The sequence below is a fragment of the Gilliamella sp. B3783 genome, assembly GCF_026536125.1.
In the GTDB taxonomy this organism is placed as follows: Bacteria; Pseudomonadota; Gammaproteobacteria; order Enterobacterales; family Orbaceae; genus Gilliamella.
The window spans coordinates 1-57671 of the sequence record NZ_JAFNOU010000001.1 but is presented as its reverse complement, the minus strand read 5'-3'; the positions used below and the strand labels follow the sequence as shown (position 1 = coordinate 57671).

The window sequence follows — 57671 nt, the reverse complement described above, 5'->3', positions numbered from 1 at the left end:
ATAATTTCGATATATGAAATAGAATGACCTTGATAGATACCAATAATAAAAGCAATGACAGGGACTAAATTAACAAAAAGAATACCATTAATCGCACCAAGACCATTGATACCTGCATTCCAAGTAATGATCACTAATGTGGTTATGACAAGTATAAAAATATCAAATCCACTTGTGATAAATACACTCAGACTAGGAAGTTTTGCTAAGCCTAAAAAAGATGCAATTAAAGTAATCGTGATAATACTTATTACGCTAAGAGAAGAACTTAACGCTGTAACTCTTAACGCGCTCCATTTGTCTTTTGTCATCACCATATTTGCAAAATAGGTATAAATAACCCAACAAATTGTAGCGGCCAACAATAGTACATCACCTAAAAAGCTTGATGAAGCTATCAGATGATTAAAATCTCCATTCGTTATAACCAAAACTATTCCTACAAAAGCTAATAGCGTGCATAAACTTGTTTTAATGTTAGGTATATTGTGATTGAGGATAGATGATAAAATCATTGAGAGCATCGGCATTAACGCTAATATAATTGTTGCATGCTCAGCAGATGAAAAACCAATGCCGATAAACGTTAGGAAGTTTAATCCAGCAAAACCGATTGTGCCAAAAAGCCACAATTGAAAAGCTTTTCCTTCCGTTTGATAACTTTTTTTACCTTCGATAACAAGCAGAACAATGCTTACAAGAAAAGCACCAAGAACGTAGCGAATAACAGTAAGATAATAACCATCTATACCCGATGATACCGCATGTTTTGAAGCGGGATACATAATCCCCCAGCCAAAGACAGTCACCAATAAATATAATGTGTATTTATAATGTTCTATTCGAATATCCTTCATAAAAAAATAACCTACTTTTCGTATTATTTATTTTATTGACTTTTATAATATTTTTTTATGAAAAGATCATTATCGTCGAGGTAATATCTTTTTTTACATTTTGTAATATCTGATATTGCATTCTTGAGTAAACATGATTTGATGAGTTTGTTTCTTACTGGATTTGGCTTATCAATGGTTTATCCACTTCTTGCCTTACCTGCAATAAAAAGTATGTCACATAAAGATATTGGTCTTGCTCTAAGTACCTATGAATCGTGTTTTGATATTGGAATTCTTTTATCTGGCTTTACAGGCGGAATTATTGTGTCGAGTTTTGGTTATAATGCAACGTTTATATTTGCATTTATATGTAGTTTATTCGCTATATTTCCTTCAATACTTTCATATAAACAAATTGAAAAAAATCAAAACTAAGCTAAATAACTAAACCAAGTTGGTACGCCAATAGCTATAAGTGCCACTTTAATTTATTAGGTTCATTAATAATTTTAATCCGTTTGAAGCTACGAGCATAAGATAAACTCTGTTCACAAGTAAAAAGCATTCAACTTGGGAGGATGCTTATAGATTACAAATAATTGGCGGGAATTATAACTTGTTATACCCTATTACCTTAGTTCACAATCATATTGTTGCCAGGAAGAGTATCGATGATGTCAGTTGTTATTATTGATAATTTTATTGTTAGCAAAGTATTGCATAACTTTAATTATCTGAATTTTTTTGTTAAAAAATCAAACTATCCTCATCTAGCACTTGGCTAAATGAGGATGAGATTATTTAAATGATTAATGAACGCCAGGAATAGTGAATTCCATAATAAGTAATAACGTTGGTAAAATAAAGATAGATAAGATTGTTGAAGCAAAGAAAATACTCGATGCGTGCTCTTGTTCGACTTCCCAATCGTAAGCCAAAATAACTGCGGTTGATGCAGTTGGCATCGCTAATAAAAAGACTAACTCTTCGGCTTCGATACCTTTAAGTCCAAAAAGATGCACAGCAATTAATGCAACAACGGGAGTTACAAAACTCTTTAAAAGCACATTAACCACTAATAGTTTAGATAAATTTAATTGAACACCATATATCCCTACGCCAACAGCAATAAGTGAAATAAAGTTACATGCATTAGACATAATATCAAAAGTATTAAACACAAAATGCGGCATCCAAGTTAAACCATTAGTGACACTAACAATTAACCCTAAAATAACAGCCAAAAACATTGGTTTCATAAGCGAGTTTTTCACTGCGCTAAAAATCATATTGCCTGTTACTTTACCGCCAGATACTTTAGTATGACATAATTCTAATAAGAAAATTGTCATTGGAATTAATGATAAAGCCACAACAAAATTCGCAATGGCGACAGAAATGGTTGACGATGCACCTAACATTAATGTCAAAAATGGTACGCCCATCCCGCCCATATTAGGGAAACAGCATAACATTGAATTCATGGTGGTTGATTTTAAATCTTTACCCAATAAGTATTTATTAGTTAAAAAACAAATTATCCACAAAAATGACATTGTGCAGAAAAAAGCAATCATCCAAATGCCGTTAAATATCTCTGATGGCTTTGCATGGGCAGTATGGACAAAAAGTAACGCTGGGAAGACAAAGTTTGATACCAAGCCAGATAATAGTTTTTTTGAATCTTTTGTGAAGATTTTTTGTTGAACGCAAAACCACCCCAGAAAGATCAATAAAAAAACGGGAAGACAAGAACTTACAACTTGCCAAACGGCAGACCAAATCAAATTCATTTTTTAAAACTCCTAAAATAATATTACTTAAAATACATATTCGGTATTTGGTTGGATTTTTGGATGAACGCTTATTTTTATAAACCAAATTAAATTAATTAGACAATAAAGCTGAACATACCTGATGTAAGCTTGGTATATTTAAGACATGGTTAACATTAAAATCCACAGCATCTTTATTGGTCACACTATAACTTGGGCGCTATTATAGCTTATTCCGATCTACCTTGTGTTAAGCAAGCCCTAGTAAGATTCTTAAAAAAAGAAAAAACCATTAAAACTTAGTCCGATTTATGTCAAAGGAATTTTTTTAAATCAATATAAAATATAATGTTATTAAAATCAAAAAGATGAGTGTTAAATTATAGTAAAAATAAAATCTATACAAAAAGGCCTTAAAGTATAGCCTAAGTATAGATTATTGGTGTAAATGTTCAGTCGATAATAAATCAATTTATTTAATTGACTTATATCTATTTATTTATCATTAAGCTGGTTTGTTATTTTACAAAAAAACCGCAAAATAATCATCAAAAGGTAACAGTATTTATGACAATTATCTTTAAAATTAATTAACGATTAATCAATATAATGTAAATTATTTATTGGTACGCAAAGATAAGGCATAAATTTTATAGGCAAATTATCGATTATTCGTTGTTTAACTCAATTTAAATTAAGATCATTTAGCCATCATTTTTTCATTTACTATATCGGCTAACCTAGCAGTAAACATATTAATTTTTGGCTATTATTTAGTCCATTTCGATCTATTTACACTAGTTTTTATTGAATCCTCAAAAATAAACTGTATATTTATACAGTATTATTCGTTTTTTATCACGAATTAAATAGATGTAATTCTGTTAGTATCGATAAATTATGTTAGGAGAGTATGCTTGCGTAAAGTTTCTATTATTGTGCTTGGCATGGTAGATGGTTCAGTAAAAAAACATTTACCTTTGGTTGATACGCCCGTCAGAGCGGGTTTTCCTTCTCCAGCGGATGACTATTTGGAAACTAAGCTTGATCTTACCGATCACTTAGTTAAACATCCAAGCGCAACCTATTATATCAAAGCACAAGGCGATTCAATGATTAATTACGGCATTTATAGTGGTGATCTGCTAGTTGTAGATCGCTCTTTAATGCCGCAGATAGAAGATATTGTGGTCGCCGCAGTTGATGGTGAATTAACCTGTAAATGTTTAGGGATTATTAATGGGCAACACCATTTATTATCGGGCAATGAATTTTATCCGCCTATTTCGCTAGCGGGTAAAGAGGTACATATTTGGGGCGTAGTAATACATACGATTCACGCCTTACGAAAGCGTGGCAACACATGATTGGTTTGATTGATTGTAATAACTTTTATGCTTCGTGTGAGCGCGTTTTTAACCCAAAACTAGAAAAAAGACCAATTGGTATTTTGTCCAATAATGATGGTTGTGTTATTGCTCGCTCAAATGAACTTAAGCCATTAGTACCAATGGGTATGCCCGCATATCGAATTGAACCCAAAATCCGTAAACACATTACCTTATTAAGCTCTAACTATGAACTTTATGGCGACATGAGCCAACGGGTTTTTAATACAGTCGGTCATTATACTACCGATATTCAACCCTACTCCATTGATGAAGCTTTTATTCAATTAAATGGGTTTAACGATGTGATAGCACATTGCCAAAATTTAAGAACAATTGTAAAACGAGATACAGGTATTCCTGTCAGCATTGGTATTGCAACAACCCACACTTTAGCAAAATTAGCAAATCATATAGCGAAAAAACAAGCTAAATATCAAGGGGTCTACCACCTTCCTAACAAGCCTGTTTTATTGGATAAAATTTTAAAAACATTTCCAGTAGAAGAGATTTGGGGTGTGGGTAGACGTATTGCCCAAAAATTACAGACGTTAAATATTCATAGTGCATGGGATCTACGTCAAGCAAATTTAAAACAGATTAGGCAACAATTTTCAGTCGTGCTTGAACGTACAGTACTCGAGCTACAAGGTGTCAACTGCATTGAATTAGATGATCTCAACACACCTAAACAAAACATCATGACATCGCGAAGTTTTGGACAACTAACTGGGGAACTATTTGATATACAAGAAGCCATTCGCATTCATGCCAGTCGAGGAGCTGAAAAACTAAGACAGCAAAATGCTATTGCTAATGCGGTGCTAGTCTTTTTGAAAACCAACCGCTTTCGTCAAGATTTAATGCAATATAACCCTTCAATTGTAGTCCCTTTATTAACACCAACTGATGATACAAGACTCATTATTCACGCTGCACAAAAAGGGTTACAGGCTATTTATAGAAAAGGTTTTTTGTTTATGAAAGCGGGTGTAATGTTACTTGATTTAAAGGTAAAAGATAGCTTCTGTCAAACTGACTTATTTAGTTCTGAGCTTGCGCCTAACTCGCAACAAAAAAGTGATCAATTAATGAAAACAATCGATAACATTAATCAAAAAATGGGCAAAAATACCATTCAATTAGGGGGTAATAGAAAAACGGCACCTTGGCAAATTAAAAGAGAACTGCTCAGTAAACGTTACACTACGCGCTGGGATGAATTACCGCTAGTTAAATAAACATAAAGTTTACATCATAATCAATTTATGATATTGATTAATATCAACTTAATATCCTAAATAAAATAATAAATAAACGGTTTACGTTTGCTTAAATTTTGTTGCTAATAGATATAAAACACAGACTAGATAGTGAATTGCTTAATCAGTCAGAATCGACCTTTTTAAAAGCTTTAGTGTCGAAGAATCAAATCATTGCAAACTATCACCATGATTTAATAGTAAATTTATTTGATTGTAAATATTAAGATGCAGATGGTGTTAATAGAACAATCATTCAATTGTGTTATTCATGTTTTGAAAGTCAATATTTCAGATCTAATTAAAATCGCATCTAATATTACTAATTCATACAGCTATGTAGCGATGTTTAAGTTTGTACACAAAATAGTCGTTCCAATAAAGAGACTATATAGGTGTAAGTCTCTTGCTTTAAACCTATATAGTAGCTAACTTGCAACTAATGAGGCATCTAAAAATACACCTAACTAACCATTACAACTTAGCTCCTATAAAATAGGAACTAAGTATATAGTTTCACAATATTTTTATCGACAAATCGGTGTACATCCCTGTGCTAACTGTAATAAGTTATAACCTATGGCTCCTGTTTCAATATCAGTACTAAACATCATTTTGTCCATGTATACTTGATTAGTCCAAGTACAACCTGTTGAGGTATCAAAGTTACTATTAGGATAAGCTTTATATAACTCGCCCCACTCTCCAGCAAACGTACCATCAATATCTCTTGATAAACGTTCTTCGTTATTTTTAATCCATGCAGGTAAGGAACCTGTTCCATGTCCTGTGACAGCGTATTTAGCACTAGGTACATTGGTTAAATCTGTAACTGGATAGAAATAACTCGCTGCAACAGAGGCACTAATAACACCTAATCCATTTGGTTTTCCTGAACAAGCATTGGCAGCAGGAAATATATTATCGCCCGAGCTCATGGTATCTGACATTTTATACTGTGTACTCGGAAGTGGGCGAGCCCATTTATTCACTGTAAACGTATAGCTAAATGTTCTTTGTTCGAGCGGTGCACCAACTTTTGTTCTAGCGGTTAATGTTATGGTAAATGGAATAGTAGGACGATTGTCAGATCTAAGTGTAACAACCCCCTCACTCGTAATTGGCGCTAAAGATGGATTACTTGAAGAAAAACTATAATCAGTCTGTGCATTACTCATTTTGAGTGTGAAATTTGCGTAGTTGAATCCTGTTGTTGGAAATTTTTTTGATGCTGTAGGAGAGTAACCGCGATAAGGTTGAAAAACCGCTGGATTATAACCATTGGCAAATTTACAATTGGTTGAATTACATGTGTTATATTGATCTCGTCGTGAAGAGTCAAAAAATCTCAAACTACCTGGTTTAATATGGCAGATTTGTTGTTCATCAACTTTTATTGTATAGATTTTGCTGAAACTGCCATAGTCATTAATATAGGGAATGCCATATTTTGTTTGAACGCTAATATTATTAGAACTAATGGTTAAAGTATAAGGGCTTAGACATGAATCCATAATGCTATTTAATTGATCTGCGGTCACTGTTTTAGTCGTACCATCATAATCTTTATAACTCCAAATAGCTGTCAGCTTTCCCAAGACGGGTGGTTTTTCATTAACATCTTTTATTGATGTAAATTCATCACCATCGATATCACCATAATGTAATCCTTCTATGGTAGAAATATTTTTTGCCACCCCGTCAGCAATGACTTTCGTTTCGACCTGATTAAATTTAGTATTGGCCGATACCCAAAGTATTTCGTTTGATTTTGAAGGCGTGATATTAATAACGCCTTGTTTAGTTATCGGTGCTTTGAAACTAAACAAATCATCTAAATCTAGATAGGGTTTATTACCTTGAATTATTTGTACCGTTTTTGAAGTTAGCGCATAACTTAACTGACTAAACATTAATGTCATGACTAACAGTAAAAATACCTTAAAACAAAATTTAATTTTGTGACAAAAGAGATGGACAATAAGACGATAAAGTAAGCGTATTAATTTTTGATCAAGATTTTTAAGAAAAGAATAAAATAATTTACAACAATAGCCTTTTTCAATTACAGACTGTTTGTTATACAACAAATGTATGCCTGCTGCCTGCTGCCTGCTGCCTGCTGCCTGCTGCCTGCTGCCTGCTGCCTGCTGCCTGCTGCCTGCTTTACCACTATATAATACCATAAAAAACACCCTTACACAAGTTAAATCCATAGATAATACATTAATTTATTTGAAGAAATTAATGTATTAATAAATACGAGCTGGACTAGCTATTTTTTTAAAGTAACATAACAGTAATAAAAAGAAGAAACACAATTTGGTAAAGAAAGTTTAATTGCATTTATATATTTCAATAATAGTAATTTTTTGAATAATCACAATGTGAAATGTTAAGGTAATCAATGGGTTTATGTTATTAACCCCAGAAACTGGGGTATAAAATATGTAATTACGATCCCATATTGACAATTGATTTTCGAAAACGCTTGAGGGAGATGATAAAAAACACACTACCAATAGCTAATAACCACGCGAAAGAAGTCCACACCACACTTAGACCAGCCCCACGATATAATATAGCTTGTCCTAACTCAACAAAATGAGTAGTTGGCGCAATCATCATAATATTTTGAACAATCTCTGGCATACTTTCTCGAGGAGTGCTTCCGCCTGATAACATTTGTAATGGTAACAAAATTAAGATAAGCAACATCGCAAATTGAGCTGTTGATTTTGCTACTGTTGCCATAAAAATACCAAGTGACGTTGTCACAAATAAATGTAAAGCAGCACCAATAAGAAACAAGCTGATTGAACCCGCTATAGGTACACTTAACCAACTATGCACAACCAATAATAAAGCGACCCAAGTTGAAACCAGCACAACTAATCCCATTGACCAAATTTTAGAAAGCATAATTTCAAATGGTGTGACAGGCATGGAAAGAAGATGATCAATGGTGCCATGTTCCCTTTCTCGCATTAAAGCTGCCCCCGTTAAAATAATCGATAACGTAGTGACTATATTAATGATTTCCATAACAGAACCAAACCATGATCGGGTTAAGTTTGGGTTAAAAGCCGTATGCACTTGAATGTTAACGGGTAGATTTGTCGCTTTGCTATAACGATTCACATATTCAGTAATTTCACCTGTAATAATTTGTGTTATATAACCATTACCAACAAAAGCTTGTCCCATTCGCGTTGCATCAATATTAAGTTGTATTTCTGGATTTTGGTTATTAAGTACATCTCGTTGAAAATTAGGCGGAATATTTAATGCAAAGGTATAATTATCCGTATCCATACCCCGATCCACATCCTTCATTGAATATAATTTAACAGGATTATTAAACATAGGTGGATAAAACGCCGCAGTAATTTGCCTGGACAAGGGCGAGTCATCTTCGTCAACAATCGCAATTGACGCATGATGTAAGGAATCTGAAGTCGCAGTTGCAGCAATATAAATATCAAAGGTAAAACAGTAGGCTATTAATAAGAGCATAATAGGATCGCGTAATAATCCCCATAGCTCTTTTATACCTAGACGATAAATGTTGATTAACGTTTGCATAATATCTACCCCTCCTGCTTTTTAAGCAGAAAAATACTAGCACCAAGCACTATTGGTATGGTAATTAATAAAGCCAAAATAGAGTTATGCAAATCAACAAAATTTAATGCTTTATTGAATATCCCACGCGCAATAATTAGCATATGGGTTGTAGGGTAAACTTCACCAATATATCGACCACTCCCTTCTAACGAGGCGACGGGATTTAACAATCCAGAAAACTGTATAGCAGGTAGCATGGTTCCAACACAAGTCAAGAAGATAACGGCAATTTGACTGCGTGTTATGGTTGATGCTAACAATCCAAATCCTGTAGAAATAATACAATAAGCAAAAGCAGCTAAACATAGAGTAAACAAACTACCTTTAATTGGCACCCCAAATATTGTAATTGCCATAATCAATAGCAATAGAAAGCTAAACATAGAAATAATAATATAAGGAACTTGTTTACCTAATAAGAACTCAGCCCGTGTTACCGGCGTGACATATAAATTAATGATTGAGCCCATCTCTTTTTCACGAACGACAGATAATGCCGCCAACATAGAAGGAATCATTAGCAATAAAATTGGAATAACGGCTGGAACCATCGATGGTAAGCTTTTAATATCGGGATTATAGCGGTACCGGGTTTCAATATTGGCCAAGCTAGATGATTGTGAACTGGAGCTTTCTTTGTTTTTTTCACTTAACCAAGCAAGATGCATACCTTGAACATAGCCTTTAATGGTATCAGCTCGCATTGGCATAGCACCATCAATCCATATAGCAATATCAACCGGATCACCACGTTGCACATCTCGACCAAAATTTGGTGGAATTTCAATAGCTAGCGCTATCTTATTACTACGCAATCTTGCATCCATATCATTATAGTCAGTTAAAGGAGGCTGTTCTATAAAATAGCGTTTAGATCCTGACAAATTAAGCGTGTAATTTTGACTAAGCTCACTCTGATCACGATCTAATACTGCAAAGCGTAAATCCTCAACATCCATCGTTATTCCATATCCCATCACGAGCATTAAGATCGCTGATCCTAACAAGGCTAATAATGCGCGAAGTGGATCACGTGATAATTCTAAAGTTTCACGCCATAAGCAACCAATCATGCGAGTAAAGCTGAAGCCTCTAAGGTGATGCTGCTCTTGAGTATGATCTTGATCATTAGTAACCGTTTTAGCATTCGTTGCTGAATTTTCATCGGCATGACTATCATCCGCACCTGCTTCAACTAAATAATCAATAAAAGCTTCTTCTAGTGTTTTAGCTTTTTTTGACGCAATAATATTATCTGGGGTATCACTTGCTAATACTTTACCAGCATGCATTAACGATATTCTATCGCACCTTGCTGCTTCGTTCATAAAATGGGTAGTAATAAAGACAGTAACTTTATCTTGTCTTGATAATTCAATAATTAAACGCCAAAAGTCATCACGGGCTATAGGATCGACACCTGAAGTGGGTTCATCGAGAATAAGAATTTCAGGATTATGCACAACAGCAACAGAGAGTGATAATCGCTGTTTAACGCCTAAAGGTAAACTATCAGGTAAACTTTGCCTATGTTGTTCAAGTCCAAAACGTTTAACTAATTGTTCAACGCGTTCTGGTATTTTGCTTTCTGCGATACCAAATAGACGAGCATGCAACACAAGATTCTGTTCAACCGTCAATTCACTATACAATGAAAAAGCTTGTGACATATAACCTAAGTGGCGCCTGACATTAATATCACTGGCATCAACTGGCTTACCAAATAACCATGCTTGCCCTGACGAAATCGGTAATAAACCAGTAAGCATTTTCATGGTTGTTGATTTGCCACAACCATTAGATCCTAAAAAGCCAAAAATTTCCCCTTGTTTAATCGAAAAATTAACATGATCAACAGCGATAAAATCACCGAATTGTTTAGTTAAATCTTTTGCTTCGATGGCTACTTGTAAATCTTTTGAAAGATCTAAGGGTGGAATTTCGACGGGTTGATAACCTTGTTTTGCATCTTCTGGCATTAATTGGATGAAAGCATCATCTAAATTATCTTTTCCAGTTTGGTTTAATAGCGATTGAGGCGTTCCAGTTTCAAGGATTTTTCCGCCATACATAGCAACTAACCAATCAAAATTTTGTGCTTCATCCATGTAAGCAGTAGCTACAATCACGCTCATTTGTGGTCTTTGCGAACGAATTTTGTTAATCAGTTGCCAAAATTGAGCACGTGAAAGCGGATCGACCCCTGTTGTAGGCTCATCAAGAATTAATAAATCAGGATCATGAATTAAAGCAGAACATAAACTAACTTTTTGTTTCATCCCACCGGATAAACGACCGGCAGGTCTGGATAAAAATGGATAAAGTCCTGTGCTATGCGTTAATTCATCAATGCGACGTCGCCGTTCGGCCGCATCATTACCAAAAAGCCGAGCAAAAAATTGTAAATTTTCTTCAACGGATAATGTTGGATATAAATTTTTACCTAAGCCTTGAGGCATGTAAGCAATACGGGTACAAACTTTATTGCGATGTGATTTATCGTGCATATCACCATCTAAAACATACACCACCCCTTCTTGAATAACATGTGCACCAGCAATGAGTGACAATAAACTTGATTTACCTACCCCATCAGGTCCAATCAATCCTACCATGCACTTTGGTGGAATTTGTAAACTCACATTATTCAACGCACAGGTTTTTTTATAATGCAACGTCACATTTGAAACGGTTACCACTGCGTCATCTATCGATTTAACATTATGAGCGATAGATAAATCTTTATTGTCTGATTCTGACATAAGCTATCTCCAATTATTTAGTTGGACATTTAGCAACATCAGATAACTTAGCTGGCCACGGAGTTTTAGGATCGATCCGTACCCAAGCAACGCCAGGCACACCAGTTTTAACTTGAGTAAGATAACATTGTAATAATTCTGGGCTTAGTTGAGCTTTAACCCTGAACATTAATTTTTGACGCTCATCTTTGGTTTCAACAGTTTTAGGGGTAAATTGTGCCACACTAGAGACAAATGAAACTTTAGCCGAAATCGCAACATCTGGAAGCGCATCTAAGACTAATCTAACTTCATCACCAATCGCTACTTTTCCAGCTATGGTTTCGGGTAAAAAGAAGGTTAAGTAAACATCGGATAAATTAACCAGATTCAAAACCTTTCCACCAGCAGGCAATACTTCACTAACTTGTGCTATACGATATTGAATTCTCCCATCAACAGGGGCGGTTAATGTACTATCATCTATATCTGCTTGAATTTTTGTAATATTAGCACTAGCAACATTAATCGCTGAATGAGAACTATCCACACCTGCTTGAGCAACCTCAATAGCAGCATCAGCGGCTGTCACTTGGGATTTTGCAGAATCTAACGCTGCTTTTGCACTATTCACTTTTGCGGTATCGTCATCAAATTGTTGGATAGATAATGCCCCTTTTTGGTAAAGAGTTGTTGTTCGTTGTAAATGTTTTTGAGCAATATCGAGATCACTTTCCCGTTGATTCACATCAGCTTGAGCAGCGACTTTATCACTCATTTTTAGCGAGACTTGGGCTTTGGAACTTGCTTCATTACTTATGGCCTGTCGATATTGAGCTTGTGCTTCGTTCAATTGAGCTTGCAAGGTATTGGTTTGCATAATAACTAATGGTTGGCCTGCTTTAACAAAATCACCTTCATTAACGTTAATTTTCTCGATTCTGCCAGCAAGCTTTGTTGAAATATTAATTTCTGTCGCCTCTATACGACCATTGCCACTTACAAAATCTGGACCAAATCCATCAGTTTTTAATTGTTGCCACAAGATACCACCACCAATAACAACGACAACAACAATAAGACCCCATTTCTTACTTATTTGTTTCATGACCTACATCCCATTTTAAACTGATTATTTATATTATAAATTTCATAACGTTAATGTGTGTTTTATATGCATAATGCATCGACATGGGTTAAATAATATCAGATGTTTTTTATAAATAAAATCAACTATAAAAACAAAGGCAGTAAAAGCTAAAAAATTTAATTTAAAACATCAAGGATGTTTAAAAAACATGAGTAATCATAAAGAAAAGTGTACTTCAATTCAGAAAGCTTATTAATCAATTATTGGTAAATTAACCCTTTTTGATAAATACGTATTTATTATCTACGCCATGGATTTATCTAATTTATTTCAAATAATGTATTAATCCGCTATCTACAAATTAACTATTTTTGTATCAAAGCACGTTATCGACTATAACGTTTAATATTATCTGACTAAAACTTTATAAAATTGAAATTCATCTTATAAAATAATTAATGAAACCATTTAGTTGTATATAGGAAAATGATAATGTAAGTGGTATGCTTGCGAGAACGATTATTCGACATTAAGATTTTTTTCACAAGGTGATTTTTATGACACTTCCTTCTTTTTTAACACTTTATAACGAACTTATTTCGACTCCAACCATTAGTAATGTAACCAATGCTAAATTAGATTATTCCAATAAACCACTCATAGATAAATTAGCCAATTGGTTTGAAGAGCTTGGATTTACTATCGAAATTCAAGCTGTCCCAAATACGCGTCATAAGTTTAATATGCTCGCAACGTATTCAAATAGTAACAATAAAACTCAAGGTGGCTTATTATTAAGTGGTCATAGTGATACAGTGCCATTTGATGATGGGCAATGGACAAAAGATCCATTCAAATTAACTGAAGAAAATAATAAGTTATATGGACTTGGTACCGCTGATATGAAAGGATTTTTTGCTTTTATTCTCGATGCTTTGCGCGATATTGATCTAAAAAAACTCACCAAACCAATCTATGTTCTTGCTACTGCCGATGAAGAAACCTCAATGGCTGGTGCTTCATTTTTTGCTAAACAAACTCAATTAAAACCTGATTGCACAATTATTGGCGAACCCACATCATTAATTCCTATCCGAGCTCACAAAGGTTTTTTATCCAATTCAATTAAAGTTATTGGTAAGTCTGGGCACTCAAGCGATCCGGACAAAGGCATTAATGCAATTGAAGTAATGCATTTAGCTATTGAACGTCTATTAATCCTTAAACAAAAATTCAAAGAACAATATCATAATGATGGCTTTAGTGTGCCCTATCCTACCTTGAATTTAGGTGTGATTCATGGCGGTGATGCGGCTAATCGCATTTGTGGCTGTTGTGAATTAATTATTGATATTCGGGTATTACCAGATAATGATGTTGACACATTATATAATGCGCTATGTGAAGCATTACAACCCGTGATGGATAAATATCCCAATAGGCTGTCAGTTGAATACGAAGTTGCACCCATTCCAGGTTATGAATGTAAAAAAGATCATCCCGCATTACAACATATTGAACAGCTAGTTGGTCACACCGCTCAAACGGTTAATTACAGCACTGAAGCGCCTTATTTAAATCAAATTGCGCCAACCATAGTTTTAGGTCCTGGCTCGATTGAACAAGCTCATCAACCAGACGAGTTTATTTCAATGGACTTTATAAAACCAACAAAAGTAACGATTGAAAATTTGATTAAAGATTTTTGCATCTAACCATAGAAACACGCCGACTCCGTCGGCGAATAAAGTTATCTTGAATTATGTTAATGTGTCATTTTTATGGTTATTTCCCCATTGGCAAAGCATATCTAAAATCGGTACCAAAGATTTACCTCGGTCTAATAACCCATATTCCACTTTAGGGGGAATTTTCGGATATTCTTTTCTGAAAATCAATTTATCCCTTTCCATCTCTTTTAAAGTATTACTTAGCGTTTTAAACGAAATGTTATTGATACTCCGTTTAAGTTCATTAAATCGCATTGATGGTTGATTTTCGTTTAACCAATAAAGAATAACAATCTTGTACTTGCCTCGAATCATTGAAAGTGTGTAATTAAATCCACTATTCTCAAAATGATCCTTGGCACAATGATGATTTTCCATGTTTACACTCTCCCTAACGATAGTACATAACTGTAATTACCGTACTTTAAAAATAATGGTATCAAGACTATTATGGCTCAATTATAAATAGATAAGAGATATTTACAATGAAACAGACTTTAGTGATTATTGCTCATCCAGATTTAGCTTCTTCAAAGGTTAACCGATGCTGGTTTAATAAATTAAATCAATATCATGATCAAATAACCCTGCATGATCTTTATTCACACTACCTCTCACATAAAATAGATCCGAGTTTTGAGCAAAACTTAATTGAAAATCATCAAAACTTAGTTATTCAATTTCCAATATATTGGTTTAATTGCCCGCCATTATTAAAACAGTGGCTCGATGAGGTTATGACTTATGGTTGGGCCTTTGGCTCTTCGGGAAATAAATTAAAAAATAAAAAAGTAGGATTAGCGGTTTCAGCGGGCATAAAAAAAGCTGACTACTGCGAATCGGGACAGTATAAATATACGCTCGAGCAAATTCTAAGACCATTCGAATTAACAATGAATTATGTTCAAGCTGATTATCAGCCCCTTTTTGCGATTTATGGCGCAAATAATGAGCCAGACTACCCAGATAAAATTACACAAAACGATATCGAAAAAAGTGCAGACAATTATGTAATTTGGATGAAAAATTTAGGAATGCTAATTTAAATTATTTAATTAAAGTACATTCATGCCTATCATTAAATAAAGCTATTAACAGTTAAAAATATAACTTAAATTACCAACAATGTAGCGAATTTTTCATTGAAATTGGTACATATGATTCTATTTTTAAACAGAAAAATAAAACAACCAAGGCACCTAAATAGTGTTTACAAATATTTAAGGTTTTTAGATCTAATTGCCCTTTATTACCAAATTGATGCAGTAGCGAACAATCCGGCAATAACGGTAAACCAGATTAAACTTGAAAAGTGGCAAAATCAGTCGCGATCTCACTATTCGCAAATACTGTTTTCGCTTCCTCCACTAATTTTTGATTATCTTTTGCGTTATAACGAGGGCTAATATGCGTTATGATTAGGCGTTTAGCGTTAGCTTGTTTTGCAATTGTGGCTGCATGAACAGTAGTTGAATGCCCACGCTCAAGGGCTTTCTCACTTAAGGCATCTTCCTGTGTAGCTTCATGCACCAGCAAATCAACATCGTTAGCCAATTCAACTGACGCATCACAAGGTATTGTATCACCTAAAATTGCCAGTTTTTTACCTTTTCGAATATCGCCTTGATAATCACGCCCATCAATTACTCGCCCATCTTCAAGCGTGACGGTTTTTCCTTCCTTCAAGGATGAGTAAAGCGAACCAATATGAATCCCATCTTGCTGTAATTTATCAATATCTAACGTTGCAGGTAGATCTTTTTGGATTATTCGATACCCAAAACACGGTATACGATGTTGTAATAATTTAGCTTCAACACAAAACTGATCATCGTCAAAAACAGTGCCATTCGCTTCTAATTCGATAATATTAAGAGGATAAGTTAACCAAGATTGACTGACTTCAATTACTGTCTCAATAAATCGCTTGATCCCTTTTGGGGCAATTAATGTTAGAGGTGATTGATTCTGTAGTAAAGAACGACTGGTTAACACACCCGGTAAGCCAAACAGATGATCACCATGCAGGTGGGTTAAAAAAATCACCTCCAATTTAGCCAAGCTAAATTTCGCTTTTTGCATCTGCATTTGTGTGGCTTCACCACAATCAAAAAGCCAGAGTCGCCCTCGTTCTTGCCTAACATCTAGCATAATACTACTAACATTACGTTCAGCCGTTGGTGAGCCGGCACTGGTGCCTAAAAAGGTTATGTTCATAAAATCTATCTATTATTTTTGTTTTTGTACTCAATATAAGAATAGCTCAACTGTTGGCTATTCAACTATTTATTATAGTAACCTTGGTTTATTTATTTTTTAAATTCAGATCAGAAAGTTCATGACCAAGGTGATCGGCTTGGCGATAATTAAGTTTGGTTACACAAGTTAAACGCCGCATTTCAAGTGCATTAGTTATTGCACCACCGCCTAAAGATTTGAAATATTGGCAATGTACATCACGATAATGAGCAAACGCTTTGTTAGATAGAGTCAATTTGCGTTTAGCTAAAAGCGTAAACTGCTCATCGTCATCCCATTTTGAAAGTAAATTAAAAGCGTTTTGCTCCGCCTGCTGTAAAGCAAGTTGGCTTTGTTTAGCCTGTTTTTGTAAACACACTAATCGATCTGATTGTGAAAAAGCCTCACACTCATCAAGCTGGGCTATCATTTTATCGGCCAAGTCAGCAGTTGTAGAGGCAAAAATACTAAAGGATGATAAATTCAATGTTAACACTACAATTAACGTAACTATTCTCATTTTTGATTATTTATCATCACATACCTAACATATTGTTCATATCTGATAATGAAGGTACAGCATCAATTGATTTATGCAATCTTATTGATGAATAACGATATTGATGATGAGATACTAAATATTTTTTCGCTCAATAGTCTGCTCACCCCAAAATAGCTTGTCTGCTTTAGTTTTAGAAAAAGCAAGTTTTAAAACCTCATCACTCCCTTCTGACCAAATTTGTTCAGCTAACTTTTCATCGTGATTGGCTAATTCAAAAATAGCTTCTGCAATTTCAATTGAAGTTTCACGAACACTAGCCCACGCACGAATTTCATGTATATCTTTTTTAATTAAATTCATCTTATTGCTCCTTCTTTGATAAGATTATGTGTAAAATAAACCTAAATCAGACAAAATTCAATAGGTGATGAATATATGCTTACAGTTATCTCCCCTGCAAAAACACTTGATTATCAAAGTCCACTTATTACCAAACAAAATACTTTACCGCAATTTTTACATCAATCAGAAAAACTCATTATGGATTGTAAAAAATTGAACGTTGAAGATTTGTCTAAATTAATGGCTATAAGTTCTAACTTAGCTGAAGTTAATTATGAACGTTTTCAAAATTGGCATAGTGATTTTAATCTTGAAAATGCAAGGCAAGCTATTTTGGCATTTAAAGGTGATGTTTACGAAGGGCTTCATGTTCAGGATTTTAATGAGAAAGAGTTACAATTTGCTCAGTCTCATTTAAGAATTTTGTCGGGACTGTACGGTATCTTAAGGCCTCTTGATTTAATTCAACCTTACCGCCTCGAAATGGGAATTCGCTTAAAAAATGGTAAAAATACCAATCTTTATCAATTTTGGGGTGAACAATTAACTGAGAGCCTAAATAAAGAATTAGCTAAAACACCAAAACCAACGCTACTCAACTTAGCATCAAATGAATATTTTAAAGCGATCAAACCAAAACAATTAAAAGCAACAATTATTCAACCCGTTTTTTTAGATAAAAGCAAAGATGAATATAAAGTGATCAGCTTTTATGCTAAAAAAGCACGTGGATTAATGAGTCGCTTTATTATAAAAAATAGCATTGATAACAGCGAGGATATTAAAAATTTTAATTTGGAAGGCTATCAGTTTGATGCCAAACGTTCAACTGAATTAGAATGGTACTTCACGCGAAAGCATTAACTTAATGTAGAATGATCAAATGGAATTCCTTTTTACCTTATGGTTACAATTTTTAGCAACGCTGCCTCTATTTATTTTAATTTTATTGGGTTACTTAGCCATTAAATTGGGTAAATGGCAAAAAACAGTGACTGATAGCTTAACCAAATTTACATTTTATATAGCGTTTCCAATTATGCTATTTCAGATAATGAGTCATTTTTCTGAGCACTCGCATATTGATATTAAGCTATTATTAGTCTTTTTTGGTGGTACATTTATAGTGTTTGCTATTGGTTGCGTTATTGCATCTAAATTATTTAAATTAAATGGCAGTGAAAGTACGATGTTTGCAATGGGCGGCATTTACACAAATACGGTTTTTGTCGGCATCCCCATTATTAAAATGTTGTTAGGCGATAGTGCTATCCCAATCGTTGCCATCATTGTTATATTTAATGCATTAATTTTATGGACATTGGCTAGTGTATCGATTGAATTTGTCCAAATAGGTAAACTATCGTTTAAGAGCATACTGCAAGCGTTTAAAAAAGTATCAAAAAACCCTATCATTATCGGCATTTTTTTTGGTCTTATTGTAAATTACTCTGGAATTCCTTTGCCAAAATTTATTAACCAATCAAGCCAAATGGTTAGCGATATGACTGCACCACTTTCGCTAATCGTATTAGGAATGGGGCTTGCCGAATATAAGCTTCGCGATAATATTTTGATTACGACAGCAATCTGTACATTAAAATTAGCGGTGTTACCCATTGTTACCTATATTTTAGGTAAACTCATTGGGCTACCAACTTTAGAATTACAAGTCGTTGTGCTATTAAGTTCTGTGTCGATTGCCATCAATTGTTATATGATGGCAAGGCAATTTGCTGTATTACAAGGTCCAATTGCTTCAAGTTTGTTGATATCAACGGCATTATCATCCGTGACAACACCGTTAATTCTATCCATAATGTTACAGCTTGCTTAGAAAAATTAATTTGCCTCTAATTTTTTGAATTTATGATGCAAAATCAAAGCAAAAACAATAACGACACTACCTAGTGAAAAACGGCCCCAATCAATCGATTGATGCCAAATAACAACATTCACTAAAATACCTGTTGGTATAACCACATTATTCATAATGGCTAAGGTGCCAGAATCGACTTTTGTCGCACCATAATTCCATAAAAAATAGCATAACCCCGATGCCACAACTCCAAGCCATACAATAATCCACCATTGTATGCTACTCGTCGGCAATTTAGATGAATTGCCAAATATTAACCAGCCAATACTTGCAACTATAATCGCGCCTAAATAGACCCACGCAAAAGCGTGATGTTGCGGCAGTGGATAGAGTTCCATGATTCGTTTATAACCAACCTGCCCTAATGCAAACACAATATTCGCGCCTTGAATCAATAAAAATCCAATAATAAATTGACTACTAATATGATCATAACGAATTATTGCTGCACCAATAACAGCAATAACAGCCGTTAATAAATACGACAGTCTTAACCGATGGCGCTGCAATAAATCATAAATAATTGTGACATAAATAGGGGTAGTAATAGTAAAGAGTAATACTTCTGGGACTGAAATATATTGGAAAGAATTATAATAAAAAAAATACATAATGCCCAATTGACATGCGCCAACCCCCATTAACGATACCATCTGTTTTGGCAAAATATTTTTGATACGAAAAAAAGGAATAAAAGTAACAAATGCTAAAAGTACACGCATTACCACAGCAAACCAAGTATCCACTTGTCCACTTAAATAAATGCCAATAAAACTGAAAGAAAACGACCAGACAATTGTCACAATAATAAGATATAGCATAATTAATCTAAAGTAATAATGATCAGGCAGGCATGGTATCAATCCGCGCCTTTAATGTAAACAAAATTTAAACTTAAATGTTTACCATCATTGACCACATTAAATAACCAATAAAAGGGAGATATAAAACACTAAACAATAATCCTCAATAACGATTAATTATGGCATAATGTGCGCCAAATTATATTTTGGCTATTTTACAACATGGCTTTGAGCAAAATAGCCTTAACAATTCGAGAGTATAAATAAGTGTTAAGTACAAATAACATCACAATGCAATTTGGCAGTAAACCTTTATTTGAAAACATTTCTGTTAAGTTTGGTAATGGTAATCGCTATGGTCTTATTGGTGCCAATGGTAGTGGTAAATCAACTTTTATGAAGATTATTGGTGGTGATTTAGTTCCAACTTCAGGTAATGTTGCTTTAGATCCACATGAAAGACTAGGTAAATTGCGTCAAGATCAGTTCGCCTTTGAAACATTCACGGTTCTTGATACTGTCATTATGGGCCATACTGAACTGTGGCAAATTAAACAAGAGCGTGATCGCATCTACGCTCTGCCCGAAATGAGTGAAGAAGATGGTTTTAAAGTTGCCGATTTAGAAACGCAGTATGCCGAAATGGATGGTTACAGTGCTGAAGCTCGCGCAGGCGAATTATTATTGGGCGTTGGTATTCCCATTGAACAACATTATGGATTAATGAGTGAGATAGCGCCAGGTTGGAAGTTAAGAGTCCTTTTAGCACAAGCACTGTTTTCTAATCCCGATATTTTATTATTAGATGAACCAACCAATAACCTTGATATTGACACTATCCGTTGGTTAGAAGATACCCTTAATGAACGTGAAAGTACCATGATTATTATTTCGCATGATCGCCATTTTCTCAATATGGTTTGTACCCATATGGCAGATTTGGATTATGGTGAATTGCGCATCTATCCAGGTAATTACGATGATTACATGACGGCATCAACGCAAGCCAGAGAGCGTTTATTAGCCGATAATGCCAAAAAGAAAGCACAAATTAATGAATTACAATCGTTTGTTAGTCGCTTTAGTGCTAACGCATCAAAATCAAAACAAGCGACATCACGCGCAAAGCAGATTGAAAAAATTAAATTAGAAGAAGTTAAAGCTTCTAGTCGGCAAAATCCATTTATCCGTTTTGAGCAAGATAAAAAATTATTCCGTAATGCACTTGTCGTTGAAAATCTCACCAAAGGATTTGATAACGGACCACTATTTAAAGATCTTAATTTAATGGTTGAGGTCGGTGAAAAAGTGGCTATTTTGGGGACTAATGGTATTGGTAAATCAACCTTACTTAAAACGTTAATGGGCGAACTAACACCTGAATCAGGTGATATTAAATGGTCAGAAAATGCCAATATTGGTTATTATGCCCAAGATCATGAATATGAATTTGAAGAAGACTTAACGGTATTTGACTGGATGAGTCAATGGAAACAACCAACCGATGATGAACAAGCGGTTCGAAGTATTTTAGGGCGTTTACTATTTTCACAAGATGATATAAAGAAACAAGTTAAAGTATTATCTGGTGGTGAAAAAGGTCGTATGCTATTTGGTAAATTAATGATGCAACGTCCAAATATCATTGTCATGGACGAACCAACCAATCATCTTGATATGGAATCGATTGAATCGTTAAATATGGCATTAGAGCTTTATCAAGGAACGCTATTTTTTGTTTCGCATGACCGTGAATTTGTTAGCTCACTTGCAACTCGTATTATCGAAATCACCCCAGAAAAAGTGATTGATTATACCGGTAATTATGAAGATTACTTGCGTAGCCAAGGGATTGAATAATAATATTGTTTCATTAATAAAAAATAGCCACGTTAGTGGCTATTTTATTATTTATCGAATTAAATGATTAAAAATCTAGTTCATCCCACCAAATATCAATCAATTCACTAGTTTTGACATTTTTTAAACCATGGTTTTCAAGCCATTTAGTGACAACGTCACGGTTCTCATCGGTACAATTACCCAATTTTTGCGTACAAATGATACCTTGCCAACTTAAATACCCACTGCCTTCGTAGGCCAAACCATTTGCTTGTATCGCTTCAATGATAAATTGATCGACAACAGAATCGATGGTTTCTTCACTCGTCCCTTCGTCAAAAGACCAACTGACAGTAAAACCTAACTCTTTAAACTCTTCAATATGTAATTTTTTTCTTAAACGACGACTGCGATTAACTTTAGCCATAATAATATCCTTCTACTTTAGAAAATTTAGTGAGTTTTAGAATATGTATGATGGCTAGATTGCGTCATACTATTCTGATTATTTTTTGAAGTTCGCGTTTGATTAACACGTCTTCTTTTTGCCGGAACCTGTTTTGCTGTCACTTTTTTTACGGGTTCGGCTTTAATTCGAGGATCGACTTCGAATCCCTGAGTAAAAATTTCTGGAATGGTTTTTTTAATCAATTTCTCAATTGATTTTAATTGAGCAAGCTCATCAATACAAACTAATGATATCGCCTGCCCCTGATTTTGAGCTCGTCCTGTTCTACCAATTCGATGCACATAATCTTCTGCCACTTGAGGTAATTCATAATTAACAACATAAGGCAATAATTCAATATCTAAACCTCTGGCCGCGATATCGGTAGCAACCAGCGCTCGTATTTGTCCCGACTTAAAGTCCGCTAAGGCTTTGGTCCTTGCTCCTTGACTTTTGTTACCATGAATTGCCGCAGCTTTAATACCATCTTTGGTGAGCTGTTCAGCAAGATGATTAGCACCATATTTCGTCCGGGTAAAAATTAACACCTGCTGCCATTGATTTTTGCCAATCAAATAAGAAAGAAGTTCACGTTTACGGCGTTTATCAACTCGATGAATATATTGAGTAATTTGTTCTGATGCACTATTAGTTTTGGCTACAGCGATCGATTCGGGTGAATGCAAAAGCGTATTGGCTAATGATTTAATTTCATCCGAAAATGTCGCTGAAAACAATAAATTTTGACGTTTTTTGGGTAACTTTGCGATCACACGACGGATATCATGAATAAAGCCCATATCAAGCATACGGTCAGCTTCGTCCAGAACTAATATTTTAACGGTTGAAAGGTCAACTGCATTTTGCTGAACTAAATCTAATAATCGTCCGGGTGTGGCGATTAAAATATCTACACCACCGCGAAGTTTCATCATTTGTGGATTGATACTTACCCCACCAAACACCACTAATGATCGAACAGCTAGATAGCGACTATAGTCACGAATATTTTCCCCAATTTGCGCAGCAAGTTCACGAGTTGGTGCTAAGATCAAGGCATATAAAGGACGTTTGCCCCTTTTAGGTTCAGATCGATTATTTGTTTTTGCTTGCTGTTCGACTAATTTCTGCAAAATCGGTAAGCCAAAACCTGCCGTCTTACCCGTACCAGTTTGAGCACTGGCCATTAAATCTTTACCTGACAATATTACCGGAATAGCTTGTTGTTGGATAGGGGTCGGATCGGTATAGTTCTGTTCTTCAATAGCTTGTAAAATCTTGGCATCTAAGCCAAGAGAGTCAAATGACATGAAAGGATTCCTAAATAAACGTAAAAAATGAATTATTCATGTGTATTATAAAGCAATTCAATATTAAATGTTTGATTATTTAACCATGCATTAAGGAAAACCTAACACGGTTTAGCTTTCACGGCTTATATCAGGAACAATTCTTTTTTCTCAATTGAAATTAGATAGATAAATCAAAACGAGATAGAACTAGTCCTTTTTTATTCAATAGTAGACTAGTAAAAAGGACAGTAATTCAATGCTCAAGTCTATTTTTTTGTTTATACGTCAAGTAAAGACTTTTAAAAAGTTTAATGAGAAGTAGGACAAAATAACCTATAACGCCTAGGCAGAAATGAAATGGTATGACTAAAGCGAAAGCTAAAACATCCAAACCAACACTTAGCATTGAAAGCACAAATAAAGCAAGAAAAAAAGCGATGAAACAAACGACTAATCCGTAAAACAACCCAATATAAGAAGAAAAACGATCATGATCAGGTAAAATAATTATATCAAATAGTATAGAACAAAATAAAAGAAGCTGGATTAATAACATCGTGCACACCAATACCAACTCAATACTCAATAAATAATCAGGGCAACGAGAGTCCATATTTAATACGTAAATAATGAACAAAACATTTATGCCATAAAGTAAAAAAAACAGAGATAATAAAACTAAATTTCGATTTCTAACCAGTTTTTCCATATATCATTTATCCTTGAGGCTTGGATTTTAATTTCACACTTTTATACGATTGCAATTGAATGTTAATATTGTAAAGTGATTAAAAACCATCCTTGTTATAGGTAATTTTATATAACTTCTTACTCTAAAACTAGCCGTTTAACTAACGTAAAACATTAAGGATAATTGTCAAAGCACATTGGTTTGTTTATCAATTCGTTGACAAAATGCGTGGCGGCCCAATTACAGCGTATTTGTATTGCTCGCATAAACGCAAATTTTATCGTTATTGACCGATTTATAAAAACAATTACATTTAACCAGTAGCTTTATTTCGCTGATTTAACGACAATTACCTATCTATATGATCGAGTACTGTTTTTTATCAAGGACAAATTGTTGAACAATTAGGTGATGTTAACATGCGTATTTTAAACAACTTCTAGAATCTATATTAGGTTTCTAAATTTATGACAATACAATCAAACAGCCAGCTTAGTTTTAAAGATTATTTAGCATTGGTTATTCCTTTTATCATTGCAACTATCACAACCCCATTATTAGGTGTGGTCGATACCGCTTTAGTCGGTCATCTATCTAATCCAGCATTTATTGCTGGTATAGCGGTTGGTGCAGTTATCTTTAATACGCTATATTGGTTGTTTGGCTTTTTACGTGTGAGTACCACAGGATTTGCAGCTCAAGCATTAAACGATCCACGATTACTGCGCTCTTCGCTGATCCGTCCCCTGTTTATTGCTATTGTGTTGGGTATATTATTTATTATTTTTCAGCAATTCATTTTTAGCGTGTCGATGCAAGTCATCAAACCTAATCATGAGGTTAGACATTATGCCGATATTTATTTTTCGATTTTAATTTGGGGTGCGCCGTTTGTACTCATCAATTATGTCCTTGTTGGTTGGTTAATGGGGATATCAAAAATAAAAGCTGTACTGTTTTTGCAGGTGTTAATTAATGTGCTCAATATTCTTATGGCAGCCATTTTGGTATGGGGGTTTCATTTCGATATTCAAGGCGTGGCGTTGGCAACGTTCAGTGCGCAAGTGATTTGTACGTTGTTAGGGATCGGATTTATTGTTCGCTATTTACCCCAATCACACCAAAAAACTGATTTGAAATCGGTTTTTTCTTGGCAATCATTGAAAGAAGTCATGTTGGTTAATACCAATTTAATGATTCGAACTATTTGCCTGTTGGTAGTTACCAATCATTTTATTTCAATTGGTTCAAGTTTTAGTACTAACGTGTTAGCAGCCAATGCGGTATTGTTTCAAATTCATTATTTAATGGCATATTTATTTGATGGTTTTGCTAATGCATCAAGTGTGTTTAGTGGTAAAGCTAAAGGAACCAAAGATATAGTCCTATACAATCAAACCTTACGTTGGTCACTACAAGCATGTATTATTTGCCCTGTAATTTTAATTACAATTTGGTTTGCGTTAGATACCACCATAATAAAATTATTAACCAATCAAACCGACATTATTGATCTTTGCCTTCAATATCAATTATGGTTAATCATTTTCCCGATTGTCGTCGCGGGTGGATTGATCTATTATGGCGTTTTTTCGGGAATTAGTTATACCTCTTCTATTCGAGATTCCATGATTCTTGCCCTTTTACTTTGGTTGATTGCTCAATCTATTTTTGTGCCAATTTGGGGAAATAATGGTTTGTGGTTTTCCTATATTTTGTTCAGTTTAGGGCGCACCTTATTTCTAGTGATTTGGATTAATCGATCGAAACAATATCTTATGCGTTGATTTAAACAGACCAGCAGCAAATGGATTTTATTGTTTGCCTACAGGTAAATATCGCTACTTACTTTCTGCAATCGAATTCCTATTTCAATCCATCTCTTATATAATTATCCGCATTTTTGAGACAAAACAGGCATTAAATTAAATGAATAAAGGAAACAAAACCGTTATTGTAACAGGCGCTTCAAGTGGAATTGGTTTTGCGATTGCTAAAGCCTACCTTGAACGAGGTTTCAATGTCGTTGCAAATGGTCGAGATAAAGCCCGTTTAGAACAGGCTGCCATAAACTTAGGTGAGCCCGACAATCTATTACTTGTTGCTGGGGATATTGCAAAACCGCAAACAGCAGAGTTACTTTTTTCACACGCTATCGCAAGGTTTGGTAAAGTCGATATTTTAGTCAATAATGCAGGCATATTTATTTCTAAACCCGCTATTGATTATACGCAAGATGATTTAAACACTATTATTGATACAAACCTTAAAGGGTTTTTCTACCCTGCACAAACTGCCGCTAAACATATGATGGCAAATCAATCTGGGCATATCATCAATATCACTGCTGCCATTGCTATGCAACCCAATTTGACTGTTCCGGCTTTACTACCGATTATGATCAAAGGTGGTATTAATAGTGCTGTAAAAGGCTTAGCGTTAGAATTAGCATCAAGTCAGGTTATGGTTAACGGCATTGCGCCAGGCATTATCGAAACTCCAATGCACCCAACGGATCCTCAAGTTCAAACAGTTTTAAAATCCATGGCGCCTGTCAATCGGATTGGACATGTGCAAGACATTATTAATGCGGTGATGTACTTAACTGATTCCAATTTTGTGACAGGCACAGTTATGGTTGTTGATGGCGGCTCAACTGCTGGTAAGTGGTAAACAGATTTAACGGCCGATTTGGTTAAACTGCCAGTAAACTGGCAGTATTTAAATTTTAACAAAATTTAAAATCGGTATGAAACACTCGCTTTAAAGTTACGTGCAAGCCCATAGGTGTTTTCGCCTAAATAAAGCCGATAATCCTTGTTAAATAGGTTATCAACAGAAAATCTTACTTCTGCTTTTGGTAAAAAAGTTGGTTGCCAAGTGGCAAATAAGTTATGTAGAGAATAACCCGACGAAGGTGATAAAGAATAAGCACCAAGATCAGCAAAACCGTCATGATTTCTATCTTCATGCCCTGTGCGATCTTGCTTTCTAACAAATTGCGCATTCCAACCTACTCGAAGATTCCATTCTGGGATTTTAAAACCCGTTGTTAATGTTGCCGTGCGTGGTGCAATTGTTGCGACATAGGTTTTATGATGCATCCATGGTGCTTGAGGCGCCGTATCTCTTTCTCCTTTTTGAATTGAGTAGGTGGCACTTGCAAACCAATATTTACTGTCATAGAAAGTTTCTAATTCAAACCCGTTTACCACTAATTTACCCGGTAAATTACGATAATTAGGTTGTCCTAGCGGGCACGCCCTATCAGGACCACAAATTGAGTTATTAAATCCTCGAGTAACAAAAATTTCATCCTTGACACGCTGTCTAAACAGGGTACTACGAACTTGTAATTTATCGTTTTCTAATAATAAGTTGTTAAAGTCGAGTATATTCCCTACTCTAATTGATAAGTTACGCTCCTTATTAAGATTTCGGCTGGTCGCTGTAATCTTACCTGATCCACCATTTTTAGGTGTAAATTGAACCTCATAAGTTTCATCAATTGTTGGTGCTTGCCAAGCATAACTGATATCGCCAAAGAACCCAACATTTTCAGTTGTTTGCCAATAAGCCCCAAATCTTGGTGTCCAACCAGAATAACTAACCGGAGAATAATCATGTCCAAAGCGAGGATCAGGATCATTATAAGCTGATGCATAATTTTTTTGTCCGTGATTACGTACATAATCGTAGCGAAGACTTGGTGTTAAGACAAAGTTATCAATAGAAAGTTCATCTTGAATATAAAAACTATAATTTTGTTGTTTACCGGAAGGCATATAAGCTGGTTGGAAATAACCATTATGATAATTAGGCTTATTGGCGTAATTCTTATAATACATCAACGTATCACGATCATGTAAATGCACTTGAGCACCAATTTTTAATGCATTATCAATAGCACCAGTAGTAAAAATACTAATATTTTCAAGTTCTACAGTTTTATCGGTATAACTTGTCCAACTTCTATTTCCCATTGTTCCTAGCGCAGCTACTGGATTGTATTTTTCTGGTCGATTATCATTTTGCTTTGTTTTGGAATAGGTTGTGTGTAAAGTAAAATTAACCAAAGGATTATACGTTGGTTGGTAATTCCATTTAAATTGCGCCGACTCATCGGTTTGATCGCGTTTAACTAATTTTCTTAACCAAGCTGCTCGATAACCATATTTTTCAATTTGTGCAGCTGTCGGAGGCGTCATTTTTTCAACGTACTTTGCCGCCCATGGTTGCCATGAATCAACTTTAGAACGAATGCCTGACACAGTGAATGTGTTTTCTTCATTGGGCCTAAAGTTAAGTTTTGCCATATAAGAGTCCATGTCATCTTTCGAAAACTCAAATCTTGACCCATCTGGACGTTTAAAATTACCGCTATTACGGTTAGTATAGTAAACGAGTCCATCAAACATATCATTTTCGGTTCTGCCATACACAGCAGAGGTAACCATATTTTGATGGTTATTAGAATGAAAACTATATTTAACTAATGCGCCAGCTAATTTATTGGGTTCAAGCAAATCAATTGCATCTTTGGTTTCCATTCTAATAACCCCACCAAATCCCCCATTACCAAATTTCACATCATGGGGACCTTTATTAACTTCTATCTGTTTAAGTAGTTCAGGCTCAATAAAAACTGAACCTTGTTGATATTTTTGGAATCCTTTTTGTGAGCCATCAACAATAATTTTAACATCCTCAACTTTACCAAACCCCCAGATATTTAATGTTTGCCCACCCTGCCTTACTGAACCGGCCGAGCTTACGCCAGGCAATGTATTTAATAATTCCGCAACATTGTCAGCTTGTTTTTGTTCTATTAAACCCGAAGAAAGCGTTGAACGACCAGCAATAACACTATTTATTTTTTTCAGTTCATTTTGTTTATTTGCACTAGCAATCACAGTAATAACATCATTTATATCTTCGCTACTACTTTGATTGTCAGCTTTAGTTTTTTTATATTGCTTTTCTTGTTCTTCATTTTTACTTGTTTCATTATTCTCATTGATTGACTGATCAGCTTGAACAGTAAAACTGGTTAGAAATAGTAACAAACCTACCTTTTTATAAATCATATTAAATTCCTTTCATAAAAAATACTGAATAATTAATTAAATAGATAAAATAACATTAACCACACAATTAGTAATGATAATCATTATCAATTAGGTGGACTGCAAAGTATATGTGTTTTATGAAAGAATACAAAGAAAAACATGAATTTATTTTGTAATAGTTTTATTCAATACAAAGGTTACAAAAAATTTGATTTACCATTAAAAAAGCAGAAAGACTAGGCACTAAAGCTCGCTTTTTAGTCAAAAGAGATTTATTTAGCGCCTTTGTTTTATTGATAATAATAAAATTAATAATTTTTTTAGAATACTTAAAAAATAACAAAAAATTCAATGATTAATTGGATAAAATCATTTTTATTTGTCACAAAACGCTTCACCATAAAACACTAAGCAACTATTACCTCGAGGAATAACATCATGAAATCGTTGACGAATCTCTTTTTGTTGTTGATATTGTTCTTCTTTATGTTCAGCCAATTTATGAGCCAATAGCAGTTTTGCCAAACGTTTATTGGCATGTTGGCTACGTTCTGATTGAACTTTGACAGTCATACCGGTTGCAATATGTGTTGCACGTACAGCTGACTGCGTTTTATTCACATGCTGCCCGCCTGCTCCGGAAGATTTCATTGTCGAAAACGCAATAGAGCTATCTTGTATTGGAACAGGATTAGGTAAGCAAGTAATACCAATAAACCAATTTTTACGTTTATGATGTGGTCGGTAAGGACTTTGACACACCCACTGTACGGTGCCAAGCCAACGTGAGATTAATTGTTCACTTAGACAACCTTCAACAGAAATCAATACTGAACGAAATGTATTGGGCTTGTCGTCCAATATACTTTCTAACATTTCAATCGATAACGATAATTTATTCGCTTCGATAAAAAATTGTTTTATGGCTTTTGCAACCATCAATGAGCATTCATCAGGCCCTCTGGCAGACGAAAAAAGCAGTAATGCCATTAGTGACCTCCTTGTGTTTTATAATTCAATATTGGTGTAAGTTGAGCAATAACTGTTACAATATTGGCTTGTTGCATCGATTCAATCACACTATCTATTGATTTGTACGCTTGTGGTGCCTCTTCGAAAATTAAACGACTATCCTCACAAATGACACGGCTACCTAATTTTGTTCGTTTTAATTCAGCAATTGTGTAACGAGTATCGAGTTTGCTTTCACAGTCTGCTCGGCGCCATTTTCGCCCTGCCCCATGAGCTAGTGACAAGAGTAGCGCTTCATTCGGTATCGGTTTAACTAAATAGCTATAATCCCCACGAGAGCCTGGTACAATAACAAGCTCATCCAGCGCTGAAGATGCACCTTTACGATGCAACCAATAGTCGTTATGGTCTAATGTCACTTGTTGCAAAAAATTATGACAAACATTGAGTATTTCACGCCCGTGACTGTTGAGGTTATTGAGTAACCGTTCAGCTATCACTTGACGATTTAGCATAGCAAATGCGACAGCGTTATCATGTTTTGCTAAATATTCAAGTGCGGGTGCACTTTGATCTGCTAAACCTTGATAACCAAATCGTGATATTTGGTTTTGCAAAATTGCATGCCCTAATCCCCGTGAACCACTATGCACTAGCAAAAATAATTTTTTAGCATCAAGTTGGTAGTGCTCAAAAAGTTGCTCGCTAAAAATTTTGCTAACCTTTTGTAACTCGGCAAAATGATTCCCACCGCCAATCGTACCAAGATTATATTTATGTCGCATATCGGGTTGATCAATATTGCCTATTTGGCGTGTTAATTTATCTATGCTTAACTTAGCAATACTAATATCGGTTTGCCAAAACCCCATACCACAACCAATGTCACTGCCAATTAATGCAGGATAAATTATTTCACGACTTAAATAAGCCGCACCAATCGGGTAACCTTTTCCGGGATGCAGGTCAGGCATTCCAACCACTTTAACCATATTGGGTAATGCAGCCGTTACCTCTAGTTGCTCAATAGCTAAACCATCAATCCATGTTTTGTTTGAAGCAATTAATGACACTTTTTCAGATAGTATCTGTATAGAATTGTCCATATATCAATCCATTAAAAATATTTTTATTGTTTAGTGCCTATAATTTAAATGCGATATAACAGATAAATAACAACCACACCAGTAAGAAAAACCACCATGGTCAAAACATTATTGTTTTGTCGCCAATAAAAGCGATAAATTAACTATCAAATCATTTTTAGGTTGTAAAACTCTTTAATTTACATCAATAAACTAAGATTGGTTTTAAATTATAGGTATGCATTTAATTGGCAGGCTAAGATCAGCAGAATGAATTGAAGCAAGAATGGAAAAGTTAATCACCCAATTATTGTGCGATAAGCCTGCAAAGGTCATCTAAATAAATCATAATCAGTTCTCCTTTGCAGTTAATAATGGCGCGTATCATAATGAGCTTTTTTACTATTGTAAATAGCCTAATCATAACATTTTTTAACCATATGCGCTAAATCATAGTTAAAACATCATCAATTAACACGTCTGTTTTAAAACAATTTTTAATGCCTTGTAAGTCGCATACAAGGCATATTATTACTATTGAGGCGTTAAAGACATCACAACGGTTTCAAATGGTTCAAGGGTGATCATCGCTGTTTTATCAATAACAGCTGGTTTTGGTGCATGTGATTGACTATTGTAATCAATGTGAATGGTAAAATTCGAGTTTGCCGTTGCTGGTAACTCTAAATCATTCTGTAAATCAAGATAATACACTTGTTGTTTATCTGACGGATTACGTAAAGTAATAATGGATTTATCTTGCGTCCATCCAGCCCAACCATATACCCATAATTTTGTGGGATCTTTACCGATCCAATGGGTATCAAATAACACTTTTTGGTTATCTCTTGCCCAATTAGCCGCCGACGCTAACGTATCCCAATTGTTTGTTGTCATCAGTTCAGGGGTGATATACATTTCTTGCAATTGCGTTCCAGTTGCAAAATAACTCCAAACTTGATCGGCAAAGTCATTTTCGGTTTCTTGTTGCAAATTTTTTGCTTGTTTAGCATACACAATGCCATGCAGCATTAAAGAATTTAATGGGAACAATGGACCTTTAAGTACAATTGATCGATAAGTTTCTGCATCACGATAAGTCAACCACTGTTGAACTTTACTGCCTGGCCCATAATAATTGACATCATCGCCTCCTCGCCAGATGGAGTCGGCATAAAACAGCCAAGATGGCGTAGCCTGGGTTCCGGTTGTTAAATTAATATATAAATGATCACTCGCTTTACGCATATCTTCAATTAAATGGATCGCCGCATCAAAATCACTAGTAAATTGGCTACCAGCAATCACTTTATCCGCATTGCCTGTCCCATCAAGTTTAAACATCGTAATATTTTGATTTTTGATTAATTCTAAAATCCGTTTATGGAAATTAGCATAATATTTAGGACCAGATAAAGCCAGTTTACCATCCATTGTCTCATAACCCAGTTTTAACGCATTGGCAACACGAGTATCTCGTGGTTTATTGTATCCACCCCAAGGTGACAACCAAATACCAAGTGCCGCACCATATTTTTCAGATGCAGTTTTTAATTTATTAAATTCATTAGGAAAATTTGCACTAAATCCCCAGTTTCCTTGTAAATTATCCCATCCATCATCAAACAGATAACCATCAAGTTTGACTTTACGTTTTTCAACCAATTGCTCACCATATTGATCAATGCGTTGTAAAGCTTCTTTTTCGGTATAAGGATTAAAAAAACCGATATCTAGCCAAGAGTTATAATGCAAATATGGGCTATATGGTCGTTCTCGAACGTGATTAATAAATTCATTTACATTGCGTCTTAATTGCCCATTTTCATAGGTACCAATATAGGTTTTATAACTCAAGGTATGATTAACTTGTAACGGGATTGCTTGCGGAATTTTTTGCAAAACACCGCCTTCATAGGCAACCGTATTGGTTAATGGATTTTCGGGAATGATAAAAAAGGTATCACTGATAATAGGTGAACTCACAACAGAACCATAAACAAATGGCGCTTGTGAATGGAATGGCATTAAAGAAACGGCTGACATTGAAAGTGCTTGTTTTTTAGGGGTGATTTGCAGCTCATAACTTGCAAAATGTTTATCGTCATTGAGAATCAATAGGGTTTGAATCGCAATATCATGACCACTTAAATTTATATAAATTTGATTGTCTTTTTGTTGCAAATTATCTAATTGGAAATCTTTATCGGTCAATTTTTGTCCGGAATTCAAAGTAATCTCAAATAGCGTATTAACATTGATTGAATCATGGGTTATAGGGTTAGTAATATTAAAAGATGTGACATTTTTGTGATTATCATTATCAGATAGCGTGATTTGTGTATTTTTCCCCGTTAATTGATACTCTTTAGCCCATATCGAACCAATAGGCAGGCAAAATGCAGTGAGTAATCCGATTGTGATCCAATTTTTGACATATTTTTTCATTACTACCTCCTGATGAATATAAAATTCGGAAAAAAATTAACCGAAGTATTAATATCAGTATAGGCAGTAAAATAACCATAAATTGTGATCTTTATTGCAGTTTATTGGTTATTAAAATTTGGTATAAATGACTTTTGTTTGGTTCAAAACGAAATAACAGACTGGCGTTAATAAATAGTGATTTTATCTAATTTAATTCGATTTAACTTATGGTTAAAAACAAAATTGATAATTTTAACGAAAGTATTTTGTACCAATTAACTTTGCACTTCTTTTATTATACGATGTGACAAAGCTCACAATTCTAATAATTAAATTTTGTTAAGCAGATCAATGAACTGATTTTATTAAACGTAACTTGTTCAAATAGAATGATCAATATTTTCTATATTAAGATCGTTTTTTCGAAAAATAATAAATATTTTTCTTGTTAAAACAATCCCATTTATTTAATTGAAGATCAACAGTATGCTAAAGGTTAATTTTGAATTGATGAAAGTATTTGATTAATATGCAAAGCCTCAAAAAAAAATTAGAGCAACAACAAATAGCTATTTATTTTTTATCGGTTTTTATCGCAATGATTGTTGTTTTTTGTATAAATGGAACCTCAGTTTTTGCGATAGCCATTACTCCTGCCTTAGGGGTCATGCTATTTGTGACTTTTCTACAAGTTCCAATTGGCGATATAACAAAATTTTTGCTTTATAAGCGATTTATTGTTGCTTTAGTCATTGCTAATTTTGTTGTTATACCACTATTTGTAGGGATATTGTCTATTTTTATACCCAATGAACCTTTGATTAAGCTCGGTATCTTATTTGTATTGTTAGCCCCCTGCATTGATTACGTTGTCACTTTTGCACATATTGGTCATGCTGATGCCCGATCACTGTTAATGGCGACACCATTACTGTTATTGCTTCAACTGTTTTTGTTACCTTTTTATCTAAATATATTTATTGGTGAACAGGTTAAAGGACTCATTGAACCTACACCATTTATTCATGCTTTTGTATGGCTAATTTTACTTCCACTTACCATTGCTGTAATAATCCAGATATGTGCAAGTCGAAGTCAAATTATGACAAAAACAGTCAATCTATTGAATATACTACCGGTCCCCACCACCGCTTTAGCCTTATTTATTGTAATTATAGCGATTTTACCTCAACTTAAAGGGAATTTGTCACAAGTCATATCAGTTATTCCATTTTATCTACTATTTGCTATTTTTGCGCCTTTTATTGGGTGGTTTGTTGGTCGTTTTTTTCGTGTCTCCATCACAGAAAGTCGAGCTATCGCCTTTAGTGCTGGTACACGCAATGCGTTAGTGATATTGCCAATAGCAATGGCTATTGCAGACATCATGCCAATTTTACCGGCAGTAATTGTCACCCAAACACTAGTCGAATTATTCAGTGAGCTAGTCTATATTTATTTGATTGCTAAATTAGGTAGATCATCGAAGTAAAAGTGGGCATATTGCCCACGGGTTATTGTTCAATTAATTTTAATTTTGCTATAACGGGAATATGGTCACTGACTAATGGCCATTTAATACCATTCCATTCGTTACCATCATTAGGAATCGTTAATTGTTCAACTTTCCATATTTGATTGCGACTGGTAAAGATATGATCTAAATCTAATCCCGGATTTCCTGCTGGCCAAGTGCGAGTATCTACATAATCTTTTTTAACCAACGTCCAGTATTTTTCAAGCTCTTTTATCACTTTATCATTTTTGACTGAATTAAAATCGCCGAGTAACAACATAATACCAGAAGCCAAATTAGGAAATTCAGTATCTAAATCTAAATCATCAAACACAATGCTATTAATAAACCTTGCTTGTGCCATTCTTACTTCATCTTCTTCATGCCAATCAAAATGGGTATTAAATACATAAATAGGCGAATCAAAGCCAGGAACATTAATTTTACTTAACATCAATGCTCTTTGTTCAAAAGAGCCAGACGGTAACAAAAAGGTTTTGCTTTTTTCAATAGGATATTTCGAAAGTATAGCATTACCATAATTGCCGCCTTTCATATCGGTAGCTTTACCAAATAGATAGTGCATTCCTGTTTTTTCAGCGATGATTTTAGCTTGATCTACGCCGCCACTACGGGTAGTATTTTGATCAACCTCTTCAAGTGTGACAATATCAGCATCCATCGCTTTAATTGCTTTAGCAACCAAGTCTAAATCGACCTTGTGATGTCTAAGTCCCCCTGCAATATTAAAATTAGCAACAGTAATCTGCGGTTGAGCATTATCGGCATACACTTTATTCGGTGAACTTTGATATTGAGAAACCACTAAATCATCTGTAGCAAGTGCACTTGAAGACAGTGAAAACAATCCCAGAAAACTGAACACAAAAAAAATTTTTTTCATATATTTATCCTACTGCTTTTTTAGTTAAATTCATTCATATTGATTATTTGACGTTATAGCTGATATTAATTAAATTCAAATTGATACATTGCGATCGCAATCACAATTTAGTGTTTATCAATAATAAAAAAACGTCCATATAAAAATAACACGATAAGCCATGCAGCTTATGCATGGCTTTACCGATCTTGGTTAAAACTATTTATTTTTAATTATCATTTGCACTGGGTAATGATCAGAATATTTATCTGTAAAATCATCTTTTAGCACTTTAACGTCAATAACATCCTTTTTGAGGGGAGGAGAAATATAGATATAATCATAACGTAGTGGCGTTGAAGCTTGATCATAAAATACTTTCGTTGGCGCTGTTGCGATAAATTGTTTATTTTTAATTTTCAAGGCATCAATAAAACCTGCATCCAATAAGTTTTGTTGCACGGTATAACTTAATTGTCCATTAACAAGATTTTCTAATATTGGTCTTTGTTTCTGCTTTTCTTTAATATCATTTAACAGATTACTTTTATCGTAGGTTTGTTTATCAGCAGGTGAAAAAGAGTTCAAATCACCAGCTATAATCCATTTGCCATTGGGATCACGACTATACTTAATTGAATCAATAATTAAGTTTATTTCATCGATTCTTTTTGCCGTCCAAAATGGATTCATGTGAGTAATAACAAAATGATAATTGCCAATATCGGCATATAAAGCGCCATGCCACATATTATCAACGACTTTATTGACATTAACTATAGGATATTTTGAGGTAATTGCAACAGGGAAAAAAGCGGCATCATCTGGTTTTTCTTTCAAAAGTACAGCATATTTATGTCCATAACTTGCTGCAAATTTTTCAAGCTTTTCACGCGTAAAAAAATTCATCTCTTGCCAAGCAATAATGTCAGCATCTTGTGCTTTTGCCCAATCAATAAATTTTTGTTTACCTTCACTTTCGTCTAACTTCATCCCATTATAAACATTGTAGCTAATAATTTTTAAATTCTTCACATCCTCGAGCGAGGCAAAAGCAGTCGATGTACTTAAAATAATACTGCCAATAATTGCAGCTAATTTTAATTTAGGTTTATTCATAACCGATTCCTTGTTTTTTTATACATGGATAGATATTATCCTGAATCTTGAGACCGCCAAGATTTTTATGTAATTTATGTGATATAGCTCAATAATTTCAACGAGTATAATGTTACTTGACTTTGTCATCTGGCAAATCAATTATTTTATTTAACTAACGAAGTGATAAAAGTTTGATTGAGGAAATGTAAGACATAAAATTGATGAAATCGATTTTATGTCTTATTAATCAGAATTAAGTAACGTATTATCTAATTTTTACACTAGACGAAAGACATTATTATTGTGTGATAAATAGATTAACTTGCTCTTGTGGTTTGAGTGTTGCATCTATCTTATCCATTTCTGCTTCGTAAGTTCTATTTTTATCTTCGCCATTAGTTACGCATTCGTGTAGGAGTGCATGTTTAGTTTGGAACGTTTCACTTGACGTTAATTGATAATAGACGTTAGCTAACTCTTTCCCTGTTGAATTGAAAAACTTATTCAAATCTTTTACTTGTGTGTCAACAAACTCGCGCCCTTTTTTACATGTAATCGCATCTAACGAAATGGTTGGCATCACAACTTTTGGTAAATCTGCAAAATTCTTAGGCTGATAAGGAAAACTGACCTTTTCATTTTCTGGGATATCTAACGTTTTCAAAAACTCATCTTCGCGGTAGAGTTTACGTCGTTGAGATTGATATTGGTTTTCACCTTTTACAGTAACCGAGTCAGGTAATGCTTCATCAATAGAATAGTCCCAAGGCGTTTTATTCCTTTCAATAAATACGTCATTAACCACATTTACTGGTAATTCAATCTCAGTCTGTTCACCATTAATAATAATAGGAACATTCTTAAGTTTTGAAGCGATCATTTTTTCATAGACTTGTTGATTAGTCGTATAGTAAGTGGTTAACAAAATATAGTTACTTTGTGTGGGATTAATAAATCCTGAATTAGATACTGTTGCAGGTTTAGCTATAAAATTAAGTGTCTGATTATTATAAGATAAACTGTGTTTTCCATAGTCAAATGTATAATTTATACCAGATTTAGCAGGTACAATTAACTCTTTACCATCTATAGACACTTTGATTTCATTAGCAGTTGGATTATCTATCCAACGGTCTACTGAGCCTGATTCAATAGGGTTAGAATCAAAACAACCAACCAACCCTAAACTACAAGTAAGTAATAACGTATATTGTATTTTTTTCATCACATTCTTTTCTATTAATATTTAAATCGAGCATACACTTTATCATATCCTATGCAAAAATTGATATTTATTTTTGTCAAAAAAATGATAATTAACGGATGTTAAACATAGAGTTATCTAACATCACCAATTGAAGTATAGCTAACAATATCAACAAAATTATCTATCTAAAACTATTTTAATAAACTATATTGATAATTAACTTCTGCCATTGCTTGTTTTAGATCCGTTTGAAATTTTGGAAGCGTTTGTAAAAAAGCGTATTCAACAGCACCAACCATTCTACCGGCAGTAACATCACTTTGCCAATGAGCACCGCAAATCACCCTACTTTGTCCAAATTCATAACCACGTTTAATTATTGCTGCCGCATGATCTGGTGATATTTGTGCCAAAACTAAAGCTAGTGTCCAACCGTATGAAGTATGCCCAGAAGGAAATGAACCATTTTGCAGTAATCGCTCTTCTTCATCTTGAGGTTGACAAGGATGGTTGCCAAAATAAACGAATGGACGGGTTCGTTTATAAAATTCTTTCGCTGTTTTTGTGGCATTATCGGCAGAATCAACTAGCAAATCACCAAACATTTTGTAAAGTGTCGGTGTTGTTTTTGGTGAGATTTTTATACCTAATGGTATTGAAAATATCTTAGCGACATTATCTGTATGTAAATCAGCATCAGACGTTGCTTGTTGCCAGCGCGGTGTATCTTTTAATTGATAACCTTGTAAGTAAGCGATTTTGTCGGCTTCAAATTCAGGGCTATCTTTATCAGGGAAAGGAGGTAAATAATCTTTACTACTCACAGCTTGTTCGGCGGTATGATAAGTAATACCAACTTCATGCCCTAAAAAGTCTTCAGTCGAACCTTTTTGAAAAGCACATACCTGACATGAGATAAAAAATGAACTCACTACCGAGCTAATCATAGTCAATTTAAACAATTTATTGGCGTTATACATAAATAGGCTCTCCTTAGTATACGATTATGTTTAGTTTCTAGACTAACCAGTACTATTACCTCTTAAAGGTAATGTTAATATTACATAAGGAAGAAAATGAAAAATGAGAGCTCAATCAATTTTTTATAACTATTTTATAGCCAAAGTAAAATGACTTTCTGGTGAAGAAGTACACGAATTGTTTTTTTAATCATAAAATTAAAATCGATAAAACAATGTGTTAAAAAAATAAAAGAAAACACAAAAAATTAAAGCATAAAACTATTAAAAATAATTTTATGCTTATTTATTAAATAGCTTAGATAAAGCTTATCTTAAACAAAGCAATTAGATAATATTATTGTTTAATAAGAAAAAAGTTAAAATCTCTAGCATCTCTGAGGATATTATAATTATAATCTGTCATAGCTGTATGATAGGTACGATTAGGATCAATCTGGTTGTTACAAATATTTTCTAATTGTTTTTGCTTATCAAAATCACTATCGTCCATTAACTTATTATATTTACTTACAAAATCCCCCCCTTTAAGGGTAAAAAGATGCTGCCATTGATCGTAAAGATTTTTAATATATTCTCGACCTGGTTCACATTCTATTGCATTAAGATCAACTGTTGGGAAAAAATGAGTAGAACTGATTTCACTAAATTTTTTAGGTTGATAGGGAAAACTGATTTCTTCTTCAATATCATCTTGTTTTAAAAGTTTGATATATTCACTTTCACGATAAAGTTTTGTAAGTGTCTCTGAGTAAGCATAATTTTTTGACATTTCTCGCGTTATTTCTTCAGGTAAATCCTGATCAAGTCCATAATCCCAATCATAATCCTGTTGATCAATAAATACATCATTAATTAGTTTTGCGGTAAGCGGTATTTCGGTAACTTCCCCATTAATAATGATGGGAATATTATTAATTTGTTGTTCAATAACTTTATCAGATTCGCTCTCTTTCATAGCCGAGGTAACGTAAACATTAGTATGTAAAATATAGTTACTTTGGGTAGGATTAATAATTGTAGTTCCGCCGAATTTAGCGGGCTTTATAATAAAATTGATTGAATCGTTATTATAAGTCATCGTATGTTTACCATACTCGAAACTATAATTAACTTCTGACTTAGCAGGAATAGTTAATTCTGTACCATCAATTATTAATTTAATGTCGCTGGCTGTTGGATTATCGATCAAACGATCTAAGGTAGTTTTTTCAAAACATCCCGCTAAAGCAATGCTACAAAAAAATACTAAAATATATTTAATTTTTTCCATTATTTGCAAATTTCATGTCTATTAAACGAACAGTAACTTTATCAAAATAAAGTCAATAATTCCAATTAAATTAATAGATTTAAAATCTTTTAATTAATATTCATGAAAAAAATTAAGAAAAATTTTATATTGATTATTTATCTACATAAGATAACCAATCATAGTTTACAATAACGACAAAAATATCCTAATCAATTAATTAGGATATTGGGTCACCTGATAACAATTTTCTACTATTGTTGTGGCCAAATAAATCGACCTTTAGCATCAGGATCTTCATTAATAAACGTTTTAAGTTCATCAGATTGATAAAGTTGTTTCACATCTTTAGCCCACTGAGTATTTAAATTTTCTTTTTTAACAACCACCATTAACTCTAAATTAGGTGACAGTTTTTCTTGTAATAACACATTATCAGCAGGCACTTTACTTAACCAAGCAACACCGCCGGGCATAATCGCATAATCAACTTCGCTAAGCGTTCGAGGAATAATTTCGGATAATAATGTTTTAAATTTTAAGTTATATTTATTTTCAGCAATATCATTAACACTGACAGTGCCCGATTGCGCTTGAGGTTTTAATTTTATCCAATCCAAAGATTGCAGTAATAACAATGCTCTAGCTGTATTCGAAGGATCATTTGGTATAGCGATAGTTTGTCCTTGAGCAATATCGTCTAAAGATCGATGAGTTTGTGAAAATAGCGCTGCTGAAATAGAAGGTATGTGCACTAACGAGACTAGATCGTTATTCGTTTCTTTATTATAAACATCTAAATAAGCTTGATGCTGAGCAGCATTCATATCGATACTACCTTCAACCAATGCTGTATTGGAGTCTCGTAATGAACTAAAATTGACTAACTTGACCGTATAACCTTTTTTTTCTAATTCAGGCTTGACCACCCTTTCCATTAAAATATTATGCATACTTGGCGGTAAACCGACGACAATCTCTTTTTTTTCTAAATTATTAGCATTCGTTTCAGACTTTTGTTCACAACCAAATAAAATAAACCCCGTCACTATTATTGCTAATATATTAAAAAGTTTTTTCATTATCACTCCTCTTTTTTTAACTAGTTAAATTAACTAATTGCAATCAATATCTATTATTTTAGTTATCACATTATAGGCAGCTATTTTAAATAGCGATAATACAAAAAAATTATAACTATATTCAAACTAGTTATATTAAGTTTGGTAATGATGATAAACTAAAAACAACTAATCCTCATTGCACTCTGAGCATTGCTTAACTATTATTGATAATAATAAGTTTCATCGTTTGAATCGACTTGTAATTTATTTTCTTTACCCCATTGTTCAAAATCAGGATGATAGCTTGCCTGCCACTGAATATAATTATTAACAAGTATAAGTGATTGTTCTAACTCTTTTTGCCAAAACGGTTGGGCTTTTTTGTCAATTAATAAATTGATATGTTGCTGTACTTCCTTTCCCCACTCAATTGCCAATAAAGGATCGCCAATATAATAGTCAGGTAAATGATGCGTTGCAAAGTCAATTTTTTCTAGCAAGTTAGTGATAATCCATTTTCTTGCTTTGTCATCACAAGGATCGATTTGAAGTGCGTGATAGATATAAGAACTGTCACAAAAGAATTTTCCATACCAACGAAAAGGCTGGCTATTGACTTTTTCTTGCTTACACCACTTATCAAGTGTCGGTTTTATCAATTTGCTCATTAGCGGGTAGCATAGATAAATAAGTTGAAGCTCAAGATCGTCCTCACAAAGATTGAATACAAAGGCTACAAACTCCTTCTGCTCATTAAAACACCATTGCAGGCTATCGGCTAAAAAAATATCAAGTGAAGAAAAAGCTTGCTTTCGCAATCCCTGTTCACGTAACTTACAATATTCGGCATAACTCTGCCATTTGCGATGAGATTCAATAGCGAGTAGAGTCGGTCTTAAAGAGTGATTTTGATCGTTTAACATTGTTAGCAAAACAAGTTTTGAAAATATATCGGTCTATAATAAGTGATATTTTTAAACTATAACAACTTGTTTTGCTTAGTTTGCTTTTAAATTGCACCAACAATACGATGAGGAATATAAAGCGCTTGTAAATAATCAATGTCGTCTTGACTTAATGATACTTGTAATGCGCCAACCGCATCGTCTAAATATTTTGTTTGAGTCGCACCAATAATTGGAGCGGTAATGCCCTTAGCAAATTGCCACGCTAATGCTATTTGAGTCATTGAGGCATGATGTTTTTCAGCAATTTCCGATACTCGCTCGACAATACCCATATCTGTTTTTTCTGTACTATCATATTTATCAACAGCGGTTTTGTCGGTTTGGCTACGTAAGGTATCTGTATGCCATTGTGAGCGAGCAAGTCGGCCTGCCGCTAGAGGACTATATGGCGTTAACGAAACATTAAATTGTTTACAAATTGGAATTAACTCCCGCTCATCTTCACGATAAAGTAAATTATAATGGTTTTGCATTGAAACAAATTTAGTCCAGCCATTTTGCTCAGCAGCAAGTTGCATATTGAAAAACTGATAACCATACATGGCTGAAGCCCCTAATGCTCTAACTTTACCTGCTTTTACTAAATTATGTAATGCCTCCATTGTTTCTTCTATAGGGGTGTTATAGTCAAAGCGATGTATGATATATAAATCAACATAATCGGTGCCAAGCCGTTTTAATGATCCATTGATTTCTGTTTCTATCGCATTTTTAGATAAGTTACCTGGATTAAAATAGACTTTTGTTGCGAGTATGACTTTATCTCGAGCTATGTTATTTTTAATTGCTCGCCCAACATACTCCTCACTGGTACCCGCTGAATAAATATTTGCAGTATCAATAAAGTTAATCCCCAAATCCAAGGCATGCTTAATAATTGACTCACTCTCTGTTGGATTAAGTGTCCATGCATGCATTTTACTGGCAGGATCGCCAAAGCTCATACAGCCTAAACAAAAACGTGATACGCTAATATCCGAATTGCCAAGTTTTATATAATCCATAAAAGCCCCTCTTGTTCCACATTAGTTTTAAATACATTGATGTTTAATAACATTAATATTCACGCCACAATGAATAACCTTCGAATATAAATTCACGCAAATAAATTAATGTCGATGATTTATTTTAGGCACAGGTTTTATTGAGATAAATATGGTATTCATTTATAGTATGATGAAATAAATTCATTAATCACATACGTGTTTATGTATAATTTTAACGAACTGCACTATTTTGTTGTCGTCGCACAAGCTTCTAGTTTTGTAAAAGCAGGAAAGGCATTAGGTATTTCATCTTCAGCGTTAAGCCATAGTATGAGCAACTTAGAGACCAAGCTAAATCTACGTTTGTTTAATCGAACCACACGAAGTATGTCATTAACCGAAGCTGGCGAGCAGTTATATAAGCAAATAGCCCCACTATTTCAATCGTTAAATCAGCAAGTTAGTGCATTATCAGATTTTCTAAGCACGCCGTCTGGAACCATTAGAATTAATGCACCACATTTAGCTGTTGAGAGTATTATTTATCCTAAACTACGTCAATTTTTACCCCGTTATCCTCAAATCAAGATCGAAATTGAAGCAGACAATAATTGGGTAGATATAGTTAAACAAGGTTTTGATATGGGGTGCCGTTTGGGTAATGATATTGCTAATGATATGATTGCAGTAAAAATCTCTGCGCCATTAACGATGGCTGTCGTTGCCAGTCCTGATTATCTAAAAAACAGACCTCTACCTAAGCAAATTAAAGATCTTGATAAGCACCAATTAATCGGTAAGAAAATTTCTGCTCAACATGCAACAGAATTAGCTTGGGAATTCAATGACAATGGCAATATTATTAAATACCAACCTTCTTCTCAATTATCAAGCAATAGTAATTTACGTAAACAAGTGGCTTTAGATGGATTAGGTATCACATGGATAGGTAGACCAACGGTAGAAGACGATCTGGCCAAAGGCAATTTAATAGAATTATTGGAGGATTTTGCTATCACTTATGAACCATTTTATATCTATTATCCTAGTCGTAAAGGACATTCTCAAGTATTTAAATTAGTGTTAGATGCATTAAAATTTTAATCAAATTTTTATGTGCTCAATAAATTAATACATGGCTTAAAACTGTGTATAACCGCTATCACACAAAATAAAAATTTTTGTGTTATTAAATATGATCGCGCTTAACTTCAATTTTATTGCTATCGATTAACGATCAACTAAATCAATTTATCTATACCGTTATGGAATTTGAATGAAAATTAAAACAGATAAATTCAGTTAAAAAGCTTGTCTAAGCTACCTATACACAACTAACATGATTTTATAAACACTCAAAACTTGAGAACATAAAGTTGCAATTTTACTTGCTGGTAAGTTGACGATAACATCGCATAAAATATGCTTTTTTAACATAAGTTAACCTATCACTATTCCAATAACGCTTTTTGAAAAACATACTGTTCACAATTATTTAATGTCATCATTCTCATATAAAAAAAGCTTTTGTCGTTCATAACGGCAAAAGCCCATAATTTGATTTAACTGTCTTTAACAAAAGACATGATGTTTTGATAGTTTATTAATTTAAATATAGTATTATCGCTAACGGTAAGTTCGCCTCGCTATGGGTAAGCACAAATAACAGTAAAAATAGGATCTTGACCTCTTTTTGGGTAAACGCCTCCACCTGCCATATTAACTATCCACGGCCACACTCCTGATGCATCACTAAATTCACTGGTTATTAACATCGCGCCTGTAAATACTGCATCGTTGTAAAAATCAAGCACTCCCCATTCGGACATAAACCCAGCACCAATTTGACGTTCAAAATAGTTTCCGTGTGATTCAGGTTTGGCACCTACAAATCCTTGATTCTCTGCAGGACTATTTGGGTCTGGAATGGCATTGGTCAAATCTTTAACGAGTGGCACGCGATAACCAGTGCTATTACACCAAGCTTGATGATTTACCATATTCGATAGTTTTTTACCACGTGCAATAAACCACTGTTTTAATATAAAACCATATTTTATCACCGGTTTGTTATTACGATCATATCCAACGAGTTCGAATGTCTGTGGCAATTGTGGTCGGTATATTGCTCCTGGTGAATTAGAGCTTTGTTGTGTAGTCGTTGCAGCCGGGCCCGTTAAGGTTACTCGCGTCACAACTTTAGGCGTAGGATTTAGCCAAAGTTCATTATGCTCAGATCGGGTCACAGTGGCCGTGATTCCTTCATGTGTAACTGGAGGCCAAGTTAACTCACTTTCATCAATACCGGAAATTTCTAAATCGAAAAACAAATTATTTCCCCCTGTAGTTGGGAAATTGCGTTCATAAGTTGCCGGATCGCGAGATTGAGCATAAAACCCTTTTGACCAACGCCATACCTCGGTATTAGCCGGTGACGCAAATAAACTCGGTACTAACATACACACTGCCGGAGCAGAATTAGGCTTAATATAATATTTGACAGGGCGCATGTATAACGTGGCTATGTTAGGAATTCCATATTTGGTAGATAAGCTCCAAACACCACTTGTATCAAAATCAATAAGGTAAGGTGCTTTACAAATATCTAACGCCGTATCAGCATTGACAATACTACCATTTTTATCAGTAACATTAACACTTATGTTTCCTGTAGCAGAAATACCATCGGCACCTTGCCCATCACCATCATCATCTCCCCAATAACTATAAGGAGGTCCAATTATAGTTTTTAAGTTTATAGACCTATTGATGATGGGAATCATCATAGAAATGTCTTTAATGGTTTCACCTTCCTTGGGTAAGGCTATAGGATTTTCAGAAGATGAAGTATTGGTTGTTGAACTCATGGTAGTACCGTCAGAAAAGGTAATAACAGACAAAATATTAGCATCTGTAACTTTGGTTTTACCTTTATCAAAGGTTAAATACGGTTCACTACCTTGAATGATTTTAATAGTAACAGCCGAAAGTGCCTTTACATTAAATGAGCAAAACAATAATATCAATACAACTACAAAAAAAAGCTTAAAAAACAAACGTGATATTAAAGAAAATAAACAAGATAAAAGTAATACTGAAAAGAATTTGGAACTTAAAACATAGATCTGATAATGCCTGTAGCCATAATAATACTGCATAACATTTCATCCGTCAGTTGTTATTGTTTTATTTAAGTTTTTTTACCTTCCATTATTTATAAAAATATCTAAATCCATTTGCTGAAAAGTATAATTCTTTAATAAAAAATAATCACCTATTAACACAATAGATTTGTAAAGAAATGTAAATTTTAGATAATTATTTAGTAGTAATCAAAATTAAGTGATTAGTGTAATCAACTTTTTAGATTAAAGCGTTCAATAATATTTATATAAATATAATATTTTCCGGTCAAAGTTAAGGATGCTTTTTTATTATTACATACTGAAAAAATTAGAAATTTAACTATATCAAGCATTTTAGGCTCTTCAATATTATTCTTTATTGCTAAAAAGCAGCCAGCATCTACATAATTGTTATGTTGTCTATTTTCACACCTTAAGCTTGAAACTAGCGGCTTGCAACAAGACGGGATTCACTTAAAATGACCAACAAAGTAACAGATCATTTAACTTACAAACTGTGCTGACTGTATTGGTAGTTTAATCTACCGTCGTAGCGGTTTTTACAATTAAAGTCTGTGCGCTAGTTTACTAATGATCATGTGCTTTACCATTCATTGGTGAAATTAAAATAATCGTCTAGTTCTAAGTGTATTAATAGCAATAGAGGAATATCTGTTCGGTTGCCATGAGGATAAAATAATTAATGTTACACGGTTAAAGCCTTATTTATGATTTATGTTACTCCCCCCTATTTTATTTGTCTGTTGATAATGAGCAATAATTTTAGATCATGATTGAATGATTAATTCATCATTTGTTACCGTTTTGCTTGTTTGCTCAATATTGGATTGCTTTGATTTTTTATTTAACATTGTAGTTGGTGATATTGGTATAGCTAATCGTTTACTTCTTTATACTTCAAATGCCATAGTAGCGAGATTAGTAGCCGCGGCGGATTTAAAATCCACCGCTGTTATCTAAATCATCATTCGTTATTGACTCGTAAGTACAAATGATAGAGGGCTACATTTGGACAGCATTAATTCATGAAATTTTCCTAAAAATCACCATGAATAATAATTTGATCAAATTTTTCATAAATTAAATTATTGATTCAAACTTATACGACAATAATTACTTAATCACATAAAACGATTGAAGAAATGCTTTTAAAAGCATTTCTTGTATCAAGACAAGAATCCACTTTCTCTTAATGCTAATTTTTTTAATTTTATTTATACAGCGTTCGATTGCTCTTTTTTGGAATCGGCAACTTGGTCTGCTCGGGCTCCCCTGCGCTGCAACTTTACATTAGCAGTTTATCCTTTATTACCTATTATGTAGTACTACCCACAACTTAAGGATTAAGCACTAAGGATAGACGCAAACCAAGTTGTAGGTAGTATTTTTGGCATTGCCAATAAAGTTAACGGCGCCATTGCCAGCATAAGCACCGAACAACAGGTCCGAACCATCGCTAGCGGTAGCCCAGTAGCCGCCCCTGTTGAAACCGGCAGAGCGATAGTAAAGCCAGTAGTACATATCTCCCCATTCAGTAAAGAGACCAGCACCGATATTACGCTGAAAATAATTACCACTGGATGGCGGTATGCCGAGTGTCGGTAACGGCGACTTCCCACCACTACACACAGAAGTCGCCCCACACCAATCAGAACGTCCAATTGAGTTAGTTAACTCTTTTACCAGTGGCAGACGATAACCACCACCTAAACTGCCACACCAGGATAAGGCGTTATCAACTGTGATATCGCCTACGCCTAATGGGCGGACAACAAACCACTGCTTTAACTCAAAACCATAGCTTAATACCGTTTTATTACGACTATCTTTACCCGCTATCACAAAAGTCTGCGGCAAGCTAGGTGGAGCCACACTACCCGGTAATGCTGAATCCTGTTGGGCTTTTGTTACTGCTGGACCAGTAAGCGTGACACGTATGAAATTTGGATTAGCGGGTGATGGTGTCATGGTAGCAGTAATACCACCTTGAGTGACAGTTGGCCAGGTTAATGTAGAACCATCAATACCTTCTATGTCTAAATCAAAATACAGATTATTAGCACCGGTAGTCGGGAAGTTAAGCTTGTACTGTGATGGCTCAGCTGCTTGCTTTACAAAACCTCGTTCTGGATTCCAAATATCGGCCGGACCGGCGAAGAGTTGGGAAAGAGGGTTCAGATTCGGCCTGGCGTAACAGATTTTAGGCACGGATTTAGGTCTGGTGATATAATAGGCAGCCGTGCTACCACTAAAATTACCACTATTTGGTACCCCATACTGGGTGGTTAAACTACCATCAGTACTGGTTAATTCTACTTTATAAGGTGCCATACAGCTATCTATGTTGGCACTATGCGTCACGGCTCGATTCAATTTATCGGTAATGCTCACGCTTAAATTACCGGTCGCGGTAATTCCATTAGCACCCTGACCATCACCATCACCATCCCCCCAATAATTGTAAGGCTCACCAATTAAATCGTTTAAGGCGATAGCGTTAACAGTGGCAGGGACCAGCATACCAATATCGCTAAAGTGTTCATTAGCTTCTGGGAGAACGATTGGATTATCTGCGGTTGAAGTATTATTGTCCGATGTGTAGATGGTTTGAGTCGTGCCGTCAGAGACGGTAATACCTAACAGCCCCTCAGTCGTGGTGACCTTAGTGACCCCATTATCAAAGGTTAAATACGGCGCACTACCATGAATGACTTGCGCCGTCGTTGCCGACAATGCTTGAGTCGTAGTGGCATACAGCAATAATAACCATGGTATCGATGCTAAAGCCAGTTTAGATAATTGACCTGATACTTGAGTTTGCGTAAAAAACAAGGTTAGACGTAAGATTAACCTTAAATTTACTGTTTTAAGTAAGCGATAGCATAACGCTAAACTAAATATGCATCTTTTGCTTACACTGATTGCTGAAAAACGAGGGTGAGTTACCTTGCTTCGATGAAATAAGTTAAGTGTAGAAGTAAGAGTTGAATTAAATTTTAGCCTAAAGAGAGATTGGTGAGTTTTTAAAACATTGTTTTGCCAGCGCTGGTGTCTGGTGTCTGGTGTCTATAATTATACTGCATGGCGTTCCACCCGTCAACTAATCTGTTATTTTATTTGATTTTTTTATGTTAAATGGCTATAAATCAAGCTTAAATAAGCTTAATTTTCGGAATTATAAGGCTATGATAAAAAAAAGTCACTCATTAAGCCGAATTATTTGTAAAGAAATGTAAATAACACTATAAATAATAAATGTTAATAGCCTTTAAATAATCAAATATAGTTAAAATATAGCGGATTATTTTTTTATTCAAAAATATATCACCCGCTTGTTTATTAAATTTCTGAATAGATTTTATGGAATTTAGATGGGTTAAGATTGTTGATTTTAAGTCGTTCATCTAAAACGATGTAAAAAGTAAAATAACTGAAGAAACACAATGCAACACCTTTTTCACTCAATAACGTTAACGTTTGTAAGGAAGATCTAAAATATAATCAGTTAGTTACTGTTTTAAATGAATATATTTCCATTATAAATCTTTAAAACTAAGATTATTTTTCCTAAAAAATTTATTTTAGTCTTTAAAATCGTGGTTTTGATCATTTAATAATTTTTAAGCGGAATTTAGGACCTTCTATCCCCGCTACTCAACTTTCTTGCGATAAACACACAACCCATTCGCCTCAATCGAGGCGAATGGGTTAAGTTTCGACATCATAAAGTTTTGGAAAATCTACGCTATTTTACTCTCCCCCCCAAAATAAGAACTAAGGTTTGAGTTCTGAAGCACAAATCCCGTAGTACAAACCTGCAGGCGTTACCCAATGAATAAGTCCGTAGTCGCCGTGCGCATAATACCAGTAGTCGCCATGGGAGTATTTGTCGTTAGTCCAATAATACCAATAAAAGTTAGCATTAGTGTAATATAGCATATAACCCCACTCAGAAAAAAGACCAGCCCCGATGTGACGTTGGAAATAATTACCCGATGAGACAGGTGTAGCACTAATTATATCGTCATATGGATAAACAGCATTGGTTAAATCCCTTACATTAGGAAGTTCATAACCTATATTTTTACACCAAGATAGTTGGTCGTTGTAATTTCCCATAACGGTTCCACGATTGACAAACCACTGCTTTAATTCAAATCCATATTTAGCGACAGCGTTACCACTACTGTCACGACCAACTAACTCGAATGTCTGGGGTAAAGATGGTTTAGCTATTTTATCCGGCACTCGAGAATTCCATTGTGATGAGGTTGCAGCAGGACCAGTTAAGGTAACGCGAACACTAGTTTTTGTTGAATTAGTCATCGTCGCTGTAATTCCACTATGAGAAACCGGCTCCCAAGTTAATGCCTGATCAGTATTGCTAATATCTAAATCAAAGAACAAACCATTAGCTCCAGTAGTCGGGAAATTTGAACTATAAGATGATGGTGTAGCTGTTTGAGTTAGGAAACCTTTACTATAATGCCAGATATTTTCGGGACCTGCATAGATACCTATGTTATATACCAAATTACTCGGTTTAGCAAAACAAACCCCTGGTGATTCTTTAGGATTAAAATAATAGCTAACATTATCTGCACCGAACTTAATGCTATTAGGAAAGCCATAACGAGTGGTTAATGTGCTTTCGGTACTAGTTAATGTAGCTTTATAAGGCGCGTTACAATACATTGGTACGGTATTTCGTGATACAGTTCTATTATTTTTATCAACAATAGACAAACTTAGACTGCCTGTAGCTGTAACATCAGAATCACCATCATCATCTCCCCAATAATTATAATTTGAATCAATAAGAGTATTTAAATCGACGGAATTAGTATCAGTAGGAACCAACATCCCTATATCAGCAAAACTCTGATCTGCATCAGGTAAGACGATTGGTGTTACAGTTGAAGGGTTGGTTGAAGGTGTGTATTGTGTACCGTCGGATAAAGTAATACCTAACAGCCCCTCAGTCGTGGTGACTTTAGTTACCCCATTATCAAAAGTTAAATAGGGTGCACTACCATGAATGACATGTACCGTAGTCACCGATAACGCTTGAGTGGTAGTGGCATACAGCAATAATAACCATGGCATCGATGCTAAAGCAAGTTTAGATAATTGACCTGATGCTTGGGTTTGCGTAAAAAACAAGGTTGGACGTAAGATTAACCTTAAATTTATCGCTTTAAGTAAGCGATAGCATAACGCTAAACTAAATGTGCATCTTTTACTTACACTGACTGCTAAAAAACGATGGCGAGTTACCTTACTTTGATGAAATAAGTTAAGAGTAGAAGTCAGAATTGAATTAAGCTTCAACCTAAAGAGAGATTGGTGAGTTTTTAAAACATTGTTTTCCCATCGCCGGGGGCTATAATTATATTTCATGGTGCTCCATTAGTAAACTAATCCGTTATTTTATTTTATTTTTTATGTTAAATGGTCATAATTTAAGCTTAATGAACTTAAATGAAACTTAAATAAAGCTTAAATAAGCTTAATTTTTGGAATTATAAGGTTATGATAAAAAAAAACCACTCATTCAACCGGATTATTTGTAAAGAAATGTAAATAACACCATAAATGATAAACTCTCATAGCCTTTAAATAGCCAGATATCTCTGAAATATAACGGATTATTTTCTATTCGAAAATATATCATTCGCTTGTTTATTAAAGTTCTGAATAGATTTTATGGAATTTAGATGGGTTGAAATTTCAGACGTTGCTTGTTTTGTAACGTTTTATTTTCGGTGAAAACACCCGAGTAAAGAGGGGTTTATGTGCCCTTCCCCAAATTACTCGCACCATCCATTTTTGCTAACTAACTCTGTCGGTTCGGGTTACCCTTTCCGCAGCAATTTTATATTAGCAGCTTAGCCTTTATTACCTCTTATGTACTATCCATAATTTAAGAATTAATTTGATGTTCTAGACGTTAACGCTTGGCTAAAATAGGAAGTTACAAGCAAAAAAACAAGCAATAGCACTAAAAAGATCTGTCAGGATAATTTGGTTTGATAAAAAGATTGACGCAAGAATAGGAAAAACGATCGCACGAAAGCTCGTGATATTTTACTTATCTTCGTGTAAAAATAGAATTCTGTGGAAAATGTATTTTGTGATCTTAACTTTAACAAATTTAAATTATCGTTTTGATCTGTAGAAAATTATAATCCCCATGTGACAACTCTATCAATTAATCATTTGATTAATTTATTAATTTTATTGATTCAGGTTGATTTTTAGTCGTTTATCTAAAACGATGTAAAAAGTAAAATAACTGAAGAAACACAATGCAACACCTTTTTCACTCAATAACGTTAACGTTTGTAAGGAAGATCTAAAATATAATCAGTTAGTTACTTTTTTAAATGAATATATTTCCATTATAAATCTTTAAAATTAAGATTATTTTTCCTAAAATAATTTATTTTAGTCTTTAAAATCGTGGTTTTGATCATTTAATAATTTTTAAGCGGAATTTAGGACCTTCTATCCCCGCTACTCAACTTTTTTGCGATAAACACACAACCCATTCGCCTCAATCGAGGCGAATGGGTTAAGTTTCGACACTATAAATTTGTTACAAAAACCTACGCTATTTTACTCTCTCTCCACCAAAAAATAACAACTAAGGTTTGAGTTCTGAAGCACAAATCCCATAGTACAAACCTGCAGGCGTTACCCAATGAATAAGTCCGTAGTCGCCGTGCGCATAATACCAGTAGTCACCATGGGAGTATTTGTCATTAGTCCAATAATACCAATAAAAGTTAGCATTAGTGTAATATAGCATATAGCCCCACTCAGAAAAAAGACCAGCCCCGATTTGACGTTGGAAATAATTACCCGATGAGACAGGTGTAGCAGTAATTATATCGTCATCTGATGGATAAACAGCATTGGTTAAATCCCTTACATTAGGAAGTTGATAACCTATATTTTTACACCAAGATAGTTGGTCGTTGTAATTTCCCATAACGGTTCCACGATTGACAAACCACTGCTTTAATTCAAATCCATATTTAGCGACAGCGTTACCACTACTATCACGACCAATTAACTCGAATGTCTGGGGTAAAGATGGTTTAGCTATTTTATCCGGCTCTCGGGAATTCCATTGTGATGAGGTTGCAGCAGGACCGGTTAAGGTAACGCGAACACTAGTTTTTGTCGAATTAGTCATCGTCGCTGTAATTCCACTATGAGAAACCGGCTCCCAAGTTAATGCCTGATCAGTATTGCTAATATCTAAATCAAAGAACAAACCATTAGCTCCAGTAGTCGGGAAATTTGAACCATAAGATGATGGTGTAGCTGTTTGAGTTAGGAAACCTTTATTATAATGCCAGATATTTTCGGGACCTGCATAGATACCTATGTTATATACCAAATTACTCGGTTTAGCAAAACAAACCCCTGGTGATTCTTTAGGATTAAAATAATAGCTAACATTACCTGCACCAAACTTAATGCTATTAGGAAAGCCATAACGAGTGGTCAATGTGCTTTCGGTATTAGTTAATGTAGCTTTATAAGGCGCGTTACAATACATTGGTACGGTATTTCGTGATACAGTTCTATTATTTTTATCAACAATAGACAAACTTAGACTGCCTGTAGCTGTAACATCAGAATCACCATCATCATCCCTCCAATAATTATAATTTGAATCAATAAGAGTATTTAAATCGACGGAATTAGTATCAGTAGGAACCAACATCCCTATATCAGCAAAACTCTGATCTGCATCAGGTAAGACGATTGGTGTTACTGATGAAGGGTTGGTTGAAGGTGTGTATTGTGTACCGTCGGATAAAGTAATACTTAACAGCCCCTCTGTCGTGGTGACCTTAGTGACCCCATTATCAAAGGTTAAATAGGGTGCACTACCATGAATGACTTGCGCCGTCGTTGCCGATAACGCTTGAGTCGTAGTGGCGTACAGCAATAGTAACCATGACATCGATGCTAAAGTCAGTTTAGATAACTGGCCTGATGCTTGAGTTTGCGTAAAAAACAAGGTTGGACGTAAGATTAACCTTAAATTTATCGCTTTAAGTAAGCGATAGCATAACGCTAAATTAAATGTGCATCTTTTACTTACACTGACTGCTAAAAAACGATGGCGAGTTACCTTACTTTGATGAAATAAGTTAAGAGTAGAAGTAAGAGTTGAATTAAGCTTCAGCCTAAAGAGAGATTGGTGAGTTACCTTACTTTGATGAAATAAGTTAAGAGTAGAAGTAAGAGTTGAATTAAGCTTCAGCCTAAAGAGAGATTGGTGAGTTTTTAAAACATTGTTTTGCCAGCGCTGGTGTCTGGTGTCTGGTGTCTATAATTATACTTCATGGTGCTCCATTCGTCAACTAATCTGTTATTTTATTTCGTTTTTTTATGTTAAGTGGCTATAAATCAAGCTTAAATTAAGCTTAATTTTAAAATTATAAGGTTATGATAAAAAAAAGCCACTCATTCAGCCGGATTATTTGTAAAGAAATGTAAATAATACCATAAATAATAAACTCTCATAGCCTTTAAATAGTCAGATATCTTTGAAATATAACGGAATATTTTTCTATTCAAAAATATATCACCCGCTTGTTTATTAAATTTCTGAATAGATTTTATGGGAATTTAGATGGGTTGAAATTTCGGACGTTGCTTGTTTTGTAACGTTTTATTTTCGGTGAAAACACCCGAGTAAAGAGGGGTTTATGTGCCCTTCCCCAAATTACTCGTATTGTCCATTTTTGCTCACCGATTCAGTCGGCTTGGGTTACCCCTGCCTGCAACTGTCCTGTTGTTGCTTAAACTTTATTACGCCTTATTAAATGCCCGCGACTTCAAGATTAAGAACTAAGGATAGGCGCAAAGCGCGTTATGTGTGTTAAAGTTGTTGACAAAGCGCGCAGTACCTATGTCTACGTTCACTATAGCCAGGTCACCATCAGCATTACTCGGTTCACTAGTCCAGTACCATTGGCCTTTGAGACCAATGGCTGGATAATAAGCCATAGCGCCCCACTCCGCGAAAAAGCCCGCACCTATATAACGCATGTAATAATCACCAGGTGAAGAAGGAGAAGCGCCGACTAAACCGTCACAGAAGGTTAATGGAAAATCAGACGTACAAGATGCATTTGTCAAATCCTTTACCTTAGGTAATCGATAACCAATACTATTACACCAAGATAAGGTTTTAGAATGACTGTAATCTTTAGAACGGTTGACGAACCACTGCTTCAAAGTAAAACCATATTTAACGACAGCATTACCTCGACTGTCACGACCGACCAACTCGAATGTCTGGGGCAAAGTAGGTTTAGAAATAAGACCAGGATTGTCCGAATTTTGCTGGGATTCGGTAGCGAAAGGACCAGTTAAAGTAACGCGTACGCTTGTAGCAGTAGAATTACTCATTGTAGCTGTGATACCTCCCTGAGAGACCGGAGACCAAGACAAAAGCTGTTTACTACCGGTAATGAGTAAATCAAAGTACAATCCATTAGAACCAGTAGTAGGAAAGTTTTGACCATAACGTGATGGGTCAGTTGACTGAGAAAGAAAACCATTAGTAGGGTCCAACATCGAAGCCGGACCTGCAAATCGATCTGAAGCGTAAGTCAAATCAGGCCGAGAAAAACAAACCTCAGGCGTAGCCTTAGGATTGACGAAATAAGTCACACTACTTGCATTGAAATTACTACTATTAGGAACTCCGTAACGGGTAGTTAATGTGCCGTTAGTACTGGATAACGTAACCTTATAAGGTGCCTTACAAATCTCTGGCACAGTACTACGTGATACCCATTGACCTCTTTTATCAACGATAGATAAACTTAGAGAACCGGTAGCTATAACGTCAGTATCTCCATCATCATCCCCCCAATAATTGTAAGGCTCGCCAATTAAGGTGTTCAAAGCGATAGCATCAGCAGCGGGTGGCACCAACATAGCAATATCAATAAAGCTTTGGTTTTCTTTAGGTAACACTATTGGATTATCTAAGGTTGAGGTATTATTTTGAGGAGTAATGCGGGTACCATCGGATAACGTAATACCTAACAGCCCCTCAGTAGTGGTAATTTTAGTCTTACCATTATCAAAAGTTAAATAGGGTTCGCTACCATGAATGACTTGCGCCGTAGTCGCCGACAACGCTTGAGTCGTAGTGGCATAAGGTAATAATAATAAAGGTATTAAAGCTAAATAGCGTTTTATATTGAAAACAATATATGGCGAACAATTAACCAATGATAGCTGTCGTCGACAATGATGTTGGGAGCTGGGTTGGCGAACGTGCGATACTAAACCAGATAGCAACCTCTGCCTTAAATTTGATACGTAATCACACTTTAATTTGAGCAGAAAACGAGAGACTAAATCGAATACTAAACTAAGTTTTAAATTAAGCTTTAGATGTAATAAATCAGCTAAAGTGTGTTGATATAGATTTTTGACGTAAGGCTGCCAATGTCTTGTGTCTTGTGTCTTGTGTCTTGTGT

Annotated in this window: 42 protein-coding genes (1 of these 42 running past the window's edge); 12 read left to right on the top strand and 30 right to left on the bottom strand. The window is 34.6% G+C overall.

Annotated features, from left to right (window positions below):
• On the bottom strand, positions 1-857 hold the 5' portion of the coding sequence (locus tag J3U59_RS00210) for a DMT family transporter (RefSeq protein ID WP_267332857.1). 76 nt of this gene lie to the left of the window's left edge; 857 of the gene's 933 nt are visible here — the first part of the coding sequence; the start codon lies at positions 855-857; its stop codon lies off the left edge, out of view.
• 141 nt (positions 858-998) lie between these two features.
• Between J3U59_RS00210 and J3U59_RS00205 the strand changes: the two genes are divergently transcribed.
• Positions 999-1274, top strand: coding sequence for an MFS transporter (locus tag J3U59_RS00205; protein ID WP_267332858.1), 276 nt, complete (start codon positions 999-1001; stop codon positions 1272-1274).
• Positions 1275-1648: 374 nt separating this feature from the next.
• Here the strand turns inward: J3U59_RS00205 and J3U59_RS00200 are convergent, their stop codons facing one another.
• Positions 1649-2632: an AEC family transporter gene (locus J3U59_RS00200; protein ID WP_267332859.1), complete on the bottom strand. Its 984-nt coding sequence runs from the start codon at positions 2630-2632 to the stop codon at positions 1649-1651.
• 899 nt (positions 2633-3531) lie between these two features.
• Between J3U59_RS00200 and J3U59_RS00195 the strand changes: the two genes are divergently transcribed.
• Together J3U59_RS00195 and J3U59_RS00190 are read left to right on the top strand one after the other, a co-directional pair.
• Complete coding sequence (locus J3U59_RS00195; RefSeq protein ID WP_267332860.1) at positions 3532-3981, top strand: LexA family protein; 450 nt, start codon at positions 3532-3534, stop codon at positions 3979-3981.
• Positions 3978-5243, top strand: coding sequence for a Y-family DNA polymerase (locus J3U59_RS00190; RefSeq protein ID WP_267332861.1), 1266 nt, complete (start codon positions 3978-3980; stop codon positions 5241-5243). The genes J3U59_RS00195 and J3U59_RS00190 overlap by 4 nt, the downstream gene beginning before the upstream one ends.
• 548 nt (positions 5244-5791) lie before the next feature.
• Here the strand turns inward: J3U59_RS00190 and J3U59_RS00185 are convergent.
• From J3U59_RS00185 to J3U59_RS00170, 4 genes are all read right to left on the bottom strand, one after another.
• Complete coding sequence (locus tag J3U59_RS00185) at positions 5792-7450, bottom strand: hypothetical protein (protein WP_267372796.1); 1659 nt, start codon at positions 7448-7450, stop codon at positions 5792-5794.
• Between the two features lie 268 nt (positions 7451-7718).
• Positions 7719-8849 (bottom strand): ABC transporter permease, encoded by a 1131-nt coding sequence (locus tag J3U59_RS00180; protein WP_267332863.1) that lies wholly within the window; start codon positions 8847-8849, stop codon positions 7719-7721.
• Between the two features lie 5 nt (positions 8850-8854).
• Positions 8855-11653 (bottom strand): ribosome-associated ATPase/putative transporter RbbA, encoded by a 2799-nt coding sequence (rbbA, locus tag J3U59_RS00175; protein ID WP_267332864.1) that lies wholly within the window; start codon positions 11651-11653, stop codon positions 8855-8857.
• A gap of 13 nt (positions 11654-11666) precedes the next feature.
• Positions 11667-12740, bottom strand: coding sequence for an HlyD family secretion protein (locus tag J3U59_RS00170; RefSeq protein ID WP_267332865.1), 1074 nt, complete (start codon positions 12738-12740; stop codon positions 11667-11669).
• 533 nt (positions 12741-13273) lie between these two features.
• Between J3U59_RS00170 and argE the strand changes: the two genes are divergently transcribed.
• A complete protein-coding gene (argE, locus tag J3U59_RS00165) occupies positions 13274-14437 on the top strand; it encodes an acetylornithine deacetylase (protein ID WP_267332897.1) in 1164 nt (387 codons plus the stop codon).
• A gap of 45 nt (positions 14438-14482) precedes the next feature.
• Here the strand turns inward: argE and J3U59_RS00160 are convergent, their stop codons facing one another.
• Positions 14483-14830 (bottom strand): winged helix-turn-helix transcriptional regulator, encoded by a 348-nt coding sequence (locus J3U59_RS00160; RefSeq protein ID WP_267332866.1) that lies wholly within the window; start codon positions 14828-14830, stop codon positions 14483-14485.
• A 107-nt stretch (positions 14831-14937) separates the two neighbouring features.
• Here J3U59_RS00160 and J3U59_RS00155 point away from each other — a divergent pair, with 107 nt between their 5' ends.
• Complete coding sequence (locus J3U59_RS00155) at positions 14938-15498, top strand: NAD(P)H-dependent oxidoreductase (RefSeq protein WP_267332867.1); 561 nt, start codon at positions 14938-14940, stop codon at positions 15496-15498.
• Positions 15499-15751: 253 nt separating this feature from the next.
• Here J3U59_RS00155 and rnz read toward each other — a convergent pair whose 3' ends face one another.
• The 3 genes from rnz to J3U59_RS00140 all read right to left on the bottom strand — a co-directional run bounded on the left by rnz (position 15752) and on the right by J3U59_RS00140 (position 17552).
• Positions 15752-16669, bottom strand: coding sequence for a ribonuclease Z (rnz, locus tag J3U59_RS00150; protein WP_267332868.1), 918 nt, complete (start codon positions 16667-16669; stop codon positions 15752-15754).
• An 88-nt stretch (positions 16670-16757) separates the two neighbouring features.
• On the bottom strand, positions 16758-17177 hold the full coding sequence (locus tag J3U59_RS00145; RefSeq protein WP_267332869.1) for a lysozyme inhibitor LprI family protein: 420 nt from the start codon (positions 17175-17177) through the stop codon (positions 16758-16760).
• Between the two features lie 147 nt (positions 17178-17324).
• Positions 17325-17552, bottom strand: coding sequence for a YccJ family protein (locus J3U59_RS00140; RefSeq protein WP_065633582.1), 228 nt, complete (start codon positions 17550-17552; stop codon positions 17325-17327).
• Between the two features lie 75 nt (positions 17553-17627).
• Between J3U59_RS00140 and yaaA the strand changes: the two genes are divergently transcribed.
• Both yaaA and J3U59_RS00130 read left to right on the top strand, forming a co-directional pair.
• Positions 17628-18398 carry a peroxide stress protein YaaA gene (gene yaaA / locus J3U59_RS00135; RefSeq protein ID WP_267332870.1) on the top strand — a complete coding sequence of 257 codons (771 nt, stop codon included), beginning with the start codon at positions 17628-17630 and terminating at the stop codon, positions 18396-18398.
• A gap of 19 nt (positions 18399-18417) precedes the next feature.
• Positions 18418-19371 (top strand): AEC family transporter, encoded by a 954-nt coding sequence (locus J3U59_RS00130; protein ID WP_267332871.1) that lies wholly within the window; start codon positions 18418-18420, stop codon positions 19369-19371.
• A 5-nt stretch (positions 19372-19376) separates the two neighbouring features.
• Here the strand turns inward: J3U59_RS00130 and J3U59_RS00125 are convergent, their stop codons facing one another.
• Positions 19377-20234, bottom strand: a complete 858-nt coding sequence (locus J3U59_RS00125) for a carboxylate/amino acid/amine transporter (RefSeq protein WP_267332872.1) — start codon at positions 20232-20234, stop codon at positions 19377-19379.
• Between the two features lie 249 nt (positions 20235-20483).
• Between J3U59_RS00125 and J3U59_RS00120 the strand changes: the two genes are divergently transcribed.
• On the top strand, positions 20484-22076 hold the full coding sequence (locus J3U59_RS00120) for an ABC-F family ATPase (RefSeq protein ID WP_267332873.1): 1593 nt from the start codon (positions 20484-20486) through the stop codon (positions 22074-22076).
• A 67-nt stretch (positions 22077-22143) separates the two neighbouring features.
• On the opposite strand, the gene J3U59_RS00115 is transcribed toward J3U59_RS00120, so the two are convergent.
• Positions 22144-22485 (bottom strand): YggL family protein, encoded by a 342-nt coding sequence (locus J3U59_RS00115; RefSeq protein ID WP_267332874.1) that lies wholly within the window; start codon positions 22483-22485, stop codon positions 22144-22146.
• A 26-nt stretch (positions 22486-22511) separates the two neighbouring features.
• Positions 22512-23816: an ATP-dependent RNA helicase RhlE gene (gene rhlE / locus J3U59_RS00110; RefSeq protein WP_267332875.1), complete on the bottom strand. Its 1305-nt coding sequence runs from the start codon at positions 23814-23816 to the stop codon at positions 22512-22514.
• Between the two features lie 1140 nt (positions 23817-24956).
• Here rhlE and J3U59_RS00105 point away from each other — a divergent pair.
• Together J3U59_RS00105 and J3U59_RS00100 are read left to right on the top strand one after the other, a co-directional pair.
• Positions 24957-26276: an MATE family efflux transporter gene (locus tag J3U59_RS00105; protein WP_267332876.1), complete on the top strand. Its 1320-nt coding sequence runs from the start codon at positions 24957-24959 to the stop codon at positions 26274-26276.
• Between the two features lie 142 nt (positions 26277-26418).
• Positions 26419-27162 (top strand): SDR family NAD(P)-dependent oxidoreductase, encoded by a 744-nt coding sequence (locus J3U59_RS00100; RefSeq protein ID WP_267332877.1) that lies wholly within the window; start codon positions 26419-26421, stop codon positions 27160-27162.
• Positions 27163-27227: 65 nt separating this feature from the next.
• Here J3U59_RS00100 and J3U59_RS00095 read toward each other — a convergent pair whose 3' ends face one another.
• The 4 genes from J3U59_RS00095 to J3U59_RS00080 form a co-directional block, all read right to left on the bottom strand.
• Complete coding sequence (locus J3U59_RS00095; RefSeq protein WP_267332878.1) at positions 27228-29576, bottom strand: TonB-dependent hemoglobin/transferrin/lactoferrin family receptor; 2349 nt, start codon at positions 29574-29576, stop codon at positions 27228-27230.
• Between the two features lie 357 nt (positions 29577-29933).
• Entirely contained in the window at positions 29934-30548 is a 615-nt protein-coding gene (prfH, locus tag J3U59_RS00090) for a peptide chain release factor H (RefSeq protein WP_267332879.1), read from the bottom strand.
• Positions 30548-31636, bottom strand: coding sequence for an RNA ligase RtcB family protein (locus J3U59_RS00085; RefSeq protein ID WP_267332880.1), 1089 nt, complete (start codon positions 31634-31636; stop codon positions 30548-30550). The genes prfH and J3U59_RS00085 overlap by 1 nt, the downstream gene beginning before the upstream one ends.
• 513 nt (positions 31637-32149) lie before the next feature.
• Positions 32150-34063 (bottom strand): enterotoxin, encoded by a 1914-nt coding sequence (locus J3U59_RS00080; protein ID WP_323849482.1) that lies wholly within the window; start codon positions 34061-34063, stop codon positions 32150-32152.
• 511 nt (positions 34064-34574) lie between these two features.
• On the opposite strand from J3U59_RS00080, the gene J3U59_RS00075 reads away from it, so the two are divergent.
• Positions 34575-35537, top strand: a complete 963-nt coding sequence (locus J3U59_RS00075) for a hypothetical protein (RefSeq protein WP_267332881.1) — start codon at positions 34575-34577, stop codon at positions 35535-35537.
• 22 nt (positions 35538-35559) lie between these two features.
• Here J3U59_RS00075 and J3U59_RS00070 read toward each other — a convergent pair whose 3' ends face one another.
• The 8 genes from J3U59_RS00070 to J3U59_RS00035 form a co-directional block, all read right to left on the bottom strand.
• On the bottom strand, positions 35560-36465 hold the full coding sequence (locus tag J3U59_RS00070; RefSeq protein WP_267332882.1) for an endonuclease/exonuclease/phosphatase family protein: 906 nt from the start codon (positions 36463-36465) through the stop codon (positions 35560-35562).
• A 198-nt stretch (positions 36466-36663) separates the two neighbouring features.
• Entirely contained in the window at positions 36664-37563 is a 900-nt protein-coding gene (locus tag J3U59_RS00065; protein ID WP_267332883.1) for an endonuclease/exonuclease/phosphatase family protein, read from the bottom strand.
• A gap of 280 nt (positions 37564-37843) precedes the next feature.
• Positions 37844-38770 carry a hypothetical protein gene (locus tag J3U59_RS00060; protein ID WP_267332884.1) on the bottom strand — a complete coding sequence of 309 codons (927 nt, stop codon included), beginning with the start codon at positions 38768-38770 and terminating at the stop codon, positions 37844-37846.
• A 173-nt stretch (positions 38771-38943) separates the two neighbouring features.
• A complete protein-coding gene (locus tag J3U59_RS00055) occupies positions 38944-39732 on the bottom strand; it encodes an acid phosphatase (RefSeq protein ID WP_267332885.1) in 789 nt (262 codons plus the stop codon).
• A gap of 337 nt (positions 39733-40069) precedes the next feature.
• Positions 40070-41005 carry a hypothetical protein gene (locus tag J3U59_RS00050; protein WP_267332886.1) on the bottom strand — a complete coding sequence of 312 codons (936 nt, stop codon included), beginning with the start codon at positions 41003-41005 and terminating at the stop codon, positions 40070-40072.
• 233 nt (positions 41006-41238) lie between these two features.
• Positions 41239-42066 carry a MetQ/NlpA family ABC transporter substrate-binding protein gene (locus tag J3U59_RS00045; RefSeq protein WP_267332887.1) on the bottom strand — a complete coding sequence of 276 codons (828 nt, stop codon included), beginning with the start codon at positions 42064-42066 and terminating at the stop codon, positions 41239-41241.
• 203 nt (positions 42067-42269) lie between these two features.
• Positions 42270-42971: a hypothetical protein gene (locus tag J3U59_RS00040; protein ID WP_267332888.1), complete on the bottom strand. Its 702-nt coding sequence runs from the start codon at positions 42969-42971 to the stop codon at positions 42270-42272.
• A gap of 86 nt (positions 42972-43057) precedes the next feature.
• Positions 43058-44020 (bottom strand): aldo/keto reductase, encoded by a 963-nt coding sequence (locus J3U59_RS00035; protein ID WP_267332889.1) that lies wholly within the window; start codon positions 44018-44020, stop codon positions 43058-43060.
• Between the two features lie 204 nt (positions 44021-44224).
• On the opposite strand from J3U59_RS00035, the gene J3U59_RS00030 reads away from it, so the two are divergent.
• The gene (locus J3U59_RS00030; protein WP_267332890.1) at positions 44225-45106 is read left to right on the top strand and encodes a LysR family transcriptional regulator; all 882 of its coding nucleotides are present in this window, start codon (positions 44225-44227) and stop codon (positions 45104-45106) included.
• 542 nt (positions 45107-45648) lie between these two features.
• Here the strand turns inward: J3U59_RS00030 and J3U59_RS00025 are convergent.
• The 5 genes from J3U59_RS00025 to J3U59_RS00005 all read right to left on the bottom strand — a co-directional run bounded on the left by J3U59_RS00025 (position 45649) and on the right by J3U59_RS00005 (position 57489).
• Entirely contained in the window at positions 45649-47028 is a 1380-nt protein-coding gene (locus J3U59_RS00025; protein ID WP_267332891.1) for a hypothetical protein, read from the bottom strand.
• Between the two features lie 1470 nt (positions 47029-48498).
• Entirely contained in the window at positions 48499-49980 is a 1482-nt protein-coding gene (locus tag J3U59_RS00020; RefSeq protein WP_267372794.1) for a hypothetical protein, read from the bottom strand.
• A 942-nt stretch (positions 49981-50922) separates the two neighbouring features.
• Positions 50923-52311, bottom strand: coding sequence for a hypothetical protein (locus tag J3U59_RS00015; protein ID WP_267346547.1), 1389 nt, complete (start codon positions 52309-52311; stop codon positions 50923-50925).
• Positions 52312-53794: 1483 nt separating this feature from the next.
• Positions 53795-55186 carry a hypothetical protein gene (locus J3U59_RS00010; RefSeq protein ID WP_267334582.1) on the bottom strand — a complete coding sequence of 464 codons (1392 nt, stop codon included), beginning with the start codon at positions 55184-55186 and terminating at the stop codon, positions 53795-53797.
• Between the two features lie 836 nt (positions 55187-56022).
• Entirely contained in the window at positions 56023-57489 is a 1467-nt protein-coding gene (locus J3U59_RS00005) for a hypothetical protein (protein ID WP_267334260.1), read from the bottom strand.
• Positions 57490-57671: the final 182 nt, after the last annotated feature.

What these genes read in the sequence shown, in the direction of transcription:
- J3U59_RS00115 (WP_267332874.1), bottom strand. Translation starts at nt 22,485, where the DNA reads ATGGCTAAAGTTAATCGCAGTCGTCGTTTAAGAAAAAAATTACATATT.
- J3U59_RS00185 (WP_267372796.1), bottom strand. Translation starts at nt 7,450, where the DNA reads ATGGTATTATATAGTGGTAAAGCAGGCAGCAGGCAGCAGGCAGCAGGC.
- J3U59_RS00155 (WP_267332867.1), top strand. Translation starts at nt 14,938, where the DNA reads ATGAAACAGACTTTAGTGATTATTGCTCATCCAGATTTAGCTTCTTCA.
- rhlE (WP_267332875.1), bottom strand. Translation starts at nt 23,816, where the DNA reads ATGTCATTTGACTCTCTTGGCTTAGATGCCAAGATTTTACAAGCTATT.
- J3U59_RS00045 (WP_267332887.1), bottom strand. Translation starts at nt 42,066, where the DNA reads ATGAAAAAACTTTTTAATATATTAGCAATAATAGTGACGGGGTTTATT.
- J3U59_RS00050 (WP_267332886.1), bottom strand. Translation starts at nt 41,005, where the DNA reads ATGGAAAAAATTAAATATATTTTAGTATTTTTTTGTAGCATTGCTTTA.
- J3U59_RS00040 (WP_267332888.1), bottom strand. Translation starts at nt 42,971, where the DNA reads ATGTTAAACGATCAAAATCACTCTTTAAGACCGACTCTACTCGCTATT.
- prfH (WP_267332879.1), bottom strand. Translation starts at nt 30,548, where the DNA reads ATGGCATTACTGCTTTTTTCGTCTGCCAGAGGGCCTGATGAATGCTCA.
- rbbA (WP_267332864.1), bottom strand. Translation starts at nt 11,653, where the DNA reads ATGTCAGAATCAGACAATAAAGATTTATCTATCGCTCATAATGTTAAA.
- J3U59_RS00095 (WP_267332878.1), bottom strand. Translation starts at nt 29,576, where the DNA reads ATGATTTATAAAAAGGTAGGTTTGTTACTATTTCTAACCAGTTTTACT.
- J3U59_RS00070 (WP_267332882.1), bottom strand. Translation starts at nt 36,465, where the DNA reads ATGAAAAAAATTTTTTTTGTGTTCAGTTTTCTGGGATTGTTTTCACTG.
- J3U59_RS00065 (WP_267332883.1), bottom strand. Translation starts at nt 37,563, where the DNA reads ATGAATAAACCTAAATTAAAATTAGCTGCAATTATTGGCAGTATTATT.
- J3U59_RS00190 (WP_267332861.1), top strand. Translation starts at nt 3,978, where the DNA reads ATGATTGGTTTGATTGATTGTAATAACTTTTATGCTTCGTGTGAGCGC.
- J3U59_RS00200 (WP_267332859.1), bottom strand. Translation starts at nt 2,632, where the DNA reads ATGAATTTGATTTGGTCTGCCGTTTGGCAAGTTGTAAGTTCTTGTCTT.
- J3U59_RS00085 (WP_267332880.1), bottom strand. Translation starts at nt 31,636, where the DNA reads ATGGACAATTCTATACAGATACTATCTGAAAAAGTGTCATTAATTGCT.
- J3U59_RS00030 (WP_267332890.1), top strand. Translation starts at nt 44,225, where the DNA reads ATGTATAATTTTAACGAACTGCACTATTTTGTTGTCGTCGCACAAGCT.
- J3U59_RS00060 (WP_267332884.1), bottom strand. Translation starts at nt 38,770, where the DNA reads ATGAAAAAAATACAATATACGTTATTACTTACTTGTAGTTTAGGGTTG.
- J3U59_RS00170 (WP_267332865.1), bottom strand. Translation starts at nt 12,740, where the DNA reads ATGAAACAAATAAGTAAGAAATGGGGTCTTATTGTTGTTGTCGTTGTT.
- J3U59_RS00035 (WP_267332889.1), bottom strand. Translation starts at nt 44,020, where the DNA reads ATGGATTATATAAAACTTGGCAATTCGGATATTAGCGTATCACGTTTT.
- J3U59_RS00160 (WP_267332866.1), bottom strand. Translation starts at nt 14,830, where the DNA reads ATGGAAAATCATCATTGTGCCAAGGATCATTTTGAGAATAGTGGATTT.
- J3U59_RS00130 (WP_267332871.1), top strand. Translation starts at nt 18,418, where the DNA reads ATGGAATTCCTTTTTACCTTATGGTTACAATTTTTAGCAACGCTGCCT.
- J3U59_RS00105 (WP_267332876.1), top strand. Translation starts at nt 24,957, where the DNA reads ATGACAATACAATCAAACAGCCAGCTTAGTTTTAAAGATTATTTAGCA.
- J3U59_RS00100 (WP_267332877.1), top strand. Translation starts at nt 26,419, where the DNA reads ATGAATAAAGGAAACAAAACCGTTATTGTAACAGGCGCTTCAAGTGGA.
- J3U59_RS00125 (WP_267332872.1), bottom strand. Translation starts at nt 20,234, where the DNA reads ATGCTATATCTTATTATTGTGACAATTGTCTGGTCGTTTTCTTTCAGT.
- J3U59_RS00080 (WP_323849482.1), bottom strand. Translation starts at nt 34,063, where the DNA reads ATGAAAAAATATGTCAAAAATTGGATCACAATCGGATTACTCACTGCA.
- J3U59_RS00180 (WP_267332863.1), bottom strand. Translation starts at nt 8,849, where the DNA reads ATGCAAACGTTAATCAACATTTATCGTCTAGGTATAAAAGAGCTATGG.
- J3U59_RS00205 (WP_267332858.1), top strand. Translation starts at nt 999, where the DNA reads ATGAGTTTGTTTCTTACTGGATTTGGCTTATCAATGGTTTATCCACTT.
- J3U59_RS00055 (WP_267332885.1), bottom strand. Translation starts at nt 39,732, where the DNA reads ATGTATAACGCCAATAAATTGTTTAAATTGACTATGATTAGCTCGGTA.
- rnz (WP_267332868.1), bottom strand. Translation starts at nt 16,669, where the DNA reads ATGAACATAACCTTTTTAGGCACCAGTGCCGGCTCACCAACGGCTGAA.
- yaaA (WP_267332870.1), top strand. Translation starts at nt 17,628, where the DNA reads ATGCTTACAGTTATCTCCCCTGCAAAAACACTTGATTATCAAAGTCCA.
- J3U59_RS00075 (WP_267332881.1), top strand. Translation starts at nt 34,575, where the DNA reads ATGCAAAGCCTCAAAAAAAAATTAGAGCAACAACAAATAGCTATTTAT.
- J3U59_RS00140 (WP_065633582.1), bottom strand. Translation starts at nt 17,552, where the DNA reads ATGAATTTAATTAAAAAAGATATACATGAAATTCGTGCGTGGGCTAGT.